This window comes from Bdellovibrio sp. BIS2 (genome assembly GCF_055398295.1).
In genome coordinates this window covers 2,696,280-2,752,893 of sequence record NZ_AP035879.1, presented here as the reverse complement: position 1 = coordinate 2,752,893, position 56,614 = coordinate 2,696,280, and the positions used below count along the sequence as shown (strand labels likewise).

The window sequence follows — 56,614 nt, the reverse complement described above, 5'->3', positions numbered from 1 at the left end:
CCGTTCCTGGTTTCCCCGGGCTCCACTCAGATCCAGAACACGATTGAGCGTGACGGCCAGATGGCAACGTTCAATGAAGTGGGCGCGACTGTTCTTGCGAACGCTTGCGGTCCTTGTATCGGTCAGTGGAAACGTGACGACATCAAGTCTGGCGAGAAAAACACGATCGTAACTTCCTTCAACCGTAACTTCCGCGCACGTAACGATGCGAACCCGGAAACTCTGGCGTTCATCGCTTCTCCGGAAATCGTTATGGCGTTGGGTCTTGCAGGTCGTTTGGACTTCAACCCGGCAACTGACGAGCTGGAAGGTCCAAAAGGCAAAATCAAACTTCAGGCGCCAGTGGCTCCAGAGTTGCCGGCTAAAGGCTTCATCGCGGACACTGAAGGCTATCAGAAACCAGCAGGTGCAACCGCTCAAGTGGCAGTGAATCCTTCTTCTGATCGTTTGCAGCTTCTTTCTCCGTTCACCAAATGGGATGGCAAAGACTTCGTTGATCAATTGGTTCTTGCGAAAGCAAAAGGCAAGTGCACGACGGATCATATCTCTCCGGGCGGTAAATGGTTGAACTACCGTGGTCACTTGGACAACATCTCCAACAACATGTTGTTGGGTGCGGATAACGCGTTCACAGGTGAAATTGGTAAAGGTAAAAACCAACTGACTGGTGAAACAGCAGAATTCGCTCAGGTGGCACGTGCTTACCAAAAAGCGGGTAAAGGCTGGGTTATCATCGGTGACGAAAACTACGGTGAAGGTTCTTCCCGTGAACACGCGGCAATGTGCCCAAGACACTTGGGTGCTTCTGCAGTTATCACGAAATCCTTCGCTCGTATCCACGAGACGAATTTGAAAAAACAAGGTGTGCTGGCTTTGACTTTCGTAAATCCAAAAGATTACGACAAAGTTCAGGAAGCAGACCGTGTTTCCCTGGTTGATCTGAAAGATCTGGCTCCAGGCAAAAACGTGAAAATGAATATCAAACACGCTGATGGCTCTGCTGAGACTATCGAGCTGAAACACACTTACAACGCTGAACAGTTGAAATGGTTCCGCGCCGGAAGTGCGTTGAATCTGATCCGCGGTCTGTAAGACCGGGATAGGGTTCAAAAACAAAACCCCTGGTGTTTTACATCAGGGGTTTTTTATTTTTGGAATCAATCAATATCAAAGCTGAGCTGATTGGTTGGACGCTTGAAGCTTTCCGACGACAGATGAAACTCTTCTTTGTTCAAGCCCCATTTGCGGCAGTAAATCTCAAACATCTGCTCCAGTTGATCGGCGCGAGCGCCCTCACCCCGCATGCGTGAGCCAAAGTTCGGATCATTCAGGCGACCGCCGCGAATGTCTTTGACGGCATTAAGCACTTTGTCTTTTTTCAAGGGTTCATGCACTTGCAGCCATTCGGAAAAAATCGGCAGGACGGTGGATGGCAGTCGCAGGGGAGTATAACCTGCAAACTTGGCTCCGGCGTCTTTCGCTCGTTTTAGAATCATCGGCATTTCATGATCTGTCAGGCCGGGAATGCAAGGGGCGACGTTTACGCCCACAGGAATGCCCGCCGCCGCCAGAGTTTCAATGGCTTTCAGGCGTGCTTCCGGGCGCGAGGTGCGCGGCTCCAGCTTCGCCGCCAGATCCGCATTCAGGGAAGTCACGGAAATATAAATCAGAATCCCGTCATACTTTGCCATTTCCGTGAAGATATCCAGATCCCGTGTGATCAGCGCATTTTTAGTAATCAAAGAGGCCGGGTTTTTGAACTCTGCCAGCACCTGCAGGCATCCGCGGGTCAGTTGCATTTTTCTTTCCAGCGGCTGATAGCAGTCGGTGATTCCGCTCATCATGATTACATCACCCTTCCACGAGGGCTTCATCAAGGCCTCGCGTAAAAGCTTTGGACCTTCTTCTTTCACGTAGATTTTTGATTCAAAATCAAGGCCTGGGGAGTGTCCCAGATATTCGTGCGAGGGGCGGGCATAGCAGTAAGAACAGCCATGTTCGCATCCGCGATACGAGTTGATGGAATAAGTGAAGCCAATGTCCGGGCTTTTATTCTGCGAGATGATCGTGCGGGAGCTGTCTTTCAGGATTTCTGTGCGCAGCAGGGGTTTTTCTTCGTCCTGATAATTGTCGAAGTCCTCTTCGGTGGCTTCATAGGTCAGGGAATCATAGCGATTGGAAAAATTGCTACTGGCCCCGCGCCCTTTGATGTCTTTGCGAAATTCCCGGCTCATGGGCGCCAGTATGGCACAGGAAAATAGAAATAGCCCTCATCTTAAGGTTCAGGCAGGCGCGGAGCGGAAAAATCCTGCGTCAGTGTCAGGCGGTATTTGCGGGCAATTTGTTCCAGGGTGCCGTCTTTGTGCAGCTCAACCAGATAGCGTTGAATTTTCTCAAAGCGCTGAGGGTCAAAACTCTTTTTGGAAAAGGCGATGGAGTACGCAACGGGTTCGCCCAGTTCCGGAACCTCCCGCAAAGGGCTGCGGGTCTTTTCAATCCAGCGCATGGCCACGTCGCGGTTTCCGTAAGCCAGGGCATAGTTTTTCTTCTGCGCTTTCAACAGCGAATTAAAGATGGTCTTTTCAGGCTCAATTTTAAAGTTCTTGTCGGCAAACTCGTGAATACGCTGCAGACTTATTTCGGTCATGGACGGGGCAAGCACTCCGATACGCATGTCTTTCAGATCCGCATAACTTTTTACTTTTTGGGTGGCTTCCGGAAGGCCAAAGAAAGAATAGCGGCCGCGGAAAAGGGTGTGCATATAGAATGCAGTTTCACGGGGGCCGGATCGTGACAGGGGACAGCCGATATCCGCCTGACCTTCTTTCAGCATGGTTAAAAATTTTCTTAGCGGCGCGAACTTGAATTTGCAGTGGGACTTTTCCAGAGAACAAAGTTTTTGCACGATCTCATAACAGGCACCACCAATACCCGCAGATCCGTTATTGAAATAATACGGCTCGTATTCTTGGCCCACCACCACCAGGGCGTGGGCTTGGGGGGAACTCAATACAATAAGGCATAAGGCGGTCAGGGCGGCGGTCCATCGTCTCATGCTATCAGTGTATCGCAACCCTGATTGAATTTTGACAACCGCGAGGTCCAGTGCTAGTAAAGTGATTCTTGTGAATTTAGAAGCCCAGATTCAGGATCTTTGGACCCACGGTCAACCAAACAAAGAAGCCGATAGAGTTAAACACAATCGCCAGGAACAGACGATTGCGGCTGGTCTTGCTTAAGGGAACTTCGTGGCGAAGCACACGATAACCCAGCACCATGGAATAGAAGTTACAGATCAGGGGCACCATCGTACAGCCAATGATGGCATTCCACAGGGCTTTCTTTGCCAGGGCTTGGGTGTCATAGCCGCTCTCTGTAATAATCTGGACTCGCGGCTTCTCCTGACTTTCCATCAGCAAAGAAGCTTCCATGTATTCATGTTCCGGGATTTCCAATGTGAGTTTACCCAACAACTGACCAAAATGCGGAGCCACACCACGGGTTTGTTCATCCCGCACGCGGGGATGGAAGCCTTGTGAAGTCAGGTAAGACTTCACAACCTGGGCTTCAGAAAAATCAGCACAATCCATCAGAAATACATAGTCGGAGTTTTGTTGGCTCATGCGGCTATTTTACGCCGCCGTCCCAGACCTGTACACAGGCATTTTTCGAAACTTTACGATCCGCGATCCAGGGAAAGACCTGCTTCATTCCAAAGAAGCTGTCCATACCCGAGGTGTAATGGAATTGCTTCAGTTGGGAGGTTCGCGCATTGAACTTTTTTGGAAACAGCACGGCCTCAGTGGCAATGCGAAGGGTGTTTTCCCAGATGTCCTGTTCTTCCTTGCTGGGCTTTGCCCCACTCCAGAACGGTTTGTTTTTGTCTGAAGGCGGGCACAGGGCGTGGGCCAGGGGGCCGTTCTTTTTTCCGTTGTGGGTCTTCATCCAAAGGTTGAACTGTGACGGGGTCGTGACCACTTTCGCCAGATCACTTTTTCCGCCGTGGTGAGAACCTTTGATAAATTCCTTGTGCCGGCTTTCCGTGTTGGCGCGATTCACGGCAATCTTTGCCACCGCCATCGGATAGTGCAGACCGTGCTTGTAACAGCGGGCCATCTCGGCATACATCGTGCGCGCCAGAGCATCGACGGTGATCAGGTCCTGTTGGGTCATCATTTTGCCGTCTTCACGGGTGATTTTGGGAACAGCCTGTTTTTTCAGATAAGGCAGAACATAGGAATCAAACGGATTTTCGCCCTTATAGGCCGCTGGCGGATTTTTCGGATTGATCACGCAAGCACCCACCGAGGCTTTTAATGCCTTGGCCGTTTCTTTGACACCTTTGTTGGCGATAGCGGACTGAATTCCGGAAAGGCTTTTTTGAACCTCTTTGGCACCGCCACCAGTTGTGGATTTTTGCATCGGGGGACAGTATTCGGATTTGTCGTCAGCAGCGCCATAGACGGCTTTGGTTTTACTGCGGCTGACGTACGCGGCATCGACCCAGCCGGTGCCTTGTTGAGTGTAAGTGATCCCGTCCCGTTCCCGCACGTAAGAGTACTTGATTTGCACGTACTCTTCCATCTGCATGGTGCCGGTGTAGGGGTCTTCCACTTTCATTTTGCGGGGTTTGGAGATCACTTCCACGGAAGCATCGCGATCCGGCCACCCCACGGGGCGACAACTGGGGTCGGCTGAACAGTTTTTCCAGTTCATTCCGGGTTTGTTAAATACGGAAAGAATCTGGTCTTCTTCCAGATCAAGATAGGCTTTGCCATCAGCCCAGGCATTCACCGATGTCGTCATTAAAAGCAAAAGGGCAATAAAACGCATAAATCTATATCGTTCTATCGCCCGTGATCTTTAGAAAAAAGCGCCTGCATTCTCAAATTAATACGGGCTGTAGGTCAGGAATATGACGGATTTTAGCCTTTGATTTTTGTCGCCACTTCGATTGCGCAGTGGTGAGCCGTCTCGAAGCAGGGATTCATCCAGTTGTCCTGATTGGCGAAGTGGATGATGCCGTTGATCGACTCAGATGCTTTTTGTGGCAAACCATCTTGAATCAGGCCCGCACGAGAAAGCGGCAAAGCGTGACCCCAGCGGGTCAAGCGGATGCCGTGCACGTCGTTCATGCCAAGATTCATGGTTTGCAGAATCGGTTCTACATCTTGCAGATATTTGGCTTTGTATTTGTCATGGGAAGCCGGGTTGAACAGGAACTGACGGGCGCCATCGTAAGGGATGCCGTGATAAAGCGTCAGGACGCTGTGATCGACTTTTTCTTCCTGTGCCCAGGTGCCAAAACAGATATCAGTGAAGCTGCGGTCCCCACGTTTCATCGGAGTCGGGGACGGTGGGACTTGGCCTTTCAGGCAGTAAAGTTCATAGCTGGGGCTTTGGAAGTTCTTTTTCGTCAGGATGTTACCCACCAGGTACGCGCGATAAGGAAGCATGGTGATCGCGTCCGCCTGATCTTTCGGCATCTGCGGCAACAGGCGTTTTGCAACGAACTTCTGGCAGGCCATCACAACCTGTTTTGCGCGGATCTTTTTAAGTGCACCCATCGCGTCTTCATAAAGAATCACGGCGGAATCCCCTTCGATGGTCACACGCAAAACAATGCTGCCTGCGCGCAGGGATTTATCGCCGGCCTCTTTGCGGATTCTTTGCGCCATCTTGTGAGCCACATAGGCGTTGCCGCCCGGATAAGCCATCAGGGTGCCGGTTTCCGCACAGATAAAGCCCAGATACTGGTAAGCAGACAGTTCATCCGTGGAACCGCAGAACGAGCTCCAGCCATACAACTGGAAGTACTCAAGCAAGTGCTTGTGCACATCGCCGAATTCTTTGGCCAGCCATTGTTCAAAGTTCAAGTGGTCGACAGATTTAGCCAGTTCGCCGTTATAGTCAAAGTCTGCTTCCGCGCCGATTTCAGCCAGGCGTTTGAAGACTTTGTTGAAGTTGTCTGCGGCGGCTTTGTCGGTGGCACCTTTCCAGAACGGGGAGGTGAATTTATTGTTGTAAAGAACTGTGGTGTGATCAGAGCTTTCACGGCGGGCTTTGTCCCAGATACCCAGCTCTGTCAGCAGACTTCCCAAGGGAGCTGTCTGATCTGGTTCAACCAGGTACGCGGTGCCCGTGGAATAGACCGAGTTTTTGTACTGCTCACCCTTGGAGTTTCCGCCAAGTTTGAAATCCATTTCAAGCAACGCGATTTTTTTGTCGCGCAGATAGTAAGCCGTGGAAAGACCGGCAATACCGCCACCCACGATCACGACATCCAGGTCCTCCGAGAAGGATTTGGGTTCGCCGCCTTTTTTCTCAATATAGCCGTCGATGTTCCAGAAGGCATCGTGCGGGCGATTGATGTCATCACCATTGAAGTCGATGCTGTTGTTTTCAGAGTCCTTCAGACGCGCGATCGGCCAGTCATCCGTCAACTGGTCATTGACCCACTCCGAACCTTTGGCCAAAGAGGATGCAGGAAGAGAAGAAAGGGCTGCCACGGACAAACTGGTTTTTAGAAAATCACGTCTTTGCATGGCGTCTTGATAAGTCCGGGTCCGTAAACAGACAAGAGGAGTTCTAGGAACTCCTCTTGTTGAAAGGGTATTGAAAGCGTCTTAGTCCACCGTCGGAGTGTCACACTGAGGGACCGTGTAAGATTTTCTAAACAACAGCTCATATCTTTCCACATTGCGGTTGGAGATGCGCTTGTAAACGGGAATGTTCACAGTCAGTGGGTACGAGCCTGTGACCGTCTCCATTTTGCAGCGGCGCTGGTTGTTGTTCCAGAAGCAGTTTTCCACTTCGTGAGTGTAGTTGATAGGCGTGGACAGATAATCGCGGTCGATCACGATGATCTCTTCACGGTCGCCACGAGTGCGGCTGACAGTGGTGTCCACGGGCTTCTGCGTGCGCAGACGGTCCCCGTCCTGGCAGGCGAAGGTGTAGTCGATCGCGCGGCCCATGTAGATCGTTGGGGCCTTTACGATCGCATAGCGGTCACGCATGATCTCTTCCCAGGAAGAGTTGGCGTTCACAGCGGCAAAAGCAGGCATAGCGGACATCAAAGTGATCAAAAGAGTCATAATACGTTTCATAATCAGGGGTCTCCATTTTGTGTTCGATTTTTTTTGTCCTCTTTGCGCAAAGAGATGGAGGCAGCTTCTGGCAGAGCACATACTTTTCTCAAGTTACCTTCCGGTAAATGGGGGGTGTTTTGTGTTTTGACTGTTCCGAGAAATTCCTACCCTGACGCGGCGCCTTGCGCGGATTCTTCATGCAACTGCGGAAACCATAAGGTAAGCAACCAACCCATGAATATCGAAATGCCCATTCTGCCGGAAAATTTGAATCGTCCTGAAATCGTGGAAAAATCCTGGGTTGTGACCCTTTCTGGAAGCCGCTTTAGTATTCTAAAACCGGATCCGGATGCGATCATGATCGAAGACATCGCCTGCGCACTGGCTCGTCAGGCTAGATTTAATGGGCATACCCGTTTCTTTTACAGCGTGGGTCAGCACTCGTGCCTGGGGGCGGAAGTTTCTCCAACCAAAGAGATCGCTTTGCACATGCTTTTCCATGATGCGACCGAAGCTTATGTCGGGGATCTGGTGTCTCCGGTAAAGGCTTTGCTGCCGGATTTTGAGATTATTGAATCACGCATTCACTGGGCGATTTCCAAACGTTTCAACCTGGAATACCCACTGCCAAAAGTGGTGAAGCAGATCGACCGCCGCCTGCTGGCGACGGAAGTCCGTGACCTGATTACCAAGGACCTGAAGTCCTGGAATATTTCTGAAGATGAGCCGTTTGATTTCCCGATCATCCCTTGGCCGTCGGAAGTGACGGAAGCCCGCTTCCTGGATCTGGCAAAAAACCTGCTTAAAAAATAAAAAAAGCCGACTGATGAAGTCGGCTTTTTTGTTTTTGCCCAGTTAAGAACTAGGATTTTGGAACTTTGGATTCGTCGACAGTGATTTCGATTTCCACGCGGCGGTTTTTAGCGCGCGCTTCTTTCGTTTTCGCCGGGTCCACTGGGTTCAATGCACCCATACCAACAGAAGTCACTGTTTGTGCAGGAACGCCCGCAGCAATCAATTGCGCGCTGACGGCTTTTGCACGTTGTTCAGACAATGGGTTGTTCACCATCTGAGTACCCGTGTCGTCAGTGTAACCTTTTACAGTCAGCACGTTCTCTGGATATTTCTTCATGATCGCAGCCAGTTGATTGATGTTGTTTTGAGCCGCTGGTTTCAAGTCCGCTTTACCCGTGTCAAACAGGATGTCGCTTTTCAGTTTGGTGATCAGGCCCTGTTCAGTTCTTTTGGTTTCAGCGATTTTCGCCAGTTCTTTTTGTTGTTTGTCCAGACGGTGACCAACAGTACCACCGATACCCGCACCCAAAGCTGCACCAATCAAAGCGCCTTCATTGCGTTTACCAGTTTGGTGACCGATCACCGCACCAGCCACAGCACCAATCGCCGCACCGATACCAGCACCTTTAGCTGTGTTTGGGTTTTCTTGTGTAGTTGCGCAGCCAGAAAGCATCATTGCTACTGCTGTGCCGATCAAAAGCATCTTTTTCATTTGGGGAACTCCTTGAAAGTTGAGCCTCCAATTATGACTGAACTTTGTTACTTCGCAATCCTTGAAGCAGCTTGTCCTAAAACATTCCCTCCCTTATGCTAGTGTTTTGACCCAAGGAAAGGGGAGAAGAATGAAGAAGTACGTTTTGGCAGGCCTTATGGCTGTTTCGATGGTATCCGGCGCCCAAGCTTTGGCCGACAGTCGCTACATTATCGTCAGCGGTTTTGCAGAACGAGGACTGGACCCGAATATGGTCAACCTCAATATCGAAGTCTGGAGCAAGGCTTCGACGGCGAAGCAAGCTCAAGGCCTGGCGGCGAACCAGTTTAAGCAAGTCCGAAAAACTCTGGAAGATTTCAAGATCAAAAAAGAGGACATTCAGACTGACAACTATTCTTTGAATCCTGAATACGAATACGACCAGAAGCTTCGTCAGAATAAAATGGTTGGCTTCCGTGTGTCCCAGTCTTTGACGGTGACACTGCGTAAAGTGGAAGACGCCGGGAATTTCCTGGACGCTCTGGTGGCAGAGAAAAAGACCATGGATGCCGGGGTGAACGTGTCGTCACTTTCCTGGGATTCAGACAAACGCGATCAGACGGAAACGGCCACTTTGGGTGAAGCCGTTCGTGCGACCCGCACCAAGGCGGATGAAATTGCCAAGGCAGCCGGTGTGAAGATCAAGGGTGTTTCCAAGATCAGCCACGGTGTTTCTGGCGGCTTGCCGCCACAACCGGTGTTCAGAAACTTTGGCGGTGCCAAAATGATGGCGGAAGCAGCAAGCACGGACGTGGCTGCAGGTCAGATCAAAGTTCGTGTTGAAGTCACGGCAGAATACGAGATCAATTAATAAGAAAAGAATTGAATGCACTCGTTGCTATAGCGGGTGCCTTCAATTTTGACGTCCTTCATGTACGCCTTTTTGGCGGCATCCTTGTTCAGGTCAGCCCACGCTACGGGCGGATTCGTCGCCTGAGTGCTTTGCGGATAATAAAAATGAGTCACAGATTTCGGCAGCGGATTTTTCTGCGGGTGGGAGAGTGCCTGATCGGCGGCTTTTTTTGAAAGCTCCCACAGTCTTTGCCACTGCGGGTGCTCACTTGGGCACAGGAAAAGTCTTGAGTAGGACGACTTTTTCGAAACCGCCGGATTGAACTGGGCTTTCTTGAAGATCACCCCATGCAGACCCTTGCCAAATTGTTTGGCGTAGCGGGGCTGGGCTGCGGAAAGAGCCACCCGGTTTTGCACGCCCCAGGCAAGGCTTGCAAACAGCGAGTCTTCGTACTTGGAACACTTGTCCAGATTGGTCGAAATGCCTTCGGCAAAAACCAATCGTGCCAGCACTTCAAAGTCGGTCAGCTTTTCGCGCTGAATGATTTCTTCATTGCTTTCATCGTTCTTGCGGGTCAGACAGGCCGGAGTGGAATCGATTTTGGACAGCGTGATTTTATCGGGGGTCGAAGACGGCCCCTGACACTTGGCCGGACAAGGGGCTTCGCCAAAAGCCAGCCCCGAAGTCAGTAGCAGAGCAGATAAAATCACGGCCTTCATTATTGAACCGGGAACAGGTAAGTGGTGGTCATGGCGTTTTTCTCGGTGATGGAGTGGATCTCATAGATCTCTACCACGGCGCCGGTTTGTTTTAGATTGTGTTTCACCATGAAGTCATTCACGCGCGGGTACACTTTCAAAGGTCCGATACCCGGGGATCCTGTGAATACCGCCATCACATACTTGCGCTCGGGGATTTCGCCCACTTGCAGGCCTTCTACCAGTTGTGGCGGTTCGCCGGTGATGATGCAGCCCACTTTAGAACGCAGGCGAGCCTCTTCCACAACTTGTGGATCATCAAGGTATTCTCCAAAGGTGCGGCCGCAGGTCATGTTCTGGGAGGTCATGTACTTTTCAATACGTTCCAGTTGTTTGTTCACCTTGTGGTAAGGGCCGACGTGTTCAACATAGACAATCTTGAACGGTCCCTGAACAGATTCAGAAATATCAACGCCCTTGAAGGCGCCCAGATAGTTCGCCAGGAAAAGGCCGAAAGAGATCATCGTCACAGCAACAAATACCAAAATATACTTCATCGTCTTAAACCCACTTGATAGAGCAGCCCATAGAGGCTGTTTGTTCTTCAGATACTTTATCGTTTTTCAAAAGCGTTTGAACGGCGTCAAACAGTTCACGCTTGGTCACTTTCGCAGCGTCTTTCCAGGAATCGTCCAGACGTCCGCGGTAAGCCAGTTTCAGGTCCTTGTCGTACACAAAATAATCCGGGGTGCACACGGCGCCAAAGGCATGGGCCACCGCCTGGGACTTGTCATGCAGGTAAACGAACGGATAGCCTTTTTCTTGCGCGCGCTTTTGCAGATTCTCGAAAGAATCTTCGCGGTTGTGGCTTTCTTCGTCATTGGCACAAATAGCAATCACATTCACGCTTTGCTTTTTCAGATCATGACCCAACTGGATCAGACGGTCTTCAATCGCCTGCACATACGGGCAGTGATTGCAGATGAACATCACCACCAACGGCTGACCATTGCTGAAGTCTTTCAGCGAATAGGTTTTGCCATCCACCGCGGGCAGTGTGAAGTCGGGGCATTTGTTTCCAAGATCCGGAAAAGGGGTGAAAGTCAGTGCCATCGATTAGTTCCTTACAATGTGGACCAGTTGATTTTTTTATCACCAACCAACAGACTGCCGTCTGCTTCCATGCCTGTGTACTTTTCTTTCAGCAAAGGATGCTGATTCAAAGCCGTCAGCAAAGATAGTTGATCTGTAGGGCTCAAGGATTCTTCCGCGTGTGAAACAGCATCGGTCAGTTCGAACATCAAGCGATCCAGGAAGGCCATATAGTCCTGACCCAAAAGCGGAGCGCCCGCAGGCAGGGATTCAATCAGGCTGGTGGCCGTGTCGACATCTTCCGGGGAGTCCGTGACATTCAGACCCAAGCCAACGATCAAACGAACTTCATCACCCTGAGCCACATTTTCAAGCAGGATACCGGCCACTTTTTTGTCGCCGATGTAAATGTCATTGGGAGCTTTCAGGTTCCAGGCCAAAAACGGCCAGGTCGTTGAGCACGCACGATACACAGCAAGTCCCACAAGGCAGGATGTGGTCGGCTGGGGTTTTACACCCAACAGGTAAGACCACGAGCTCAAAAGAGAACTTCCGGGACGCGCATCGATCCACGTGTTCTTGCCCCGGCCACGACCTGCGGTCTGGTGGTCCGTCACATACAGGCACAAGGATTCCTCCATCAGGTTTTCGGCAAAAGCCTCTTCCTTGGCGATGGCGTTGGTGCTGGTCATTTCTTTTTGATAAGCCACGTACAAGTGATTGCCTTCGGCCCACTGGGAGGTGACTTGTCCAATGCGAATGTCGGAAACGGGATTGTCCTTCGCCATTAGTCCTCCCACTGGAAAACAAGGCTCACGTCCGCGCACGGAGCTGAATGCGTCAGCGCACCAACAGAGATATAGTTCACACCCAGGGCCGCTACAGAAGCCACGCGATCCAGGTTCATGTTACCGCTGGCTTCGGTTTCAACTTCAGCGGGGATTACTTCCAGAGCTTTTTTCAAAGTGTCATTATCCATGTTGTCCAGAAGGATTCGGTGAGCTTTCATGGCCACCGCTTCTTTGACATCTTCGACGGTGCCAGCTTCCACTTCGATAGGAAGGTTGCTGTGTTCACGCACGCGATTGATGGCGTTGGTGATGCCGCCCATGACAGAAATATGGTTGTCCTTGATCAGGATCGCATCGCTCAGGTTCATGCGGTGATTGACGCCGCCCCCGTGAACCACGGCGCGTTTTTCCAGATCACGGAAAGCCGGGGTGGTTTTGCGGGTGTCGAGAATTTTGGTTTTGGTGCCCGCGATTTTTTTAACAAAGCGGCGGGTGTGGGTGGCAATCCCGGACAGATGGCCCAGGAAGTTCAAAGCCACGCGTTCCGCTTTCAGGATTTGCACCAGATCACCTTCGATCGTGCAGATGATTTGATTTTTAAGAATTTCATCGCCCTCTTCAAAGTGCCACTTGATACGGCAGGTGGGTTCCAGGGCCTGCATGGATTGTTCAAAAGCCATGGCGCCGGAAAGAACAATGTCTTCCTTTGCTTTCAGACGGGCGCGTCCGATACGGGGTTTTAGGGCCAGGGATTCGGTGGTGACATCGCCATGAGGCATGTCTTCTTTGATGGCAGCGCGGATCAGCTCCAGCAACGTCATAATTAAGACCTCTTACTTGCAAAGAGGTCGACGCTGTTGGGACGGCCTCTTAAATGGACTTTTCAGTTTCGCGGAGGATCTTTTTGATTTCTTCGCGCACGATGCGCTCAGCAATCTCCGGAAGGACCTTCCAGCAGATGGATTCGATCACTTCGCGAGCTTCCTCACGGATAATCTTTTCCATCATATTGGGGTCTAAGTCCATCTTGGATTGAGTATTGGGCTTAGCATTAGAAGCGGGTTGCGGAGCCGCACCCGTAGCGGTGCTTTTTGTTGCACCCTTTTTGAGGGTTTCCATCATTTGATCTTTGACGGATTTTTCCACGTTGGAGATGAAGGAGTCCGCAGCAGCCGATGGTGCTTTGGTTTTGGTCACTTCCGGAGTGGATTTCACAAAGCTGATTTCTTCGAAGTCGCCATCCATTTCGATGTGTGCGCCGGAAAGATCGTCATCCTGAGGAATCACAAACTTGGAGGCAAAATCACTGCTGTCAGTTTCCGGGATCTGGATTTTGAACTTCGTCAGATCCTGATGAGCCCAGCCGCCTTCGTCATGTTCGTCTTCCGCTTTGGGATTGGTCAACGGAACAGCCGAGAATTCCTCGCCGGACACTTCCAGAAGGTTGGCTTCGTCAGCGTCAATTTCCGGGATGTTCAGGAAGTCACTTTTTTCCTCTGGGATGGCGTAAACCTCCTGCTCAGCGGCAGGGGCGTTTTCGGCTGGAGTTTCTTCAAACTCCGGCATTTCCGGGAAAGTCAGGAAGCTGGAAACGGGATTGGATTTCGTTTTTTGCACCAGCTCAGAAACGATAGAGCGCAGGTGGTCCGCATCAAATGGTTTTTCCAAACGGCGGTCGGCACGGCATTCGGTGGCTTTGGCTTCGTCGATTTCCATGAAACCGCTCCACATCAGAACAACCGGGATGTGCGAGGTTTCGGCGTCGTTTTTCAGGTCCGCACAAACTTCGTAGCCTGAACGTTTGGTCAACAACACATCGGCGAATACGATGTCGGGCTTGAAGGTCTTTGTCACTTGCAATACGTCAAGGCCCACGGGGACCGATTTAACTTCAACCCCGAAGTCAGACAATGCCAGTTGCATTACTTTTTTGATTGTGGAACTCTCATCTGCAAGCAAGACGCGTAAAGCCATAATCAAAGTTAAATTGGATTTCCGCCGCCAGTCAATGAGTTTAAGGGATTTGCCGTGAATAGGATCGATCGTTATACAGCTTGGCTCTTCGTAGGTTACTTCGTGGGTGGCCTTCTGGTGTTTTTGACTCTGTTTACCGCGGTTGACGCGATGTCCACAATGGTCAACTACAAGGACGTCGCTCCCTCGGCATTGGTGAATTATTACCTCTATTCCTTCCCTGGAATCATCTCACAACTGTTGCCGGTGGCCTGTTTGCTGGGGGTGATCCTGACCTTGACCAGCCTGAATAAGGCCAATGAACTCGTTGCGTTATTTGCCAGTGGGATGAGCCTGATTCGTATCGCGGTGCCGATGCTTTTGTTGGTGGCGGTGATCTCGGCTTTGGGGTACATGGCCGCGGATCGGGTGTTGCCCCGCGCGACCAAGCAAAAGAATTACATTCTGTACTATGACCTGAAAAAAGAGCCGCACCGTTTTTCCACGATCCGCACGGACCGTATCTGGTATCGTTCCAAAAACTCCATCTTCAATATCAAAACCCTGAATGCCAAAGGGGACGGGGCGCAAGGTCTGACGATGTACTTCTTCAGCGACGAATGGGATCTGGTGCAGATGATCACAGCCGCTCAGGTGAAAATCCAAGGGGCCCAGTGGCTGCTGGAGCAGGGGACAGTGACGATCTTTAACAAGGACTCAAGCTTCCCGCTGACCAGTCCGTTTAAGACCAAAAGCATCGTGATGGCCGAGGATTCCAAGGACCTGCAAAGCGCCGGTCAGACCGCCGACATGATGTCGCAAAAAGAGCTGGAACATTTCATCGACAAGAACAAGGCCGCCGGCCTGGATACCGTGGCCTATGAGGTGGACTATCATTCCAAAATCAGCTTCGCCTTTGCCGGCCTTGTCATGTGCCTATTGGGTATTCCTTTCAGTGTGGGGCGGGCCCGGTCCGGGGGCACCATGCTGAATGTCGGGATCTGTCTGGCCCTGGTGTTCGCCTATTACGTGTTTTATTCCTCGGGAATCACTTTAGGGCAGCACGGGACCCTGCCTCCGGTGGCGGCTGCCTGGGCTCCCAACATAGTTATGTTGATCGTGGCCTTCGTTCTTCTCAAAAAGCTGAAACGCTGATATAATGGGGGCCTCCCGGAGGCCCTTATGATCATGAAAATCCTCACATTCCCAGACCCGAAGTTGCGTGAAGTTTCGCAGCCGGTGAAGACTTTTGGACCTGAAATCGCCAAATTGGCTGAAGACATGGTTGAAACCATGTACCACGCCAACGGGATCGGTCTGGCAGCCCCGCAAGTGGGTGAGCTGGTTCGCATGGTGGTGATCGACACTCGTCCCAAAGACGAAAAGGGCCGCCGCTACAAATACGAAGAAATGACCGAACTGGAAGCGGCGGTAAAACAACCGCTGATTCTGATCAATCCAGAAATCGTCAAAGGCGAAGGCAAGACCACTTTCGATGAAGGCTGTCTGTCCATCCCTGGCTATTACGAAACAGTGGAACGCTACAACTACATCGAAATGAAAGCTTTCGATGTGAATGGCAAAGAGTACATCGTGAAAACCGACGGTCTGCTTGCGATCTGCATGCAGCACGAAATGGATCACCTTGAAGGCACTTTGTTCATCGATCACCTGAGCTTCGTCAAAGGCAACAAAATCAAAAATCAAATCAAGAAGTACGGCTACCCTGTTAAAAAAGAAAAAGAAGGGGATGCTACAACAGCTGACGAAGAAAAGTGTGAAGTGTGAGCAAGGTCCGCGTCTGTTTTCTAGGAACCCCTGAATTTGCCGTGACCTCTTTGAAAGCTCTGTTGTCTGATGAGCACTTTGAGGTCGTGGGTGTTGTCACCCAGCCTGACCGCCCTGCCGGTCGTAAACTCCAACTGACTCCAAGTCCCGTAAAAGCTCTGGCTCAAGCCCACAACCTAAAGGTTTTGGCGCCTGAGTCGTTGAAAGCCAATCCACTGATGCTTCAGGAAATCAAAACCTGGGGAGCTGAGGTGGCGGTGGTGGTGGCCTTTGGCCAGATCCTGACTCAGGAATTTTTGGATTCATTCCGTTTTGGTTGTGTGAATGTGCACGGATCTGTTTTGCCACGCTGGCGTGGGGCGGCTCCGATCCAAAGAGCCATCGAAGCCGGAGACGTCGAAAGTGGCGTGACCCTGCAGAAGATGGTCAAAAAATTGGATGCCGGTGACATCATTGGCATTCGTCGTGTGAAAATCACTCCGGACATGAACGCTTTGCAGTTGCATGATGTGCTGGCCCAGTTGGGGGCAGAACTTCTGCAAGTGGAACTGATGGATTATGTTCGTGGCAATCTGGCGCCGACACCTCAGGATGAATCCAAGGTGACGATGGCGAAAAAAATCGAAAAGATGGAATCCCAGATCGACTGGAACACGTCCGCCAAAGCCATCGACGGAAAGATCCGCGGCTTTGTTTACGGGCCGGGGACGTACACTTTGTTGCAGGGTAAGAAATTGAAACTGCACAGAGCCACAGTCACGCGTGATGGTGGCTCTATCGGCAGTGCCAAGCCTGGTACGATCACCGCCATTCACGACGACCACATTTCGGTGGCAACCGGTGACGGTGTTTTGCAATTGTTTGAAGTTCAGCCGGAAAGCCGCAACCGCATGGCGATTGCTGATTTCCTGAAAGGTCATGCTTTGAAAGTGGGGGATCAGCTTGGCGTCTAAGATGGTGGCTCCTTCCATTTTGTCGGCGGACTTTGCCAATCTTGAAAAAGAGATCAAGGCCGTGGCTCAGGCCGGTGCGGACTGGATTCACGTCGACGTGATGGACGGACGCTTTGTGCCGAATATCACCATTGGTATTCCGGTGGTGAAGGCGCTTAAAAAAGTGTCGCCACTTCCTTTGGATGTGCATCTGATGATTGAAGAGCCTGAACGCTATGTGGAAGAATTCGTGAAAGCGGGCAGTGACTATCTGACCATTCATGTGGAGTCCACCAAAGACGCCGCAGGGACTTTGAAACGCATTCGTGAATTGGGTGCGAAACCCGGCATCACCCTTCGCCCGCGTACTGCGGTGGAAGAAGTTTTGCCTCTGCTGCCATTGTGCGATCTGGTGCTGGTGATGACCGTAGAGCCGGGCTTTGGCGGTCAGTCTTTCATGAATGATCAGGTGGCGAAGATCACTCGTTTGCGTCAGGAAATTTCCTCTAGGAATTTGTCCTGCCTGATTGAGGTTGATGGCGGTATCAACGCAGAGACTGCGAAGATCTGCCACGAAGCGGATGTGTTCGTTGCCGGCAGTTATGTTTTTGGCAAGGAATACGGATCAGCGATTGCCAGTCTTAAAGGGTCGTAAAACGGACGACCCTCTTCCAGATAAATGGCCCCCAGTCCCTGTTCTTGCGCCAGTATCACACTGTGCACGCGGCGGCTGACAATCGGGGTGAGCATTTCCAGGGCCTTTTCAACGGCGACAAATTTGAAATCTTTTATTTCATACATGGGCAGGCGGATGTTTTGCGCCTGATATTCAGTCAGGTCTTTGGCGGAAAAAAGCAGTTGCATGTATTCGCCTTTGACATCGCGGTTGCTGACATAGTCGATGGCCAGCAGTGAACCGGCTTGGATGTTTAATCCGAGCTCTTCCTTTAGTTCCCGTTGCAAAGCTTCGCTCGGGGACTCTTCAGCCTCGACGGTGCCTCCGGGCAGAATCCAGGCCGGGTTGTAGGTGGGTTGTACGATCAAAAGATCGCCTTTATAAAACAGCAGTGCGCCCACTCCGATGCGTTTTTTTGGCAATGAGGCGTAGTATTCACGGTCATCTTTGTAACTTCGTAACATAAGCGCTCCAAAGTCGGGTGTGTCTGGACTGGGCTTTCGGTAGGGTGGGGTTTCGGTCATTGACCCTGCGAAAGAGTCTCTTCAAAATTCTAAAGGATGCCTAAATTTTTTGGGTTACAAAAGGAGAAGACTTTATGAAAAAGCTCTTGGTCATGTTGGCTGTTGTTATGGGTTTCGGGAGCGTATCTCACGCAGACATTCTGCTAGAGCCGTATCTTGGTTACGAAATGGGTAAAACCACAGATCCAGATGGGAAAATCGACGGAACGCAATTAGGTGTGCGTTTGGCGTACAGATCCCCAGTGATGTTCTGGGCGGGTCTTGATGGCACCCTGGGTTTGAGCGGTACTTTCAAGCCAGACACTGGCAGCGATGAAACTGCGAAAAGAACAACTGTATACGGTGTTGTGGGCCTTGATTTCCCGATCCTTGTTCGCGCATGGTTGGGTTATGGTTTCATGAATGACATCGATCTTGAAGACAGCGGCAAAATGAAAGGTAAAGCAACTAAATTGGGCGTAGGCTTCACTGGGTTGCCATTCCTTTCTTTGAACGTGGAATACCTGAAAGAGGAATTCGACGAAATTGAAGGTATCGATATCGACGCGAAAAACGAATCCGTCGTTGTATCCGTATCCCTGCCTCTGGAATTCTAAAAACCAATCAAATTCCAATCCCAAAGCCACTCCCACGGAGTGGCTTTTTTCGTTTAAAAGGTGCCTGGTGACTTTTTACACCTACGCCGCGTCAAAAAGGGCTGAAAATGCTGCGCTGTAGACGTAAAAAGTCACCAGGCACCTTTTCGATTCTTTGCCAGTTTTAGAGTGTTTGCGTTAGGATGCGGGCTTCTTAAGAGAGGCTCTGAATATGCAAATTACTGGTGAGAATATCACGCTCGAAAACCTATATGAAATCGCTCACAACCCTTCCATCAAAGCGGAGCTTTCTGCTTCTGGAAGAGCCAATATGCAAAAGTCCCGCGACTATATCGAGGGTCGTATTGCCAGTGGTGAAGTGATGTACGGTGTGAACACCGGCTTTGGTGCTTTTTCTTCCGTGCGCATCTCGGATGCTGAAATCGAACAACTGCAAAGAAATCTGATTCGTTCCCACTCCATGGGTATCGGCGCTCCGTTCACGAAAACGGAAACTCGCGCGATGATGGTTCTGCGTGCGAATGCTTTGGCCAAAGGCCACAGCGGTATTCGTCCACTGGTTGTAGAAAAAATTCTTGAGTTCCTGAATAACGACATCATCCCGGTGGTTCCTTCTCAAGGTTCCGTGGGCGCGTCGGGGGATTTGGCTCCGCTGTCTCACCTGGCTTTGACCATCATCGGTGAAGGTGAGGCGTGGGGTGCAGACGGCAAACCCGTCCACGTGACTGAACTGTTGAAACAAAAAGGCATCACTCCGCTGGAGCTGAAAGCCAAAGAAGGTCTTTCCATGATCAATGGCTGTCAGGTGATGACCTCCATTGGCCTTTTGTCTTTGTGGGAAAATCGCCGCCTGTTGTGGTTGGCGGATCTTGCCGGTGCGATGTCTTTGGAAGGTTTGCGTGGTTCCAGAAAGCCATTTGATCCATTGATTCAAGCCAGCCGTCCTCATGCGGGTGAAGGTAAAACCGGTCGCAATCTGATCAAGCTTATGGGCGAAACCAGCCCGATCGCGGAAAGCCATGCGGTGAATGACCCGCGCGTTCAGGATGCGTACTCTCTTCGTTGTATGCCGGCTGTTCACGGTGCTGCGAAAGATGCTTTGAGATACGCGGTGAAGGTTCTGGAAACAGAAGCGAACTCTTCCACCGACAATCCGCTGGTGTTTGCGGATGCGAACAAAGTTCTTTCCTGCGGGAACTTCCACGGTATGCCAGTGGCCCACGCGATGGACTTTGCGGGGATTGCTTTGTCATCCCAGGCCAGCATCAGCGAATGCCGTATTTCCAAAATGATTTCCACCCAGATGAGTGAGCTTCCTCCATTCCTGACTCCAAACGGGGGCTTGAATTCCGGTCACATGATCGTGCAGGTGGCAGCCGCATCCCTGGTCAGCGAAAACAAAGTGTTGGCACATCCGGCGAGCGTGGACTCCATTCCGACGTCTGCGGAAAAAGAAGACCACGTTTCCATGGGCACTATCGCGGCTCGCAAATTCGCACAGATTCTGCGTAACGCGGAAAATGTGGTGGCGATGGAATTGTTGTCTGCAACTCAGGCTCTGGATCTGTTGGCTCCGCTGAAACCGTCTGCTGCGGTGAAGGCTGCGCACGAACACATTCGCAAGACTGTGCCGTTTGCGAAAGAAGACCGCATTTTCTCTAAAGATGTTGAGGCGATCAAAGCCATGATGGTGTCTGGAGAACTGATGGCCGTTGTGGAAAACGCGGTCGGCAAACTGGAATGGTAATTTTAATAACTTAATATCTGTCGCACTGCTTAAGCAAAAGTAAGCAGGTACCTTTTGGGAGGGATTATGTCTCGAGTAGTTAAGGCCCCTACGGGCAATAAGATGGTGTGTAAGGGGTGGTTGCAGGAAGCGGCTTACCGTATGATTCAGAACAATCTGGACCCGGTGATTGCTGAGCATCCGGAAAATTTGGTTGTCTATGGTGGTATCGGTAAAGCGGCTCGTAACTGGGAATCTTTCGACAAGATTCTGGAAGCGTTGAAAGAGCTTGAAAATGACGAGACTCTTTTGGTTCAGTCCGGCAAACCTATCGGTATTCTGAAAACACACGAAGACGCTCCTCGCGTGCTTCTGGCGAACTCCAACCTTGTGCCTAAATGGGCGACGTGGGAGCACTTCAACGAACTCGATAAAAAAGGTCTGATGATGTACGGTCAGATGACGGCGGGTTCCTGGATCTATATCGGAACTCAAGGGATCATCCAGGGGACTTATGAGTCCTTCGTGGAAGCCGGTCGTCAGCACTTTGGCGGTAACCTTACCGGCCGCGTGATTTTGACAGCGGGCTTGGGTGGCATGGGTGGCGCGCAACCACTGGCTGGCGTTTTTGCCGGTGCCTGCGTTCTTGCGGTTGAAATTGATCCAACTCGTATCCAAAAACGTCTTGAAACCAAGTACGTGGATGAAGTGGCGACAGACCTTGACGACGCTTTGGCGCGTATCAAGAAGTACACGGCTGCCGGCGAAGCCAAATCCATCGCTTTGCAAGGCAACATGGCGACGGTGATCCATCAATTGATTGAGAAAAACTTCACTCCGGATCTTCTGACCGATCAGACATCCGCGCACGATCCATTGGTGGGTTATATCCCAGAAGGTTACACCGTAGAGACGGCGAAGACCTTCCGTGAAAATGACCAAAAAGCTTATTTGAAAGCGGCTTATGATTCCATGGCGAAACACGTTCGCGGCATGCTGGCGATGAAAGATCGCGGTGCTGTGACATTTGACTATGGTAACAACCTGCGCGCGCGTGCTCAGGAAGCGGGCGTTGAAAATGCCTTCGACTATCCAGGCTTCGTTCCGGCGTTCATCCGTCCTTTGTTCTGCAAAGGTTCTGGCCCGTTCCGCTGGGTGGCTTTGTCTGGTGATCCAAATGATATCAAGGTCACTGACGATGCCATGAGAAAACTATTCCCGCACAAGAAAGACCTGCTGCGCTGGTTGGACATGGCGGAAGAGCGCATTGCCTTCCAGGGCTTGCCAGCACGTATCTGCTGGTTGGAATACGGAGAGCGTGCGAAAGCGGGCTTGATGTTCAATCAACTGGTGGCGGAAGGTAAAGTGAAAGCTCCGATCGTTATCGGTCGAGATCACTTGGACTGCGGATCTGTGGCGTCTCCAAATCGCGAAACCGAAGCGATGAAAGACGGATCTGACGCTGTCAGCGACTGGGCGTTGTTGAATGCACTTGTGAACACCGCTTGTGGTGCCACTTGGGTCAGCTTGCACCACGGTGGTGGTGTGGGCATGGGTTACAGCCAGCACGCGGGTCAGGTGATCGTTGCTGACGGTACGGAAAAGGCCGCACGTCGTCTGGAAAGAGTGTTAACTGCCGATCCAGCAATGGGTGTATTTAGACATTTGGACGCAGGTTATGAATTGGCTCACGACGTAGCAAAAGAACGCGGTGTCCGCAGTCTTTGGTTGTAAGCGGCCACAGCCGGCAGAGCTGTAGCGCTGCCAAGCGCGCAAGCTGAAGCAGCTCTCGCACTGTATGCGATCACATAAATGAATTATTCAAAGGCGTTGGATTTCCTCCAGCGCCTTTTTTATTTCGGTCACAAAAGCATTATGTGACTTCGCAAAAAATAATTTTGTGAGTCCTCTCTGATTTTCTTCTCACATTCATATCGTCTTTAAATGAGACCCGAAAGTCTTGCCATCTTCTGCTAATCATCAGACCATTATTACATGATGTTCTTTAATTATTAGGAGGACTCCTATGAAATCGACAGCGAAAGCAGTGGCGATCAATCGCGCTGTAAATATGAAAGCAGTGAAGCTGCTAATAAGCCTTTTTGTTTTGTTGCTTCTGTTTGTGTTCAACTTTGAAGCCAAAGCTCAAGCCCCGGATGTTGTGCGAGTTGGAAATCTGAAGTTCGCTCACTATGGTGCGATCAGCTACATGAGTGAGTACTGCACCAAGTACAACCTGAAAGTGACCGAGCGTGTGTTCGCAAAAGGCATTGATATCATGCCGGCGATTATCGCTGGTGAAATCGACGTGGCCGCCAGCGCGGCGGATGCGGCGATTGCCGGTCGTTCGGGCGGAGTGCCTATTTATGCCGTGGCGGGCTTTGCTGAGGGCGGCGCGCGTATCGTGATCCGTCCGGATCTGGGCATCAAGTCGGTGAAAGACTTTAAAGGTAAAAAAGTCGGTGTCGCCCGCGGTGGGGCGCAGGAGTTGTTGTTGTTGGCAGAACTTGCCAAGCACAATCTGACCTGGTCCGATCAGCCGGGTAAAGACGTGCGCATTGTGTACATGGCCTTCGCCGATCTGAATCAGGCCTTGCAGGCAAAGAACATCGACGCCATGGCGCAGAGTGAGCCTCAGGCCTCTCAGGCGATCAACAAAGGTTTCGGCGTCGAGCTGCTGAAGCCGTATGACACTCCAATGGGTGAACCAATCCGTACATTGGTGATGACAGAAAAAATGTACAACACCAAAAAACCAGTCGCGGAAAGATTCATGAAGTGCTTCGTGGAAGCGACCAAGGCATTCATCGAAAAGCCGGAGCTGGCTGAAAAATACGTGATCGAAAAAATGTTCAAAAACCAGATCACTTCCCAGGACTTCAAGGATGCTATCGGAAACTCTCCGTACACTTATGATCTGACCGTTGAGCACATTCAGATCACCACCGACTTTATGGTGAAATACGGTGTGGGTCGTATGCAGAAGCCGCCAAAAGCTTCTGACTGGGTGAAGCTGGATCTGTTGACGGATGCCAAAAAGGCATTGGGTGTGAAGTAGGTGAGTATGAAGAAGGATCAAGGATTGCTATCTAAACTCAAAGGTGTCTGGGTACCGGCGATTGTGATTATATTGTGGGAAGTCGTGGTGCGCGCAGGCTGGGTGAATCCTCAGGTCCTTCCGGCGCCCTCGGCAGTCCTCGTCAAGTGGTACCAGTATCTGATGCCACTGGAGGCTTACGATCCCGCGCAAGGTTCGAAGTTTGCCTGGTATTTCTCGGGCGAACTGATTCGCGATCTTTGGGAAAGCTTCTATCGTGTGTTCCTGGGCTTTGTGATCGGTGGGGGCCTGGCTTTGCCGCTGGGGCTTTTGATGGGGGCAAGCCAGCGCATTTATGATTATATGAATCCGCTGATTCAAGTTCTGCGTCCGATTCCGCCGATTGCCTACATTCCTTTGGCGATCTTGTGGTTCGGACTGGGGAATCCTCCGGCTGTGTTCCTGATTGCCTTGGGTGCCTTCTTCCCGGTTCTTATGAACACCATTGTGGGCGTGCGTGCGGTGGACAGCATCTATATCCGTGCCGGAAAAAATCTGGGTGCGGGATCTTTCCTGATGTTTAGAAAAATCATCGTACCTGCGGCGATGCCGTACATTTTAAGCGGTGTGCGCATCGGCATCGGTACGGGGTTCATTTGTATGATCGTGGCTGAAATGATCGCGGTGAACAACGGTCTGGGGTATCGCATTCTGGAGGCCCGCGAATACTTCTGGTCTGACAAGATTATTGCCGGAATGTTCTCTATCGGTCTGTTGGGGCTTGCGATCGACACTGTCGTCAGCCGTTTGAATAACTATCTGCTGCGCTGGCATCGAGGTCTTGAATAATGTCGAATCCAACACAAATCGAAATCAAACATGTTTCCAAAGTTTTCAAAGGCTCCGAACAGGATGTGATTGCCTTGAAGGATATTGACTTCAATATCCCGGAAGGGCAGTTCGTTTGTCTGCTGGGGCCTTCAGGTTGTGGCAAGAGCACTCTTTTAAACGCCATTGCCGGGTTCTCGCTGCCCTCGGACGGTGACGTCTTCGTCGGTGGTCATAAAATCGTGGAACCGGGACCTGACCGCGGCATGGTGTTTCAAGAGTACGCTCTGTTCCCATGGATGACGGTCGAAGACAACATCACCTTTGGCCTTAAAATCAAAAACGCCCCGCCAGATCAGATTGAACAAAAGCTGCAGCAGCTTTTGAAAACGCTGAAGCTGACAGACTTTAGAAAACGCTTCCCGAAAGACCTTTCCGGGGGGATGAGACAGCGTGTGGCGATTGCCCGCGTATTGGCCCTGGATCCGCCGATTATGCTGATGGATGAACCGTTTGGTGCATTGGATGCCCTTACCCGTCGAAGTCTGCAGGATGAATTGTTGAAAATCTGGAGCGAGCTGAAGAAAACCGTGGTGTTTGTCACTCACAGTATCGAAGAAGCTATTTATCTGGCGGATCGTATTATTGTGATGAGCTATCGTCCGGGCACAGTGAAAAAAGACGTGACCGTGCAGATCCCGCGTCCGCGCAATCCCGCAGATGTTGATTTTAACAATCTAAAACGTGAGTTGTCGCAGATGGTGATGGCAGAGCAAAATCGCTTCGAGATGGCCCAGATGATGGGTTCGACCGGAGACTGAGTTATTCGTCCGTAGGGGAGCCGGGGGTTACACTTCTATTTGTGGTCACCCGGCTTCGGCTCATTTGGTGCAGTTTGTGTCCGAAGTGGTGCAACAGCATACCCAAGAATGAAAAACCAATTCCCAAAACCAGTGTTGTCGTTGTTGAAACAAATGCCAGATTCAGGAACTCTTTGATCGACGGTGCTTCTGTGTAGGACAGCTTCAGGCTGTTACGAATCAAAAGTGGCAGGATGTATCCCAGGGTCATCAGCAGGGAGTTTTCCAGAATGTGGATGAATCTGCGCGCCAGCAATCCGTTCATGACGAACAACAAGCACAGAAAATTGACTGAATCTCCAATGATTTCCCAGCTCAGCGCTTGGTACACCAAAACCAGCGAGCCCGAAAAGAAGAGGGTGTAATAGACCCACAAACTTCGGCTGTGCAAAAAAGAACCGCTTTTTGTCATGCAATAGACCCTCTGGGTTTAATCTTAACAGAGGGTCTGTGGAATGAAATATTGTGACGGATTATTAATCCCTGACAGGACCTAAGAGCAGGTCCTAAGTCTTACTGGCAAAGGCAGTCTTTATAACGGCAGGACAGAATTTTGCCATGGTTGTTGTATTGGAACTCGAACACGACGTTGTCATGCTTTTCCAGGTTCACCGTGGTCTTGTCTTTGAGTTCCAGAACGGACTTCACTTCGTGGCGGCTGACTTTACCCAGGGCCAGCAGTGACTCCAGGGTTTCATCGCCCTTCAGGGCCAGGCGCTCCGGGTATCCTTCCGCATCCAGTTTAAAGAAGCGGATTTCCACTTTGTCTTTGGCATTGGTGTTGTCGGCGGTGATCAGGTGCACGCGGCGCAAAGATCCATCCGGCAAAGTCAGGTGGTAGTTTTCCAGAGAGATTTCTTCTTTGGCAACACCGACACTTTTTTGCAGGTATTCCATCAGGGCTTCCGGGGTGGCGATAGCTTGAGCCGCCACTTCCGGAGCACAGGCCTGCAAAGAAGCCAGGAAGGTGTCTTTGCCGGAATCGTTCTGAACTTGCGCATTGCCTTTTTCACCCAGGAAGCTGTCGTCGCCCGCAGTGGTTGCTGGGGTGGCTTCTGTTGCTGCGGCTTTTTCGCCTTCCGCTATTTGCAAAGCTTCCTGCTGCTTTTGATGGAAAAGAATATGCAGGAAGTAATAGTCCGTTGCCACGCCCAGTGCAAAGAGCACCAGGCCCCAAGTGATCCATGTGCTAAGTTTAGTCGATCTCATAATTCCTTTTTATTCCTGAGTTAAATCTGGAGCCCAATGGTCCCATGATTGGCAGGTTCTTGCACGCTGCGAAGGCCCACGAGCCTCACCCCAGCGGTACTCACCACCGTCATGTGGATTGTTGGAAATCAGACCTTGGAACAAACGGCGTTTGAACTCTGCCAGATCCATTTTGCGGCCTGGAAGGTAATCCACCACGCACACGGAAGCAGAAGTCACAGTCTGAGCTGCCATGCGGGAAGTTTCCTGAGCCGCAGACAAAGAAATCGCCGGGAAGATTTTGTCCAATTGAGCTTTTGTGGAAGCGCTCAACTGGTTGCCACCGTTGATTTGCAGGATTTCTTTGTATGCGCGACGCAAAGACATGAAGTCGTCAAAGATACGACGGTCACGGTTTGGCGTGGAGTATGTGTCATAAGTAGCATAGTCCATGCACTTGTTGTTGCGCTTCAAATAGTCCAGACCTTCATTGATGGAAGTCACACGGTCCGCAAAACCAGAACAAGTGGTTTTGATCAGACGAGCCACCAACTGGTCATCGGTTTCTTGGCGCAGAGCCAGGCGGCTTTGCACGTGGCGAACCCATTTGTTCAATGGAATTTTGAACTGCTCATCGCTGTAGCCTGGGGACTGCCAAACGGGTTTGTTCAATGCAGAAGCCGGTCTCCAGTAACGGAAGCCCGCGCCGCTGTTCACAGAGTAATCGCCCTCAAACACCCAGTCGGGATTTGGCCAGGACTGGCGCTCTTGCAGGCCGTAACCAGAGTTTGCACCCACAACAGAGTTGTAAACCAAATACGGAACACCGATCGGCAGGATTTCTTTGATCGTCCAAGAGTGATGGTTCTTTTTTGAAGTCGCCATCAAACCGCCAGAGCGGATCGTGTTACGGTTGATTGCTACCGGATAAGTATCGTTCGGAAGAGAACGCGTGGACATCACACCATAGATATACCAAAGGAAATTGCGCACGCGCTGATTTTCACTTTGGCCATCCCAACGGCTCATTTTATTGGAGATTGTTTTGCCAGCCGCTGTCGGATCCTGAGCCACGAAGGGCAGGCGGTTTTCATAGGCAAAGATAATACGCATGGAATAAACCGTGTCAGCACAGTCCACACGCAGGCCATAGTAAGGATTGCTTTGGCCGTTGCGCAAAGACTTGCGAGAGAAGAAGTCCGTGCGCCATTCTGCGCGAACCCATTCCGCATAGCGGTCTTCATAGGCCTGGGACCATTCGTTGACCTCAGTCCAAACAGCCGCTTTGGCTGCCGTTCCCATCAACAACATTACAAAAATTAAGAGACTACGAAGCATTTTACCCCCTCGAGTGTTACACCGGGGCAGGGGTATATTGCTGGCAGGTAAGGATCAATGGAATTATTATAGTGCGTCGTGTGTCATCTCGAATTTTATACCGCGCCTCGCTAGTATGCCGCGTTATCTATGCGAAGACTCATCCAGCTCACCTTTTTTGTGGTCACTTTGTCCCTTTTGGCTTGTCAGTCAAAAGAGGAGCCCCTCACTCGGGAAAGCCGTCTTTCCAAGGGCCATCAATTGATCGATCAGGGGCGCTGGGACGAGGCCATTGAGTACCTGACCAAGCTAGAGCAGCAGGATCCGCATCTGCACGTGAGGCTGGCGCTGGCGTCCGCCTATGCCGGCCGGGCGGGGGTGCGCATCGAAAAGATCTATTCCTTTGTGGTCGTCCGTAACTTGCAACCCACGGCAGTGTCTTTGGCAGCGGTTCGCGTGGACCAAAAGACTCAGGAGCTGATGCAGTCCCTGGGCCGCTATGCTGCCCAGTGGGAGAAAATCCCGGAAGTTAAAGCCTCGGGTCGCGAGGACTTAACCCAAGCCCTGCAGGTTCTGGCGGATCAACCCGAAGCCGGGGCACGCCTTTATGCGGCGACCTTGCGGGTGGTCCTTTTAAAGTCCGTCGTCAATGAAGGTCTTTTGAACTGGCAGGTGGTGCGCAGTCAGAAAATCTGTTCGGATATCGTGCAGCCTTACTATGAGTGGGCGTTGCAGTTGCTGGAACATCTGATTGTGATCAGTCAGGATCTGACTTCCGCGTTCCCCGAGAAAAAAGCTGAATTCAGCCGCTACACGGAAGACCTGCAAAAGTTTAAAAAAGAAGCCGAGACGGTCCCGTGGCCGCAGGAAAAAATATGCTTCTAAGAATTCTTTCGGCCCTCTTTTTGACATGGACTGCCGTCTTCGCTCAGGCGGCGACGTATTCTCCGGCCATTCGTGATGGGGGCAGTCGTTTCTTGGCGCGGTCACTGGGCAGTGCCTGCTATTCAATGGACAGTCTGCGCCGCGGTCTTCCGTGCAATCCCGCGTATGTCGCAAAAGAAAAATCCCCGCGCTTTGATACCGACCTGCTTCTGGGCAGCAACATGGAATACCTGCGTGAAGCAGAGGCTTTATTAAACGGAACCAGCGACGAAGCTTCAGTGGCAAAAATGTTTTCCCGTCGTGAAGCGGTGGATGGCGAAATTTCCATCGAAGCCTCGTTTCAGCGTCCGACCTGGGGAATTTCCGTTGAGCCTTATCGTCTGGTGTACGTCTATCAGTTTGAAAACTCGTCCTTACCGATGGTGGATATGATCGCTTCGGAAGAACAAAGCATCAAAGCCCAGTTGGCCAGTTTCACGGCCGGAAACTTCTATGCAGGTTTGCAGCTTCGCTACACGCATGTGAAGTACGTCGGGAACTATTTCTCGGTGGTTGAAGCCCTCGCCGGAGACCGGGATGAACTTTTTGAAATTCATAATCAGGACATTTTGTATGTCGAACCGGGTCTTTTGTATGCCTGGGAAGAGGCTCCATGGGAGCCGCAGATTTCCGCCATGCTTTCCCAATGGGGTGTCAGTGATAAAAAGTCCGAGCAGTATCCCATTCGGCCTCAGGGTTTATTGGGGGCTTCAGTAAAGCCTGCTGTCCCGCTGGGTCTGTTGGAAGTCGGCGTGCAGTTTCAAGTGCACAACGAAACTGAAAACTTCCAGGATGCTGTTCGCGGGGCGGTGACCTATCAACTGGGTGTTCTGCAAGGGGTGCTCAGCGCTTCGCAGTACGATCAGGCCGCCGCGTTTTTGGCGACGTACAAAAGCTTTTCCACGGGTCTTTCTTATTGGAGTGAGCGCGAAAACAAGTCCGTCTTTGTGCAGTTCGGGGTGAGCCTGTGAGGTTTTTGATCTTTCTGGTCTTTTTGCTTTTTTTAAGTGGAGAGTCCTTCGCCGGAGATCGCCGCGATGTGGATTATTCCGGTCCCTCCAATTGGAATGAATTCCGCACCTTTGTTCAGAAGCAACAGCAAGAAGACGAGCAGGCGGGTGTGGCTTACATGATTTCCGGCGCGATTGCGGCGATTGGGGGCACGGTTGGTTATCAGCAGTCCGAGGAAGTTTTTAGTCGCACGATCTTTGCCATCACCTCGAACGTGGGATTGGCGGCGATAGGTCTTGGCGCAACTTATTACTATACTGGCAATGAAATGGACTCGTTCTTTTACGCCATTGACGGATCATCGTTGTCCCTGGCCGAAAAGAATGAGGTTCTGCAGCGGTTTTTGCTGAAAGAGCGCGAAGAAAAAGAAAAGCGCAAATGGATTCGGGTGGCCACGCATGCCTTGCTGGCTGCCGCCAATATCTATAGCGCCACTCAGGAAGAAAACAGCGACGTGCGGTCGGTGTTTTATTTCCTGGGCGGAGCCAACACCTTGTTGGCTGTGACCTACAGTTTCTAACTTAAAATTAGCGGCGGTTTTTGCAGCAGTAAGGGACAATCGGCAGCGAACCATCTTGAGTGGTTGCAAAGGTGAATGTTCCTGCGGCCCATGTGTTGCTTGCTGCCGAGCAGAGAATGACGTGCGCGCTGGAGTTGTCGGTCAGTTGCCCGATCCACAAGCTTGTGTCTGTTGTGATGAAATCGGATTGGCACAAGCCGACAGCCTGCTGCAGGTCGCAAAGTTTGGCCCCGGCGTTCAGACACTGAGTCATGGAAGCGGCGAAGTTAGTTCCGGTGCTGGACAGCTTTTGAGCGCAGAACGGATCCCCTTTGGTGATCAAAGTCCAGCCGGCATCACAAGGACTTGTTGTCTTCCAGGCAGCCAAAGCAGAGTCGTAGATTAAAGAGCCACCGTCAAAGTATCCCGCAGATACGTTCACGGGTTTTCCCTGGATTTTAGCCACAGTGGGGTTTGGGTAAGTTCCAGAAAGATCTCCTGCGGCTGTTCCTGCCGGAGACCGCGAGTCAGTAAAGCGCGGATCATTTCCGGCAGCCAGAGTGTTGGCTGCAGTTCCGACATTGGCTGTAATTACCGGGGCGGTGCTGCCGCTGGCGACAGTAATATAGGCATTGGCACTAGTGACCCCACTGATGATATTCACGGTGGTTCCGCCAGCAGAGGTCAAGCGACCTTGAGCATCTACCGTGAAGGAAGGAATCTGTGTGGCACTTCCATAGGTTCCGGCGGTCACACTGGTGTTAGCCAAAGAAATGGTGCCGGTGGATGTGATCGTGCCTCCGGTTAGGCCCGTGCCTGCAGCCACTGAGGTGACCGTGCCAGCTCCTGTCGGGATCGTTGTTGGCACCCAGTCCGTGCCGTTGTAACGAAGGACCTGACCGCTGGTTGGGGTGGTGGCCGCGACGTTCACTCCGCGCAGGCGGGTGACTTGGGTCGCTGTTGTCGTCCCGGTGACGTCGCCGGCCAAAGGCAAATTGATGGCCTGACAGTCCCAGGTGTCGCTCACAGAAGTGTAGTGCATGGTCTCGCTGGTCCCGCAAGTGGGCAGGGCCGCCTTATTCAATTTGTTGCTCAGTTCTGCATTCAGATTGCTGACGTCCGTGATGGCAATCGCCCCGGCTTTCCACTGAGATCCATCGTGCTTCAGAACCTGGCCACTGGCGCCGGTGGGTAAAGTGAAGTTCGTGCCGGTTTGATCCTGAACGCAGGTCAGGTTTGTTCCATTGGATGTCAGCGTGTATCCCGCAGCACATGTTGGCAGAGCGTTTTTAGCAAAGCCCTGAACCGTTGGATCGGCTTCGACTTTCAGGAACTGATTATAGTCTGCGACCACCGACAACAAGGCCGACATCTGGGCAGGCGTCATCGCCGGAGCTGTTCCGCCATCGACCCGCAGCAGGCTTGTGGCATTATAGTTACCCAGCTTGTTTGCTGACTGGGCATTTTGGGATTCCGTCGCAAAAGGAACTGCCTTTAATTTTTGCGCGGCAAAGCTTTGCCACGCGCTGCCATCATAGAAAGAAATACGCAAAGATCTTTCATCTGTGGCAACAGGATTAAAGAGGGCTCCACCTTTACAGGTCAGAGATGCGCTGTTAGAGACGACCTTTTCCAAAGGCATGTCACCGCTGGAATAAACCCGGGTCCCTGATCCCAGCACCAGATTGAAGCGGCCTTTGGAGCCACTCATGTCAACGTTGTTGATTGTTTCCTGGTACACCACGCAGGTGGCGTCAGGGGACAGAACCTCAAGATTGAAACTGACAGCATTTGCATCCACGGGAGTGCCGTCGGGACGAAGAATCTTTCCCGACACATGATAACCATCGGCCTTTGCGACAAAGGCAAACAAAAGCGGGATTATCAACAAAGGATAACGGACGTGCTTTGGTTTCATTCATGAATATATTCGGAGTTATTCAGACAAATCCTTAGGATTTTGACCGTATTTTAGTCGATATCTTCATTAAGAATCAGAAGGTAGCCTTGAGATGAGACAAGCTGGGTGCTTCTGTCTTCTTTCGACACAGTGGCTTCCAGTTTAAAGCCGCCAGCGGAAGTTGAAACGGCATGGCTGGCCAGGTCGGTCTTTATAAATGATTCCCCCGCAGGACTGCCCGTGCTCGGGGAGGGGGTCTGTCCTTTTAAAAAGCTGACCTGCGGGGTGACGTCGGAACATCCCGCCAAAAACAGCAACGCACTAAAAAGACTTAAAGACAGTTTAAGCATTCTTATTACTTATCGGAGGAAAGGAACTGGACTTTAGTGCATTCAGTTTTCGGGCATTTAAACAGATAAGACATTGATAAATATGGAAAGAGGAGATGATCGTGCAACGTTCAAGGACATCCTTTTGGTTTTACACATTCTGTTGCCTGGCTTCCTTCACCGCCTTTGGCTGGTATGAAGTCACTCGTCCAACCGCTGGTGCCGGCGAATATGCCTCCAGTGCTGAAGAGCAGGTGATTAAAAAGCTGCAGACCGTGAACAAATCCCTGACGGGAATTGGAACAACAGCGGCTAAAGACGACATGACCTGCACCTGCAATTTCGGCGACGTCGAAAACATGATCACGTTCGAAAAGCCGGAAAACTGCGGCCCGGACCGCAACTATCTGCAAAAGCAGTTTGAAGCTTTCAAGAAAGCCGATCCGAAAGGGTTGTTCGCCGGTGGTCGTGATTACTCCAAGACCGCGGAAATTCTGCCACGTAAGTGTGCTCTTTATATCATGAAACGTTTCTGGAAAGACCGCGCCCTGACGCCGGAAGAAAAGCGCGAGGCGGACATCGAGTTCAACCGCACGGCTCCACCGACCAATCAGCGTGAAGTCAAGGACGTGAAAGACTACAAAAAAGACCCGTGGTTGTTTGCCAAGTGTGACAAAGACACAGGCACTCCAGAGCGTTATGGTCACAAGGCCTGCGTGACTGAAAACTATGTGAACCTTGTTTATAATTCGTTGATCGACGTGGCGGACTGTCTGGAAGTTCCGGCGAAATTCATCGCGCCAAAACTTTCCAATGAAAGCGGTCTGCATGTGAATGCGTTTGGACTGGTGAATGACGGTGGTATCGGGCAGTTCACGGATCAGGCGTTGGCGGATGTGGCTCAGAACTTTGAAAACTTCAAGGGCCGTATCAACAACAGCACCAAAGAATCCTGCCAAAGACTGCGCAGCATTCCGGGGGCGGTGCCTGCGAAAGCCGAAGAAATCCTGTCTGAAGATTCCCAGCGCTGTCATGCAATCTCAACGCCGCCGAATCCTCTAAGAAGTATGGTTTATTATGGTATCTTCTATCATGCGACCAAAAGAAATTCGAATGGCGCGTGGAATCGCTCCACGGATGCCAAAAATCCGGATTTCAAAGGTGTTGAGCAGTTGATGAAAGAGGCCGGCATTGACAGCTTCGACAAAGAATCCATCAAAGAGATGATCTTTGTTATGGCTTACAATTCGGGTCCGGGTCGTCCGCCAGTGTTTTATCGTGAATGGCTGAAATACCGTATCACGACACTGAAAAAGTACCCGATCACGAAAGCTGACTTTGATATGAATTACTGGCCGACAGGGGCGCAGTTGAAAGCCAAGGCCGGCGAAGCCCGCGCCAAAGCGATTGGCAAAAAGACACCTTTGACGTTGGCTGAATACCTGTTTGCATATAAAGATTCTCTTTATATCCCGGCAGTAAAAGCGCAGGCGCGCGTATTGGATAAAGCACTAGGAGCAGGCACATGCACAGAAAACAAATTCTTGGAACTGTAATTGCGGTACTGATGACCGGTCTTTCTGTGACTGCGGCGCAAGCGGCCAAAGTGGACGTTTTTGCTGAGTTCAATAAAAAGATCACCAAGCTTGAAGGGGAGTTGAAGAAGGAAAAAGACGTGACCAAGCGTTACGACGTGTTCCTGAAAAACTATCGTGAGATGGGTGAGCTGAGATCCAAGAATCCCCGTCAGGCGGAAGAAAAAGAAATCAACATGAGTCTTTTCATGGACTCGTTGGCATTCCTGCCAGAGAAAAAAGACTTCCAGGCGTCCAAATGCAAGGACTATAAAAAGGAAGTGAATGACATGATGAAATCCTATGCAAAGGATCAAAAAGAGCCCTTTGTTGATAAGGCTTTCAATGTCGTGGACCTGATCTGTAAGTAAGCAGATTAAAAAATCACTTAATATGGTGCCTTCAGCCCTGCTAGAGATTGAAAAACATCTCGAATCATAAGATAAAAGGGGCTGGAGGTGAGCATGAAAACGATCTGGGTCTTGTCAGCAGTATTGGTCTGCAGTCTGGACGTTCATGCCATTATCCCACCGGAAGGGCTGGGGGCCGGAGAAGTTGCCATTCGCAGCAATCGCAGTGTGCGACAGCAGGTGGAATCCTACACCGAGATGCTGGAAAAAGAAGTCAGCAAAGCCAAGAACAACAAAGAACGCTATCGCGCCATGAATCGTATCGTGAGTCAGATACGCTCTCTGCGTGACAATAGCGTTCCCCAGGGGGCGCAGGACGAGGCACACATGGATCTGATGGTGTCCGTTCTGGAATCCCTTCCGTCCGAAAAAAACTTCAAGAAAAAAGACTGCGCCAAATACGAAAACGATTTGATCAATCAGTATGAGCCCACTGCCGAAGACACTCCGACAGAACCCGCAGTTCAGCCGGGTTGGAAGGTGTTAGAATCTTTGTGTCAGTAAGCGCTATGTCTAAAACGCTGGGCATTTTGATTCTTTTCTCGGCTTCGGTGGCGTGGTCTGAAACCAAATGGGACTCTGCGGGTGCCGACGAAGTGAAAGTCACTCTGGGGCCTCAGGTTTCCTCTTATCAAATCGACATTCAATCGCCAAATGACGGACCTGAAGCGCAGTTTATGCCGAACGTGGGCAGCAAAACTTATCTGGGAGTCAGTTACAGAAATTTGGGAGCTTCCATTGGTCTTAGCAATCCGGTGGATCCCTCCACCGTCGAACAAAAAGGCGAAAGCTCTGCTACGGATTTTCACCTGCGCTTTTACGGGAAGCGCACCTATGAATTCAGCTATCAATCTTATAAGGGCTATTATCTCGACAACACCGAAGCTATTAACGCCGGTTCGGCCCCGGTCGGGATCAAGTATCAGCGCAGTGATATCAGCACCCGCAATATCAGTTTCGTGATGCACTGGAATCTGCGTGAAGACGATTACAGCCTGGGTGTGGCCTTCGGTCAGGACGGACATCAGAAAGAAAGTGGCTGGTCGTATTTTGCCAGTGCGATGATTTCTGACAACAAGATGACGGGTGATTCACCGTTTATTCCTGCGGGGACTTCGGGGTTTGACAGGCTGGCAGACCTGCAGGAACTGGATCGTCAAATGGCGGGCTTGGGTGGAGCTGTCGGGGGCATCTGGGTTCGCGGACCATGGTATGTGACGGGCTTTGCGGCATTGGGCGTGGCCTGGCAGAAGGTCTATGGAAAGTTTGCGACCTCTGCCAATCTGGATGAAAGTTTCGTGGGCTATTTTTCAGATGCGAAAGTCGGCGCAGGCTACAACGGCGAACGCCACGTTCTGGATTTGCAGTTGCACTCGGACAACACGACGACGGATTTCCTGGGAGGCACGGTGGATGCCATACAAATGGAGATGCGTCTGACGTACTCTTACCGCTTCCAAAATGTGGACCTGCCCGGGCTGAATTCGCTTTCGTCGTTCCTTGATTAATTCAACGTAATCCTGTTGAGTCGCGCTCTGGAAAATCCGATAGATTTTCTAAATGCGCGTTATTGTAAAATCTTGTCTCATCTTGGTACTGTGGAGTTTTCTGTCGGGTTGCTCGATGGAAGCGTCTATAGTTTCGCTAGAGGAGTCGCCAGTTCCTCTGCGTTCCGTTTCTGGCAAGATGGCTATTTCTCCCTCTCGACAAATCAGCGCTCAGGATGAATCCGGTCAATACCGGGTGGAAGGCGTGGTGGGTGAAATCATCACGACGGACAAGTCCTATTCCGATGATGGAGTCTATCAGGCAGAAATCAACATACGCTTTCAAGCCATGTGAGGAACGTTATGGTGAAACAGCTTCTGGCGATTCTGGTGTTCAGTGTCCCTGTCACAACGGCTTGGGCCAGTGGGCCCAAGGGCATTCAAATATCCGGGCGTATTCTGGATGTGGCTTCGGAGTTGCCACTGAGTGAAGGCAGTGTGGATTTCACCGTCAAAGTTCTAAGCCCTGACAACTGTCTTTTGTATCAAGAGCAACATTTGAATAAAGATCTTTCTGCCTCTGACGGCAGCTTTGCTCTGACCATCGGTTCAGGAAGTTCTGCAGTGAATGTGTATGCGACGGCCGGGCAGGAACAAACGCGTGAAAACATTTTGAAGGTTTTTTCTAATGATTCAGCTATCGCCAACGGACTGGTGTCACAGCATCAGGGATCTGAGACCACGGTTTGTTCGGGGGCTTACACTCCTGCAGCCGGAGACATCCGCAAAGTGAAGATCGTCTTTGATACAGGCTCTGGCGGACCTCGGGCTATTTTGCCGTATCATCAAATCGGAACGGTTCCCTATGCGATGGTGGCGCAAGAAGCGGCCAAGGCTCGTGATGCCGACAAACTGGGTGGAATCGCAGCCGCAAGTTACGCAAAAATCGCAGATCTGGCGACTGAAGTTCCGAACAACGAAAGTGATCCGACAGTTCAGGCTTTTGCCAAATCGGCATTGCCGACGTGTGCGGCAGGCGAAGTTTTGAAATCCAATGGAACCAGCTTTTCCTGCGTGACTGATACTGGGGGAGCCGTTCCTGTGGCAACGGTAGCCAGCACCGGTGTTGTGCAAGTGGGCTCTGGTTTGTCAGTAAATGGCGCCGGCGTTTTAAGTGTTGGAAGTCTGCCGATTTCACAAACGACAGGATTGCAAACAGCTTTGAACGATCGTCTGCAAAAAAGCGAACTTCAGTGTGCGACCAATCAGGTTTTAAGATGGGTTTCGATCAGTGACACGTTCACTTGCTCTAATATCAGTATTACCGCCAGTCAGGTGTCTGACTTTAACACGGCTGTGGATGCACGTGTCAGTGCCGCAGATACAGCCAGCCCGAAATTGCCTTTGAATGGTGGCACGATGACGGGTGATTTGAATATGGGTGGTGAAGACATTCTGGCCATCGGTCACATCACCATGAGTGCTACAAAAACTTTACTGCTGGGGAACTTTACGCAAGTGCAGGAAGATGCACTGGTGCTGAATGCCGGGCACAAAGGTCTTTCCTGGTATAATTCAGATTTGAAAGCACTTCGTTATTATGATGGAGCAGCCAAACTAACCGTGGCGGCAAGCACTTCGGCTTGCGCTGACGGACAGATTTTGAAATGGAATAACACAGCCAAAACCTGGGACTGTTCTGCCGATTCGACGGGGACAGCGCCGGGAGACTCATCCTATGCGGCGAAGGGTCTTGTGCAGTTTGATACCAGTGCGGATACGTCGGGGATGACTGTGGCTTCCGGAGTTGCCCGAGTCAATTACGGTACAGGTGCTTATCAAATTATCAGACTTGGATCTGATTCGAAACTTCCAGCTGTAGATGGTTCTGCATTGACGAGCCTGAATGCCACCAATCTTGCGACGGGAACTGTGTCAGCTTCTGTTCTGCCAACGGCAACAGTCGCTAAAGGTGGTACGGGTTTGACGGCAGGAACTTCAGGTGGAATTCCGTACTTCAATTCAGGCACGACGATGGCTTCGTCAGCTGCACTGACTCAGCATGGTGTTGTCCTTGGCGGTGGCGCGGGGGCCTCTCCAGTAACAACTGCTGCAGGCACGGCCAATCAGGTTTTACGTGTCCCAGCAGGTGGAGGTGCGCCGGTCTTTGGTGCAATTGACTTGGCGTCGGCGGACGTTGTGGGAACTTCTGTTTTACCAATTGCAAACGGCGGTACGGGGGCTGCGACAGCAGCTAATGCTCGCACAGCTTTGGGGTTGGGAACAGCTGCGGTGGCCACAACGGGCAGTGCTGCAGGTAATGTCCCGGTTTTGGGTGTTGGCGGCATAGTGGCCAATAAAATGTGCGTATCTGATGGGACCGGCAGCGGAATTGTGTGCAACACAAATATTCCAACCGCAGGTTTGGTTGGCAGTTTGACAATGTTGGGAGCGAATAACTGCATGTGGGACCAGGCCACGACCAGCTTCACCAGTGTTACGGCCGTCAATGCGAACTGTCCGGCGGCAACGGTGACTGGATCGGCTTCGGCTCCTACTGAAGGAAAAATCCCGGCGATTCGTTTCGCCAATCTTCCGGCGGGTGACTACGAAGTGTCGTTCTTTATGTATTCTTTGTATCCGGTGGACGCCAATGTCTATTGCCGGTATCGCCTTTGGGATGGAACCAATCATTCGGGAACGGCGGGGGTGCGAGAGAGTGAAATGAGTCACCTGAAAGGGTTCTTCAGCTATGCTACTGCGCAGACGAATCTGACTTTTTATGTTCAAACGGCCACGAATACAGCCACAAAAAACTGTCGTTTGGACATGTCCATTCCGGTTGAGGATAAGCTTCAGATTTGGGTGAAGAGACTTTAGATTTTAAGTTGGCTTTAAAAGAAAAAACCCACAGTCGGTGACTGTGGGTTTTGTTTTTGCTGCTTCAGCTTCTGCGGCTGCCGCCGCGCCAGCTCTGCCGGACGAGGCCGAGCTCTGTCGGGCAGGGCCCGACTACATCTGACGTTGGCGTTTTTCAACCGCAAGGGCGGCTTCACGCACAACTTCAGACAAGGTAGGGTGGGCGTGGAAAGATCTTGCCAGATCTTCGCTGCTGCCACCGAACTCCATGCAGACGATCACTTCGTGGATCAGTTCAGACACGCTTGGGCCGACCATGTGGGCGCCCAGGATTTTGTCTGTTTTCTTATCTGCGATGATTTTCACGAAACCTTCCGTGTAGCCTTTCGCGCGCGCACGGCCGTTGGCCATGAACGGGAATTTACCCACGTTGATTTCCATGCCTTTTTCTTTCGCGAATTCTTCAGTGATACCGACAGACGCAATTTCCGGGTGAGTATAGATCACACCTGGAACTGTGTCGTAGTTCACGTGACCCGCACCACCAGCCAGCATTTCTGCCAAAGCCACACCTTCTTCTTCCGCTTTGTGCGCAAGCATTGGGCCGGCAATAACGTCACCGATGGCATAAATGCCCGGCACGTTGGTTTGATAGTGTTTATCCACGATGATGCGACCTTGAGGATCTTTTTGGATTCCCATTTCTTCACAGCCCACCCCCGCAGAGAATGGTTTGCGCCCTGTGGAAACAAGCACAACATCCGCTTTCATGGAAGATGCTTTACCATCAGTCAAAGATTCATAAGTCACTTCAACGCCATCGTTGCCAACTTTAGAACCCGTCACTTTCGTGGAAAGAAGGAAGCTCATGCCTTCTTTTTCCAGGGATTTTTTAAGCACGTTCATGCAGTCCTGATCCATCGTGCCGCCCAGACGGTTGGCATATTCGATCACCGTGACTTTGGCACCCAGACGCTGCCATACAGAACCCAGTTCCAGACCGATCACGCCACCACCCACAACGATCATGGACTTTGGAACCTGATCCAAAGCCAATGCGCCCGTGTTGGAAACGATACGTTTTTCATCGTACTTCAAGAACGGCAGTTCCACAGGAACAGAGCCGGTTGCGATTACGATATTCTTGGTCGTCAGGATTTGGGTGTTGCCGTCAGCACCTTTTACTTCCACTTTGCCAGCGGCGACGATTTTACCCATGCCGTTGAATGGAGTGATTTTGTTCTTTTTGAACAAGAAGGCGATGCCTTCGGTATTTGTTTTTACAACCTTGTCCTTGCGAGCCTGCATGGTCGGAAGATCCAAATCCACTTTGGAAACTTTCACACCGTGAGAAGCCAAGTCGTGCTGAGCGGCCTGATAGTGCTCAGAGCTTTCCAGAAGAGCTTTGGAAGGGATGCAACCCACATTCAGGCAGGTGCCGCCGTAAGTTTTATCTTTTTCAATCACGGCCGTTTTAAGACCCAGTTGAGCTGCACGAATGGCCCCTACGTAACCGCCGGGACCGGAACCAATAATAATTAGGTCAAATTGAGTGTCTGCCATGATTATACCTCTAGAAGCAATCTTTCAGGATCTTCGACAAGTTCTTTGATTTTAACAAGGAAGCTCACAGCCTCTTTGCCATCGATGATACGGTGATCGTAAGTCAAAGCCAGATACATCATTGGGCGAATTTCCACTTTGCCGTTGATCGCCATTGGACGATCCTGGATTTTGTGAAGGCCCAAGATAGCTGACTGCGGGAAGTTCAAAATCGGCGTGGAAAGCAAAGAACCGAACACACCACCATTGGTGATAGAGAACGTACCGCCACCCAGATCATTCGGAGTGATTTTACCATCACGGCCTTTTGCCGCCAGATCACGGATCGCCAGTTCAATACCAGCCAAAGACAAGGTGTCCGCATCTTTCACGTTCGGAACCATCAAACCCTTTTCGGTGGAAACCGCGATACCGATGTTGTAGTAGTTGTGGTATTCGATGTCTGTGCCGTTGATCCATGCATTGACTGCAGGGAAGTCTTTCAGTGCCTCAACAACAGCTTTCACGAAGAAGCCGTTGAAGCCCAGGTTCACGCCGTACTTTTCTTTGAACTTGTCTTTGTATTTAGAACGAAGCTCCATCACCTTGCCCATGTCCACTTCGTTGAAAGTGGTTAGTAGAGCTGCCGTGTTTTGCGCTTCTTTCAGTTTTTCGGAAATACGCTTGCGGATGGTCGTCATCGGAACAAGCTTTTTGTCGCCTTGCTTGGACGCGGCAGCGGGCAGTGCTGGAGCGCCGGCCGGCGCGGAAGCTGGAGCAGCTTTCGGAGCCGCCGCTTTCGCTGCAGGCTGAGCATCAAGAACGTCACCTTTCGTCAGGCGGCCGTCTTTTCCAGTGCCTTGGATCGCAGAAGGGTCCAGACCTTTTTCGTTTACGATTCTGTTAACAGCAGGGGACAAGTGCGCAGAAGCGTCTTTCCCGGCGGCAGCCGGCTGAGCTGCAGCACCGGCAGGTGCGGAAGCTGGAGCAGCTGCCTTTGGAGCTTCAGCCGCAGGAGCTGCTGCGCCCGCTGCTGGTTTTGCGTCTGTATCAAGAGTCGCCACTGTCGCGCCGATTTGAACAACTGCACCGGCTTCGCAGCCTGGGTTGATCGTCAAAACACCGTCGTTTTCCGCGACAACTTCCACGCTGGCTTTGTCGGTCTCAAGAAGCATAAGAACTTCATTGCGTTTTACAAAGTCGCCGGATTTTTTAGTCCAACTGCCGATGGTTGCTTCTGTGATGGATTCCCCAACCGCGGGAACTTTAATCTCTTGTTTCATGGCAACGTCCTTTTATGAAAATTATCTATTAAAAACTGCTTTAATAATCTCAGCTTGTTCAGTTCTGTGTCTGTAAACGGAACCCGTCGCCGGAGAAGATCTCTCTGGACGGCCCACGTACTCAAAGCCCAGCTTCAGGCCGGCTTTGGATACAACCTCAACAAACTTGAAGTACACATTCTGGAAGGCACCCATGTTCTTGGGTTCTTCCTGTGCCCAAACCAAAGTCTTCGCTTTAGGGTAGGACTTCAGAACTTCCGTCACCTGGGTTGCAGGGAATGGATAGATCTGCTCCAGACGAACCAAAGCCACGTTTTCTTTTTTGGATTTTTCTCTTTCTTCCAGAAGCTCGTAGTAAAGCTTACCGGAAACAAACACCACGGTGTCCACTTTGGATTTGTCGATGGTGTCAGCAATCACTTCCTGGAAGCGGCCTTTTGCCAGATCCTCGATAGAGGACACCGCGCGCGGGTGGCGCAACAGGGATTTCGGAGACATCACAACCAATGGTTTGCGGAAGTCACGGCACACCTGACGGCGAAGAGCATGATAGATCTGCGCTGGAGTTGTCAGGTTCACAACCTGCATGTTGTTCTGAGCACAAAGCTGCAAGAAGCGCTCAAGACGGGCAGAGGAGTGCTCCGGGCCCTGACCTTCATAGCCGTGTGGCAGAAGCAGAACCAGGCCGCTCATTTGCTGCCATTTGGATTCGCCCGCAGCCAGGTATTGATCGATCACGATTTGTGCGCCGTTGACGAAGTCGCCGAACTGCGCTTCCCACATGACCAGGGATTTTGGGTCGTGAACGGTGTAACCGTACTCGTAACCCATAACACCGTACTCAGACAGGATACTTTCAGCCACCAGCAGTTTTGCTTTTGGATTCAGATCCGCCAGTGGGAAGTAAGCTTTACCGGTTTTGAAATCATACATACCCGCATGACGGTGAGTGAACGTGCCGCGCACGCAGTCTTCACCGGTCAGGCGAACGGAAGTGCCTTCGGACAGCAAAGAGCCGTAAGCCAAAAGCTCGCCCATGCCCCAGTCGATATTTTCTTTGCCGGCACCCATGGCTTTACGCGCTTCCAGAAGCTTTATCAGTTTCGGATGCGGAGTGAAGTCAGCAGGGTAGCTGCCGATTTTTTCACCGATCTGTTTTAGTTTTGCCAGGTCGAAGCTTGTGTCCGCTGCTTTTTCGAAATCAGCGTCCTTGGCTTTGCGAAGTCCCTTCCAGTTGCCTTCGAACTTGAAGTTCTTAAGCTTAGGCGGGTTCTTCTTGGTGTCTTCATAGATTTTCTGCAGACGATCCATGGCCTGGTTGTACAGGTCCTCGGAAGTCTTCGCATCCACAGATCCTTCGGCCGCCAGTTTCTTGGCGAACAATTCACGCACCGTCGGATGAGTTTTGATCAGCTCATACATCTGTGGCTGAGTGAAGGCCGGCTCGTCCCCTTCATTGTGGCCGTACTTGCGGTAGCACAGCAGGTTGATGACCACGTCTTTGCCGAATTCCTGGCGATAGCGAAGGGCGATGTCCATCGCGCGCACAGCGCTTTCAACATCGTCACCGTTCACATGCAAAACTGGGGTGAAGGTCATCTTCGCGGCATCCGATGCATAACGAGTGGAACGGGTGTCTTTGCCGCTGGTTGTGAAACCAACCTGATTGTCGATGATGATGTGGATGGTGCCACCGGTGGAGTGAGAGTGAACACCGGCCATCTGCAGAGTTTCCTGCACGATGCCCTGACCGGCAAACGCCGCGTCCCCGTGGATCAGAACCGGAACCACGTTCTTTTTGCCAGAAGCGCCGATTTGGTCCTGAGCTGCACGAGCCATGCCCAAAGCCACCGCATTCACGGTCTCCAGGTGGGAAGGGTTGTAAGCCAACGTGACTTTGCAATTGCCAGTCGGCGTTTTCTTTTCAGTGACATAACCCAGGTGATACTTCACGTCGTTGTCGAAATCTTCAATCGGCTCTGCCAGTTCCAGCGGGCCATTGAAGTCACCGAAAACGTATTCTTCAGGTTTGCCGAAGAAGTTCACCAGAATGTTCACGCGTCCGCGGTGAGCCATGCCCACGTAAACTTCCTGAACCTGCTGGGAAGTGCCTTTGTTCACCAAAGCGTCCATCATAGGCAGGATGGAATCAGCACCCTCGACAGAGAAACGCTTGGTTCCCACGTAACGGGTGTGCACGAACTTTTCCAGAGTCTCCGCCTTGGTCAAAGAAGACAGAGCATCTTTCTTGTCAGCCAGGGTCGGTTTCGCCGGATTGTTTTCAAACTGCTGAGTCAGCCATTGCACTTCTTTCGGGGAAGCGTCGGCAGCCTGCAAAGAAAGAGTTCCGCAGTAAGTGGCTTTCAGGTGATTGATGATATCGCTCAAAGTGGCATTGGCTTTACCGATCACCGAACCGATTTGGAATTTTGCAGTCAGATCTTTTTCGGTCAGACCGAAGCGTTTCAGAGAAAGAAGTTCGCCCGCTTGTGGAGCGTACAGCGGATTGAGGTTTGCTTCGGTGTGTCCGTCAGCGCGATAAGCCTGGATCAGTTGGAAGACGGCCAGTTCTTTGTCGGACATTCCGAACTTGCCACCTTGAGCAAACTCAACACCTTCAAAAAAACTTTTCCATTCAACTGCCAGTGAATCTGGATTTGCTTTGAAATCAGCATAGAGTTGTTCGATATATTCTAGATTCGCACTGTTGATGCCACTGTTGCTCACGATTAACCTCAAACGTCGCATTTGGTAGTTGATTAGCGCTCGCTAATTTTTCAAAATCTTCGGGGTTTGACACGTCTTAATGCGCAGCAAAACGCCAAGCTTTTGATGTTATTTAAAACGCTGTCATGATAGCTCTTTTTCTATCCAAAATGAAGGAGTTTAAGCGTGTATAAGTTGGTGCTAATTCGACACGGCGAAAGTGTGTGGAACCAGGAAAATCGCTTCACTGGCTGGCAGGACGTAGATCTTTCTGAGAAAGGTCGAGCGGAAGCTCTAAAGGGTGGGAAAGCTCTTCGTGAAAAAGGCTTCAGTTTCGACGTGGCTTACACAAGCGTGCTGAAAAGAGCGATTAAAACTCTGAATTTCGTGTTGGATGAAGTGGATCAGGTGTGGCTTCCAGTCCACAAAGACTGGCGTTTGAATGAAAGACACTACGGAGCCCTTCAGGGTTTGAACAAAGCTGAGACTGCGGCTCGTCATGGCGAGGAGCAGGTAAAGATCTGGCGCCGTAGCTACGACACTCCGCCACCACCAATGGAGGTGAGCGACCCTCGTCATCCTTCCCATGACCCTCGCTACAAAAATGTCGACGCCAAACTTTTGCCTAGCAACGAATCCTTGAAAGACACCGTGGCCAGATTCCTTCCTCTGTGGGACGGCACGATCGCACCTGCTGTAAAATCAGGCAAAAAAGTGCTCATCGTGGCTCACGGGAACAGTTTGCGCGCCTTGATGCAGCATTTGGAAGGGATGACCCCTGATGAGATCATGGGCGTCAATATGCCGACCGGGATCCCGATGATGTATGAATTGGACGCAAACTTGAAGGTCCTGAAAAAGGAGTTCATTGGCGATCCGGACGAGGTCAAGGCGGCGATTGAGGCTGTGGCCAACCAGGGTAAGGCGAAGTAAGCCTTTTATTGCAAATTTCTTCCCAAAGCCCACCGCCTTCAGGTCGTGGGCTTTTTTTATGTAAACAAGCTAAAATTGATACAATAATTGTTCTGATCTGAGACACCTTTTGCTCTGAAACGGGTCGCTCCACACTCTGAAATCTTAAGTTTGATACGATAAATGTCGATACAAGATACAGGGAGAAACCACCGTGAAATCTTGCAGATCAAAGGGACGTACAGTCTCCAATAATCGAGGAAGTGCCTTCGTCCAAGCCCTTGTGGCTGTTGGCGTTGTCGGCGTGATGATTTACTTCCTTTCTCCTACCGTTATCAAACACCGCAGTCAGGTGACCAAGACCGCCTCCATCATCACCGCACGCTTGGCGTTGCACTCGATGGTGGATTACACGCTTTTCGGAATTCGCCAGCGTTGGTGTTTCTCTGAATCCTGGATGCAGGAAAGTTGCGGGGCCAGCACGCCTCCGAAAGCCATTGAGATTTTAAGTCACCCGCGCTCTGTGGAGCGTTTGTTGATGAAGCAGGAGTCTGTGGACTTCCTGCGTGCGATCGGTATTGCGAATCCTGAAAAAGTGCCTTTGGAAGATGGTATCAGTCAGGAAATTAACCTGGCGAGCTTTTCAACCATGCACCCGGTGTACAAGATCGTGGCTGACTTGAAGGGTTACACAGTTGAATTCATTCAAATTCAAATCACGCGTGATGTGCGCGCGGCGATTCCCGAGTATGGCCGTGAGGTCTATCTTAAAGTTGTCGTGAGACTTTTGAACAGTCAGAAGAAGGTTATTGAAGTTGGATCCAGCAAGCTTGAGACAACTTCCTTTGTCGGTGTGTACCCGCGTGAAGTGGGAAGTTTTGCCCTGCTTGTGGCCGGCGATTTACGTCTGGACAAAGAATCCGCATCCGATCTTGGGGTTGGGGGAGCCTACTTTAAGCAGCACGGCTCTCGCGAGCAGACGATCAAATATCCGGGCTTGATCTTTGAATCGCCCGTGTTTGTGAACGGCGCTATTCATTTGCCAAAGGCTCCGGATCTGTCGGTGGATATTGCTGAAGGTGACACGGTCTACACCCCAGTCACTTTCAAAGACAAAGTCATTTTGGGTTACGGTCCGATCAAGCGTGAAAATGTTGAATTCCGTCCTCGTTCGGCAGGGAATGAGGTCGATCAGTTCTGGTCCAATATCCGTCAGTTTGGTGGATTCCAAAAAGGCGTGGAAGTGGACGGGGAGCGTGACCTTGGATTGGACTATCTGTCCGGTTATGCCACAGGCTCTGGGAATCCAAGTGCCAATCTGATGGCTCTTTGTAAGCGACACGAAGATCGTAAATACAATCTGAACACCACTGCAAACAGTCAGTTGACGGGGGCATTGCTCAGTAAAAGTGGTGGCAAGTATAATTATCGTCTGGCTTTGACGGATGGTAACTTGTTCAATCCGCAGACCAAGGAAGTCGATCAACCTTCCGTTGTAAATTTCTTTGCCCGTGACCTGCTGAAGGACTGGGGTCTTACAAGTCGGGCGACACCGGTCAGTAAATTTAAAATGCGCTTTGGAAGCCTGGAGGTCGAGGGTGAAGTTCCTTTGGACGGAACTGTGACCTTGGAACCTAAAATTGACCTTCGTCCTCTGGAAAGAAGTATCGAACGTCAATTGAGTTCGGCTGAAGGTGATTTGGATGATGCCCGACGTGATTTGAATCAGGCAGCCCGTGCGGTGGAAAGAGCCCGCCGGGATGTGGACAATGCAGAGGAAGACCTGGAGAAGGCCCGCAACCGTGTGCCGGCAGATCCAGGCAGGGTTGCCAATGCCCGGTATGCCTTGCAGAGCGCTCAGAATGATTTGCGAAATGCACAAGCCAATAAAGAACGCCTAGATCAGCAGGTGGAGAACGCCGAAAAACGCGTGTCCACTTTGCGTGGCAATTTGAGTGAAGTTCGGGCGAACATGGGTATTCAGCCAAAAATCAACATCACCATGAAGAATCCGGTGAAAGCGGGTGACAATCCGGAAAACACCAATGCTTCGTTCAAGGATTTGGAAATCAAATTTGAAAACGGGCATGCGCTGGTGAACTCCAACGGGGATCGCATTCCGGTATCCTTCGAATTTGAAGCCTTTGATGTCGCCTATTATAAAGGCTACTCCATGCGACCGTGGTCCAATAACAACCGCGGGGCTCTGGTGTTCAATCCTGATGGAGGGGGCTTTGATGTGTCCCAAACATTGTTGGATTCCCGCGGTCAATCCAAAGGGGGCTTGCCGGATGGGGAGGATCCATTCGTGAATCTGGATCTGGCGTGTAAAACCTTGGGTACCAACACGTCGGCTTTCGCCGGGACGGACTGGTCCAAATCTTTTGCGCCGAACTCCAAGCATTCGTGGTCTTTCACTAATAAGTATGAGGACCGCAAGGATATTGTCTTCAATGCTGGTAACGCCTATGTGCCGGCGGGGGGCACAGGAACAGCGGTGTTCCATGTGGTTTCCATGGCCAAGACCTGTATCATTGAATCGACTGCAAACCTGGTTTCCGGGTTCTTGAATTGTGAAAAGCTCGAGATCCGCAGTCGTTCCTCCAAGCTGAGAATCATCGGTAGTATTATTGTGTCTCAAGGGATAGAGATTGATGAGCAGGCTTACAAGCACGGTATTGTCTGGAGCACAATCTATCATCCAATGGCGACATTTGAGCTTCGCCAGGCGGGTATTTTGAAAGGTCTGAATGCGCAGGATTGCACCACCATCAACCGTTATCCGGTATGGCATCCGCACCCGAGCATGCGGGATGTGGCGAATCTTTACAGATGTAATTCGATTTCGTTGCGCGCCAAGGCGGATCCATTCCGCTGGACGGCAGTGGACCCGGATTGCGGTCTGATCAACAACAGCAACTCGACGATGTGTAAAAACCGTCTGATGAGATTCTATGTTCTCGAAGTCTCCAGGGAGTCCGGCATATGATGAAAATTGCATCAAACCAAAAGGGTATGTCCATTCTGGAAGTCCTGCTGGGTCTGGCGATGATCACGCTGGTGGGGTCTTTCTTTATCTCAGGTATTCTGAGTATGAAAAAGGTCGCCATGGACAGTGGTACCAAAAACTCGCTGTATAAGCAGATCAATGACGTTATCGAAAACATCCGTCCGAATGTTCGTATGTATCAGATCAACTATTTCACGTCGGATAAAGAGCGTGAAAATGCGCTAAATCCCGGAGACCTGCCAATGGCGTGGGGGAATGGGATGATGTCGACGGCAAAAGACTGCCCGGGCTGTCCGGGGCGTTACGGCTTTGTGATTCAGGCTTATCCGGGCATGAAGGGTCTTTATCTGGTCACGGTGCGCCTGACCCACCGGGACTGGGCACAGGGTGAAAAAGCGGCGGCTGCCGGGGATGCGAAATCTTACGGCTATGTGGACTATCAATTCGTGGTGAACTCACAATGATGATCAAGAATAATCGCGGTTTGACTTTAGCAGAGATGATCGTTGGTGTGGCCCTCATGGGGATCATGGGGATGGTCGCGGCCTCTTTCTTTGTATTCACCGCCAAAACCAAAAAAGAAATCACCAACGAGATCGAAGACAAAGTTGATAATATCCTGGCCGAGCGTATGATTCTGCGTGATTTGAAATACTCAGAGCCTTCATTCAACAATGTCATTATCACTGACGACAACGGCAGACGCTTCTTCGACTATGTAGCGGATGTGACAGAGTCTGCCGTCGACAATGCGCCAAGAAAATTGACGTTGGAGGCTGGTCGTCGCAATGAATTTATTTTTATCGCGACCAATGAGAGAATGGGCGGCTCTATGATGTATGCTCCGTCCAATGCATATCAGGTTGGAAACGCGCCCGGAGATCCGTTTGTGGCGGCTTCGTTGACATTTGTTTCCTTGAATAAAGACAGTATTGTGCAGTTCTCGGATCCTCAGGGATTGGGTCGCTTCTGGCAGGTCGGGAATGTTCTTATGCTGGACACTCCTACCATGGTTCGTCAGATGACGGCGTCAGGCCCTGACTACAGCAAACCGGCAAGATCACCGATTTTCCTGGGCAGTGTGCAGGCGGCTGGGGCCACGCGTTTGCTTCCTTTGAATATCCCTGGCTTCATCAACACCACCAATCCGATGTATCCATCTGAGACAATCGGTGATGAAGATAAGTTCTTAAGGGATATACCGCCAATGGGAGGCGCAGCCCCTTTGGTGCGCTTGAAAGTTGTCAGTATTATCAAGTATTATCTACAGAAGGATTCTAAGGGGAATCAGGTCAATGTGTATCGGTCCATGTATACCGGTAGGCAGTTTGGCCCTGGACAGCTCTTCGCATCGGATGTTGCGAAAGTGGAGTTTTCCAGAAAGAGTGCTCACGATGCTTTGATCTATTTCAAAATCGTGCGCAATAATAAGAAATAAAAGGGGAAACCAAAAGGGGGCTTGTATGTTTTGGTTAAGATGGGCTTGTGCAACAGCCATGGTGGTGTCATCCACTGCGAATGCACAGACTGAACAACAGCCTGCAGCCGTGAATTCGGGAGCTGGGGGCTCAGCAGGTTTTCAAGGGGTTGTTCTTTCCGGCCAGGCCGCCAGGGCTTCGGTTGACGGAATCACAGTGAATATTTCCAATACGTGTTTTGGTACTAACTTAAGACACGTTTCCAATCCGCTTTCTCCGGTTTCCAGTGTGTTAGTAAAGCTGACCTTGCGGGAAAAGGGCGCACTTAAAACTTACACCGTCAAATATCCGGCCAATGTCGTGACCCAAGCAGGTAACGATGCGCAAGTGACACAGGTATCAGATGTCACCGCCGGGGTTAAGGCGCAGTATGCTGGTAACAGTGTGCGTGTGATTCTTCCGGTGAACTTCACCACGACTGTGGATGAAGAGGGGAATATTTCCAATGACTTTGAAGCTAAACTCGAAGCCGTCAGTTTTGATCAGGTGTTTGCGCCGGGCCAAAAGCAGGGCGGGGAGTACATGGGTTATAACGGACCGCTTTCAGCGTCTGTTTACACCAGCAACTCCAAAGACGGCAAACAGTACAGTGTGTCGGCCTTCTTCCCGGGTGAAAACGGCTATTGCGGCGGTTACTTCTCTCCACTGATGGTGTTCTTCGACGACAAGATGCCAAACTTCACCGGGGTGACAGACTTCCCTCTGAATCCGACCGGGAAAACCATGTGGCCTGAAGCCGGTGCGCCGGGCGCCTTCATTGCGGTGGACCGCAATGGTGATGGTCAGATCACAACCGAAGATGAATTGTTCGGTAATCAGGGCGACAAATTTAAAAACGGATTTGAGGCTTTGCGCGAATTTGATTCGAACAAGGACAGCGTCATTGACAAGAACGACAAGGACTTTGCAAAACTTTCGCTGTGGTTTGATAAAAACGGCGATGGTAAAGTGCAAAAAGGCGAGCTTGTTCCGCTGAAGTCCCGTATCGAATCCGTGTCCCTGAAATACGATGACTCGGCAGTGAGCGGCATCGCGGACCGTGCCCAGATCCGTGAAAAGAGCACTTTCGTCTTTGTCGAAAAAGGCAAAAAGAAAGAAGGTCGTGTGATCGACCTTTGGTTCTCGCCAAAAATGAAATAAGTCTTATTGATGATCGAAACAGAAAAGCCGGAGTGTCTGACAGCACTCCGGTTTTTTACTTTTGACACTGGTCCTTGCACATTCTTGACGCTTTCACACTGTCTTCTTAGGTTAAAGGCATCTCAATAAGGAGGATGCCATGCCAATGCGAAGTTTAAGTCCCTGGGGCGGCCGCCGTCGTCTGCCTTCTTCGGATTTGTTCAGTCAGTTTGAGGATTTTATCAATGAGTTCGACCGCGGCGAATCCAACGCCCTGACCCGAGCCGGATTTGACTTCTCTCCCTCGGTGGATGTGGAAGAAAAGGACAACGCCTATCTGGTCAGTGCCGACCTTCCGGGCATGAAGAAAGAAGACATTAAAGTCGAGCTCAATGACAACATTCTGACAATCTCCGGCGAGCGCACCCGCGAAACAAAATCAGAGGGGCACTATTCGGAAAGATCTTATGGTCGCTTCCAAAGATCCTTCACTTTGCCAGTCAAAGTCCAGACAGAAAAGATTGAGGCTCACTTTGAAGATGGCGTTTTGCACCTGACGCTGCCCAAATCAGAGGGCGCACGCAGTCATAGTATCAAGATTATGTAGGAACTCTGTTTTAGCTTGATCCCAGAAACCCATGTGCTTGAATAAGTGCATGGGTATTCTGCTTAAAAATATTTCGACACTTCTGACTCTTCAAGGGGCCGCCGCCAAACAAGGCCGCCGTATCAAGGAAGAGGATCTCAGCCTTTTGCAGCAAGCTGCCATTGTCATTGAAAAAGACAAGATCGCCTGGGTAGGACCGCAAAAGAAGCTTCCCAGGGAATTCGCCAGAAAGAAAACTCTGCGTGATTACGACATGAAAGGGCGCACGGTGCTGCCGGGCTTTATCGAGTGTCACACGCATTTAATTTTTGCCGGGGATCGCGCGGCAGAGTTTGAAATGCGCAATCAGGGCGTCAGCTATCAGGAAATCGCCGCCAAAGGGGGCGGGATTCTTTCGACCATGAAAAAGACCCGCGCCTCCAGCCTGAATGATCTGGTGAAAACCGGGCAGAAGCGGCTGGATCATTTCGTATCCCAGGGCGTGACGACGGTTGAAATTAAATCGGGCTATGCGTTGAACCTGAAAGATGAGCTGAAAATGCTTCAGGCCGCGCAAAAGCTTTCGGGCATTCGCACGGTGAACACCTTTTTGGGGGCGCATGCTTTGCCGCCGGAATTTAAATCTTATGAAGAGTATCTGACATTCCTGGCGCAGGAAGTTCTGCCCGTGGTGGCGAAAAAGAAGCTGGCCCGCCGGGTGGATGTGTTCATCGAAAAAGGATTCTTCCCACCGGAAGCCTCTGAAAAGTATCTGCGTCGCGCTCAAGAGCTGGGTTTTGAAATCCTGATTCACGCCGATCAGATGTCTTTAAGTGGGGGCAGCGACATCGCCGTGCGCTTGGGGGCGTTGTCCGGTGATCACCTTCTGCAAATTGAAGACAAAGAAATCAAAAAGCTCGCACAAAGTGAAGTGACTGGTGTGCTTTTGCCCACGGCGGATCTCTATACGAAAACCAAATATCCACCGGCTCGCGCGATGATCGATGCGGGGGTGCGTGTGGCATTGGCCACTGATTTCAATCCTGGCACATCACCAACACAGAATTTGAATCTCGTGGGGTTGCTTGCGCGCCTTGAAATGAAGATGAGTTTGCCGGAAGTCATTGCCGCTTACACGGTGGGTGGGGCTTACGCTTTGAATTTACAAAATGAAGTGGGTTCACTGGAAGTGGGCAAGTCTGCTGATATTTTATGCATCGATCAAGACTGGCAGACGCTGTTCTACAGTGTGGGGGAAGACTCTGAGAAGGTGGTTTTCTCGAGAGGAAAGAAGGTTTTTGGCAGTCTTAAATAATCTGATGCGTCAGAAAATTTAAGATTCTTAAAATTTCCTTTGAATTAGGAAGGGTTTTCTTCCTAGTCTTGGGGTGTGTCTGTGGAGGGGGGAGCTACAACATGAGGTCGTCATACACCACGTTAATGCAGTCGAAATATTTTAATCCTGCTTTTAATAGTGCCATCTTTGATGGTCCTGTTCGTATCTACTTTGCCCAGTTTCATGAAGCATTGGCTTTGAAGATCTATTTCCTGATTCAACAGAAGTTGACCGTGGAAATGGCTAAAGCCAAAGAGGTTTCCAAAGCTGCTGGCGCCAACATCCTGGTGATGGTTTACCCAACAGAAGACAGCTTCTTGTTGTCCTTTGAGGATGCAGCGAAACACATCAGCCCTCTGGAAGTAGAAAAGTGGCATGACGATGTGGTGATTGGCCTTCGCGGGCCGATCGCAGATGAGAACTTGGACCTGTTGGTCGAGTCTCTGCGTCTCACAATGGAAAACTGGCGTCCAGCCGCCATGCTGAAAGCTTCCGCTCCTGCGGAAGTGTGATACAATCTGATTCATGAATAAACGAGGTCAAATCGTGGTGGAGTACGTGCTCCTCCTCGTCCTAGCCGTCAGTCTTGCTGCTTTGCTGGTAAGCCGACTTGTCAGTCGGGAAGAAGGCAATGAAGGCATCCTCGTGGCAAAATGGCAGAATATCTTACAAGTCATCGCTGATGACTTGCCTGACAAGAAGTAAACCCGAAAAATTTCAAATTAAAGGAAAGCGTTGCCGCGTTTTTGGATTTCTTCCTCGACCGCGGTTTGCATGCGCTCTTGGATGTCTTGGGCGATTTCGTGGACCAAGTCGGCATCGTTCACGGCTGATGGCTTATAAGGCAATGTGATTGGTTCCAGAAAACGGATGCGCCATTTGGCTGGCAGGGGAATCACGTTCAAGGGCAATGGAATCACCGAACCCTTGAGGAACTTGGTGAATTTAAGTTTTTTCAAGTTAATATGAGTCTCTTCGGCGCCTAAGATCACCACGGGAACAATCGGGCACTGGGCTTCCAGGGCCATGCGCACAAAGCCGCGTTTGAATTCCTGCAGTTGATAGCGTTCGGAGGTGGGCTTGAAGTTGCCTTGCTCACCTTCCGGGAACAGGACAATCGCATTCCCTTTTTTCAGGGCGTTGATCCCGTTTTCATAAGTGGCCTCGGTGAAGCCCATTTTGTTCGCCGGAATTGCGGTCGTTTCGGTCAGAAACCAGAAGTGATGTGTCAGCACGCGGGGAATGCGTTTGGCTTCCTGCTGCACCACGTGGCCCAGCAAAAAAGCATCAAAACCAGTGTAGCCCGAGTGATTCGGTGCCAGAATCACGGCCCCGCGGCGAGGGATGTTTTCCACGCCTTCAATTTCCAGGCGGAAGTACTTGCGCAGGATCTCCAAAAGAAAACGCGGCAGCACACGGAAAATCAAAGTGTCACGATCCAGAGATCGTAAGCCAAAGATTTTTTCGTTGGGTTTCTTCAGGAAATTCTTCATTATTAGTACATCGATTGGAGAGTGTTTATGTCTTCTTTTATCATGGCCATTGACCAAGGGACAACCAGCTCAAGAACATGCATTATCAATCAAGCCGGAGGTCTTGTCGCCGAGGCTCGTGAGACATTCAAGCAGATCTTCCCGAAACCAGGCTGGGTTGAACACGACCCCGAAGATATCTGGTATTCCACGCAAAGATCCATGCGTCTGGCGCTGGAAAAAGCAAACATCAAAGGATCTCAGATTCGCACGATTGGTATCACCAATCAGCGTGAAACTGTGATGCTTTGGGACGCGAAATCAGGCAAAGCCCTGCATAACGCCATTGTCTGGCAGTGTCGCCGCACGCAGGATATCTGTGAAAAGCTCAAGAAAAACAAAAAAGAAAAAATTATCACCGCTAAAACAGGTTTGGTGCTGGATCCTTACTTCTCGGCCACCAAGATTCAGTGGTTGCTGAAACATGTTCCCAATGCGGCAAAGAAGGCCAAGGACGGGCAGGCATTGGCTGGAACGGTCGACAGCTTCTTGTTGTGGAAGCTGACCGCAGGGCAATCGCATAAGACAGATGTCAGCAATGCCTCTCGCACGATGCTGATGAACATCCACACCGGGTGGTGGGATGAAGATCTGCTTAAAATTTTTGGCGTGCCTGAAGGTATCTTGCCAGAAATCTGTCCTTCCAATTCTGATTTCGGTGTGACCCGAGGTCTGGGCTTTATGCCGGATGGAATTCCAATAACTGGCATCGTTGGCGACCAGCAGGCGGCCTTGTTTGGCCAGACGTGTTTTGAAACCGGAGATTCCAAGTGCACCTTTGGCACCGGAAGCTTCCTGCTGCTGAACACTGGAAAAAAAGCCGTGAAATCGAAAAACAAGCTGCTGACCACGATTGCCTGGAAACTAAAAAACCAGGAAATGACTTATGCGCTGGAAGGCGGTGCGTTTGTCTGCGGAGCCGCAGTTCAGTGGCTGCGTGACGGATTGGGATTGTTCCAGCAGTCCTCTGATATTGAGGCGTTGGCAAAAACTGTCGACAGCACCGAAGGGGTGGAGTTTGTTCCAGCCCTGACCGGGTTGGGGGCTCCGCACTGGCAACCGGAAGCACGCGGTCTGATCTGCGGTCTTACCCGCGGCAGCACCAAAGCTCACGTCGCGCGTGCCACATTGGAAGCCATGGCTTTGCAAAATGTGGATATCCTGAACACCATGCAAAGGGATCTGGGCAAGAAACTGCGTGGCGTTCGCGTCGACGGCGGGGCGGCTGCTAATGATCTGTTGATGCAAATGCAAGCTGACTATTGCGGAGCGAATGTGGTTCGCCCGCAGAATCTTGAAACCACGGCTTTGGGGGCCGCCTTCATGGCCGGTCTGGGGGCGGGTGTGTGGAAAGACCTCAAAGAAATCAAACGGGTGTGGAAAGTGAACAAGGAATTCAAAGTGAAGATGACGCCGAAAGCGCGCAAAGAACGATTGCAGCGCTGGGCCCGGGCTTTGGAGCGAGTGTAAGCACATGGCCGTCAGCATGCCGGGGCAGACCATTTTCAAAAAAGTTGCAGTGTCGGAAAAGAAAATGCTTTTCCGTGAAATCGCTGACGACAAATTACAGTTGTCGATGAAGGGCTCCATCAATGAAGACGTCTTTCATCTGATCGCCGTGCAAACTGACAAGGATGAAACACTGCTTTGCCATCACACGGCAGACTCAAAAGATGTCACGCAACCACAAAAAGTGGTGGTGAATTTTCCCTTTAAAAGTGAACGTTATTTTTTCCAGACAGAGCTCAGCTTCAGTGTTGGCTGGGCCGTACTGAAGACGGACGTCGATCTGTTTCAGTTGCAAAGAAGGGCGAATGCCCGCATCGATATCCCGGCTAAGTACGAAGCCGTTTTCAGTATTCTTCATCATGGCGGAAAGGTTCATTTCGTCGAGACCCGGGTTCGGGATGTCAGTGCTGGGGGGCTTAAAATCGAATTTAAAGGGACAACCCCTGAGCTTAAAATCGGGGATCAGATCAAAGGCGCTTTGCGCCTCGGGGTTCGCCGCGCCATGGAGTTTGATGTGGAGGTGCGTTTTGCCCAGAAACGCGAAGTCGACGGGCAGGTTGTTCAGACGGCTGGCTTGCAGTTCTTAAACGTCACAAACATCCTGGAAACGCGCCTATTGAGTCTGGTGATGGATCTGCAGCGCGAACTGTTCTTAAAGTACCCTAAGAAATAATTTCCTACAGCGCCATTTGGTGTCACTTTGTCCAGGCACGGATCTTGGAATATCTCCTTTGTCTTCAAAAAAGGAGTCTTTATGAAACTACCAATGTTGAGCGCCCTTTTGACCGCAGCCGTTTTGCTGCAAAGTCCCGTAGCCGGAGCACAAATCCGCCCGGGCCATCCCCCAAGTGGCAATGATGAGCGTCGTGATGACCGTCGTGGCGACAATGATCGCCGTGATGATCGCAGAGACGACCGTCGCGATGATCGCCGCGGACCAGATCAGTACCATGACCGCGACCGCGATGACCGCCGTTATGAAAACGACCGCAGAGACGACCACCGTCATGGCGGCATTCGCCCGGATCGTCCGCCAGTAAGACCGGGACCTCGTCCTGATCCGTATCCACAACCGTATCCTCCGCACCGTCCGGATCCACATCCTCCGTATCCAAACCCACCACGTCCACCGAACAACTACGGTGAATCCACAGTGCGTTTCTACGGTGTTTCCC

At 51.0% G+C, this 56,614-nt stretch carries 57 protein-coding genes (2 of these 57 only partly in view); 35 read left to right on the top strand and 22 right to left on the bottom strand.

Annotated features, from left to right (window positions below; genetic code table 11):
* Window positions 1-1,092, top strand: partial view of an aconitate hydratase gene (locus ACZ520_RS13160; protein WP_374033661.1) — the final stretch only. The gene continues 1,167 nt to the left of window position 1, outside the view; 1,092 of the gene's 2,259 nt are visible here — the last part of the coding sequence; the start codon falls outside the window, past its left edge; its stop codon occupies window positions 1,090-1,092.
* 65 nt (window positions 1,093-1,157) lie between these two features.
* Here ACZ520_RS13160 and ACZ520_RS13155 read toward each other — a convergent pair whose 3' ends face one another.
* The 6 genes from ACZ520_RS13155 to ACZ520_RS13130 form a co-directional block, all read right to left on the bottom strand.
* Complete coding sequence (locus ACZ520_RS13155) at window positions 1,158-2,234, bottom strand: PA0069 family radical SAM protein (protein ID WP_464125988.1); 1,077 nt, start codon at window positions 2,232-2,234, stop codon at window positions 1,158-1,160.
* A gap of 41 nt (window positions 2,235-2,275) precedes the next feature.
* Window positions 2,276-3,055 carry a substrate-binding periplasmic protein gene (locus ACZ520_RS13150; protein ID WP_088564633.1) on the bottom strand — a complete coding sequence of 260 codons (780 nt, stop codon included), beginning with the start codon at window positions 3,053-3,055 and terminating at the stop codon, window positions 2,276-2,278.
* Window positions 3,056-3,131: 76 nt separating this feature from the next.
* Complete coding sequence (locus tag ACZ520_RS13145; RefSeq protein ID WP_088564634.1) at window positions 3,132-3,623, bottom strand: hypothetical protein; 492 nt, start codon at window positions 3,621-3,623, stop codon at window positions 3,132-3,134.
* A gap of 4 nt (window positions 3,624-3,627) precedes the next feature.
* On the bottom strand, window positions 3,628-4,833 hold the full coding sequence (locus tag ACZ520_RS13140; RefSeq protein ID WP_464125985.1) for a hypothetical protein: 1,206 nt from the start codon (window positions 4,831-4,833) through the stop codon (window positions 3,628-3,630).
* A 92-nt stretch (window positions 4,834-4,925) separates the two neighbouring features.
* A complete protein-coding gene (locus ACZ520_RS13135; protein WP_464125983.1) occupies window positions 4,926-6,545 on the bottom strand; it encodes an FAD-dependent oxidoreductase in 1,620 nt (539 codons plus the stop codon).
* A gap of 81 nt (window positions 6,546-6,626) precedes the next feature.
* Complete coding sequence (locus ACZ520_RS13130; protein WP_232469205.1) at window positions 6,627-7,106, bottom strand: hypothetical protein; 480 nt, start codon at window positions 7,104-7,106, stop codon at window positions 6,627-6,629.
* Window positions 7,107-7,322: 216 nt separating this feature from the next.
* On the opposite strand from ACZ520_RS13130, the gene ACZ520_RS13125 reads away from it, so the two are divergent.
* Complete coding sequence (locus ACZ520_RS13125) at window positions 7,323-7,901, top strand: HD domain-containing protein (RefSeq protein WP_088564638.1); 579 nt, start codon at window positions 7,323-7,325, stop codon at window positions 7,899-7,901.
* Between the two features lie 49 nt (window positions 7,902-7,950).
* On the opposite strand, the gene ACZ520_RS13120 is transcribed toward ACZ520_RS13125, so the two are convergent.
* Window positions 7,951-8,595, bottom strand: a complete 645-nt coding sequence (locus tag ACZ520_RS13120) for a YiaD family glycine zipper/OmpA-like lipoprotein (protein WP_088564639.1) — start codon at window positions 8,593-8,595, stop codon at window positions 7,951-7,953.
* Window positions 8,596-8,725: 130 nt separating this feature from the next.
* Between ACZ520_RS13120 and ACZ520_RS13115 the strand changes: the two genes are divergently transcribed.
* Window positions 8,726-9,445 carry an SIMPL domain-containing protein gene (locus ACZ520_RS13115; RefSeq protein WP_374030810.1) on the top strand — a complete coding sequence of 240 codons (720 nt, stop codon included), beginning with the start codon at window positions 8,726-8,728 and terminating at the stop codon, window positions 9,443-9,445.
* On the opposite strand, the gene ACZ520_RS13110 is transcribed toward ACZ520_RS13115, so the two are convergent.
* Genes ACZ520_RS13110 through ACZ520_RS13085 form a run of 6 tightly spaced genes read right to left on the bottom strand, consistent with a single transcriptional unit; the run spans window position 9,442 to window position 13,982 of the window.
* Entirely contained in the window at window positions 9,442-10,146 is a 705-nt protein-coding gene (locus tag ACZ520_RS13110; RefSeq protein ID WP_464125979.1) for a hypothetical protein, read from the bottom strand. The genes ACZ520_RS13115 and ACZ520_RS13110 overlap by 4 nt on opposite strands.
* Window positions 10,146-10,682 carry a GyrI-like domain-containing protein gene (locus ACZ520_RS13105; RefSeq protein ID WP_088564641.1) on the bottom strand — a complete coding sequence of 179 codons (537 nt, stop codon included), beginning with the start codon at window positions 10,680-10,682 and terminating at the stop codon, window positions 10,146-10,148. Before ACZ520_RS13105 ends, ACZ520_RS13110 begins: the two co-directional genes overlap by 1 nt.
* A gap of 4 nt (window positions 10,683-10,686) precedes the next feature.
* Window positions 10,687-11,238: a thioredoxin family protein gene (locus ACZ520_RS13100; RefSeq protein WP_088564642.1), complete on the bottom strand. Its 552-nt coding sequence runs from the start codon at window positions 11,236-11,238 to the stop codon at window positions 10,687-10,689.
* An 11-nt stretch (window positions 11,239-11,249) separates the two neighbouring features.
* Window positions 11,250-12,005 (bottom strand): biotin--[acetyl-CoA-carboxylase] ligase, encoded by a 756-nt coding sequence (locus ACZ520_RS13095; RefSeq protein ID WP_417868852.1) that lies wholly within the window; start codon window positions 12,003-12,005, stop codon window positions 11,250-11,252.
* Window positions 12,005-12,829 (bottom strand): carboxylating nicotinate-nucleotide diphosphorylase, encoded by an 825-nt coding sequence (nadC, locus tag ACZ520_RS13090; protein ID WP_374030807.1) that lies wholly within the window; start codon window positions 12,827-12,829, stop codon window positions 12,005-12,007. The genes ACZ520_RS13095 and nadC overlap by 1 nt, the downstream gene beginning before the upstream one ends.
* 49 nt (window positions 12,830-12,878) lie before the next feature.
* Window positions 12,879-13,982 carry a response regulator gene (locus ACZ520_RS13085; protein WP_416480228.1) on the bottom strand — a complete coding sequence of 368 codons (1,104 nt, stop codon included), beginning with the start codon at window positions 13,980-13,982 and terminating at the stop codon, window positions 12,879-12,881.
* 54 nt (window positions 13,983-14,036) lie between these two features.
* Between ACZ520_RS13085 and lptG the strand changes: the two genes are divergently transcribed.
* Genes lptG through rpe form a run of 4 tightly spaced genes read left to right on the top strand, consistent with a single transcriptional unit; the run spans window position 14,037 to window position 17,336 of the window.
* Complete coding sequence (gene lptG, locus ACZ520_RS13080) at window positions 14,037-15,116, top strand: LPS export ABC transporter permease LptG (protein WP_088564646.1); 1,080 nt, start codon at window positions 14,037-14,039, stop codon at window positions 15,114-15,116.
* Between the two features lie 27 nt (window positions 15,117-15,143).
* Entirely contained in the window at window positions 15,144-15,749 is a 606-nt protein-coding gene (gene def, locus ACZ520_RS13075; RefSeq protein ID WP_011165147.1) for a peptide deformylase, read from the top strand.
* Entirely contained in the window at window positions 15,746-16,702 is a 957-nt protein-coding gene (fmt, locus tag ACZ520_RS13070; RefSeq protein ID WP_088564647.1) for a methionyl-tRNA formyltransferase, read from the top strand. The genes def and fmt overlap by 4 nt, the downstream gene beginning before the upstream one ends.
* Window position 16,703: 1 nt before the next feature.
* Entirely contained in the window at window positions 16,704-17,336 is a 633-nt protein-coding gene (gene rpe / locus ACZ520_RS13065) for a ribulose-phosphate 3-epimerase (RefSeq protein ID WP_416480771.1), read from the top strand.
* Here the strand turns inward: rpe and ACZ520_RS13060 are convergent.
* A complete protein-coding gene (locus tag ACZ520_RS13060; RefSeq protein WP_157678732.1) occupies window positions 17,282-17,821 on the bottom strand; it encodes an NUDIX domain-containing protein in 540 nt (179 codons plus the stop codon). The two genes, rpe and ACZ520_RS13060, sit on opposite strands and share 55 nt — an antisense overlap.
* A gap of 134 nt (window positions 17,822-17,955) precedes the next feature.
* Here ACZ520_RS13060 and ACZ520_RS13055 point away from each other — a divergent pair, with 134 nt between their 5' ends.
* From ACZ520_RS13055 to ACZ520_RS13030, 6 genes are all read left to right on the top strand, one after another.
* A complete protein-coding gene (locus ACZ520_RS13055) occupies window positions 17,956-18,477 on the top strand; it encodes an outer membrane beta-barrel protein (RefSeq protein WP_464125974.1) in 522 nt (173 codons plus the stop codon).
* A 211-nt stretch (window positions 18,478-18,688) separates the two neighbouring features.
* Window positions 18,689-20,224 (top strand): histidine ammonia-lyase, encoded by a 1,536-nt coding sequence (hutH, locus tag ACZ520_RS13050; protein ID WP_088564650.1) that lies wholly within the window; start codon window positions 18,689-18,691, stop codon window positions 20,222-20,224.
* A gap of 66 nt (window positions 20,225-20,290) precedes the next feature.
* Window positions 20,291-21,937, top strand: a complete 1,647-nt coding sequence (hutU, locus tag ACZ520_RS13045; RefSeq protein WP_088564651.1) for a urocanate hydratase — start codon at window positions 20,291-20,293, stop codon at window positions 21,935-21,937.
* Between the two features lie 292 nt (window positions 21,938-22,229).
* Entirely contained in the window at window positions 22,230-23,261 is a 1,032-nt protein-coding gene (locus ACZ520_RS13040) for an ABC transporter substrate-binding protein (protein WP_416480233.1), read from the top strand.
* 6 nt (window positions 23,262-23,267) lie between these two features.
* Window positions 23,268-24,089: an ABC transporter permease gene (locus ACZ520_RS13035; protein WP_088564653.1), complete on the top strand. Its 822-nt coding sequence runs from the start codon at window positions 23,268-23,270 to the stop codon at window positions 24,087-24,089.
* Window positions 24,089-24,889: an ABC transporter ATP-binding protein gene (locus ACZ520_RS13030; RefSeq protein ID WP_088564654.1), complete on the top strand. Its 801-nt coding sequence runs from the start codon at window positions 24,089-24,091 to the stop codon at window positions 24,887-24,889. The genes ACZ520_RS13035 and ACZ520_RS13030 overlap by 1 nt, the downstream gene beginning before the upstream one ends.
* Window position 24,890: 1 nt before the next feature.
* Here ACZ520_RS13030 and ACZ520_RS13025 read toward each other — a convergent pair whose 3' ends face one another.
* From ACZ520_RS13025 to ACZ520_RS13015, 3 genes are all read right to left on the bottom strand, one after another.
* Window positions 24,891-25,193, bottom strand: coding sequence for a hypothetical protein (locus tag ACZ520_RS13025; RefSeq protein ID WP_464125970.1), 303 nt, complete (start codon window positions 25,191-25,193; stop codon window positions 24,891-24,893).
* Between the two features lie 248 nt (window positions 25,194-25,441).
* Window positions 25,442-26,137 carry a hypothetical protein gene (locus tag ACZ520_RS13020; RefSeq protein ID WP_088564655.1) on the bottom strand — a complete coding sequence of 232 codons (696 nt, stop codon included), beginning with the start codon at window positions 26,135-26,137 and terminating at the stop codon, window positions 25,442-25,444.
* A gap of 9 nt (window positions 26,138-26,146) precedes the next feature.
* Window positions 26,147-27,427 (bottom strand): hypothetical protein, encoded by a 1,281-nt coding sequence (locus tag ACZ520_RS13015; RefSeq protein WP_464125967.1) that lies wholly within the window; start codon window positions 27,425-27,427, stop codon window positions 26,147-26,149.
* Window positions 27,428-27,583: 156 nt separating this feature from the next.
* On the opposite strand from ACZ520_RS13015, the gene ACZ520_RS13010 reads away from it, so the two are divergent.
* The 4 genes from ACZ520_RS13010 to ACZ520_RS12995 all read left to right on the top strand — a co-directional run bounded on the left by ACZ520_RS13010 (window position 27,584) and on the right by ACZ520_RS12995 (window position 30,273).
* Window positions 27,584-28,318, top strand: a complete 735-nt coding sequence (locus ACZ520_RS13010; RefSeq protein WP_417868843.1) for an outer membrane protein assembly factor BamD — start codon at window positions 27,584-27,586, stop codon at window positions 28,316-28,318.
* Window positions 28,309-29,328: a hypothetical protein gene (locus ACZ520_RS13005; protein WP_374030795.1), complete on the top strand. Its 1,020-nt coding sequence runs from the start codon at window positions 28,309-28,311 to the stop codon at window positions 29,326-29,328. The genes ACZ520_RS13010 and ACZ520_RS13005 overlap by 10 nt, the downstream gene beginning before the upstream one ends.
* Window positions 29,325-29,888 carry a hypothetical protein gene (locus ACZ520_RS13000; RefSeq protein WP_088564659.1) on the top strand — a complete coding sequence of 188 codons (564 nt, stop codon included), beginning with the start codon at window positions 29,325-29,327 and terminating at the stop codon, window positions 29,886-29,888. Before ACZ520_RS13005 ends, ACZ520_RS13000 begins: the two co-directional genes overlap by 4 nt.
* Before the next feature lie 121 nt (window positions 29,889-30,009).
* Window positions 30,010-30,273 (top strand): hypothetical protein, encoded by a 264-nt coding sequence (locus ACZ520_RS12995; protein ID WP_416480772.1) that lies wholly within the window; start codon window positions 30,010-30,012, stop codon window positions 30,271-30,273.
* A 1,565-nt stretch (window positions 30,274-31,838) separates the two neighbouring features.
* Here the strand turns inward: ACZ520_RS12995 and ACZ520_RS12990 are convergent.
* Entirely contained in the window at window positions 31,839-32,117 is a 279-nt protein-coding gene (locus tag ACZ520_RS12990) for a hypothetical protein (RefSeq protein WP_088564661.1), read from the bottom strand.
* Window positions 32,118-32,212: 95 nt separating this feature from the next.
* Here ACZ520_RS12990 and ACZ520_RS12985 point away from each other — a divergent pair, with 95 nt between their 5' ends.
* The 6 genes from ACZ520_RS12985 (at window position 32,213) to ACZ520_RS12960 (ending at window position 38,447) form a co-directional block, all read left to right on the top strand.
* Window positions 32,213-33,652, top strand: coding sequence for a hypothetical protein (locus ACZ520_RS12985; protein WP_088564662.1), 1,440 nt, complete (start codon window positions 32,213-32,215; stop codon window positions 33,650-33,652).
* A complete protein-coding gene (locus tag ACZ520_RS12980) occupies window positions 33,622-34,041 on the top strand; it encodes a hypothetical protein (protein ID WP_088564663.1) in 420 nt (139 codons plus the stop codon). The genes ACZ520_RS12985 and ACZ520_RS12980 overlap by 31 nt, the downstream gene beginning before the upstream one ends.
* Window positions 34,042-34,134: 93 nt before the next feature.
* On the top strand, window positions 34,135-34,584 hold the full coding sequence (locus ACZ520_RS12975) for a hypothetical protein (protein WP_374030792.1): 450 nt from the start codon (window positions 34,135-34,137) through the stop codon (window positions 34,582-34,584).
* Window positions 34,585-34,589: 5 nt separating this feature from the next.
* Window positions 34,590-35,588 carry a DUF4421 family protein gene (locus ACZ520_RS12970; protein WP_464125964.1) on the top strand — a complete coding sequence of 333 codons (999 nt, stop codon included), beginning with the start codon at window positions 34,590-34,592 and terminating at the stop codon, window positions 35,586-35,588.
* Between the two features lie 178 nt (window positions 35,589-35,766).
* Entirely contained in the window at window positions 35,767-35,922 is a 156-nt protein-coding gene (locus ACZ520_RS12965; RefSeq protein WP_464125962.1) for a hypothetical protein, read from the top strand.
* Window positions 35,923-35,930: 8 nt separating this feature from the next.
* Window positions 35,931-38,447: a cell wall anchor protein gene (locus tag ACZ520_RS12960; protein ID WP_464125960.1), complete on the top strand. Its 2,517-nt coding sequence runs from the start codon at window positions 35,931-35,933 to the stop codon at window positions 38,445-38,447.
* Between the two features lie 132 nt (window positions 38,448-38,579).
* Here ACZ520_RS12960 and lpdA read toward each other — a convergent pair whose 3' ends face one another.
* The 3 genes from lpdA to ACZ520_RS12945 are packed head-to-tail and all read right to left on the bottom strand — an operon-like array spanning window position 38,580 to window position 43,978.
* Window positions 38,580-39,989 (bottom strand): dihydrolipoyl dehydrogenase, encoded by a 1,410-nt coding sequence (lpdA, locus tag ACZ520_RS12955; protein ID WP_417868830.1) that lies wholly within the window; start codon window positions 39,987-39,989, stop codon window positions 38,580-38,582.
* A 2-nt stretch (window positions 39,990-39,991) separates the two neighbouring features.
* Window positions 39,992-41,251: a 2-oxoglutarate dehydrogenase complex dihydrolipoyllysine-residue succinyltransferase gene (gene odhB / locus ACZ520_RS12950; protein WP_374030788.1), complete on the bottom strand. Its 1,260-nt coding sequence runs from the start codon at window positions 41,249-41,251 to the stop codon at window positions 39,992-39,994.
* Between the two features lie 21 nt (window positions 41,252-41,272).
* The gene (locus ACZ520_RS12945; protein WP_464125958.1) at window positions 41,273-43,978 is read right to left on the bottom strand and encodes a 2-oxoglutarate dehydrogenase E1 component; all 2,706 of its coding nucleotides are present in this window, start codon (window positions 43,976-43,978) and stop codon (window positions 41,273-41,275) included.
* A gap of 165 nt (window positions 43,979-44,143) precedes the next feature.
* Between ACZ520_RS12945 and gpmA the strand changes: the two genes are divergently transcribed.
* The 9 genes from gpmA (at window position 44,144) to ACZ520_RS12900 (ending at window position 53,103) form a co-directional block, all read left to right on the top strand.
* Window positions 44,144-44,890 (top strand): 2,3-diphosphoglycerate-dependent phosphoglycerate mutase, encoded by a 747-nt coding sequence (gene gpmA / locus ACZ520_RS12940; RefSeq protein ID WP_041577864.1) that lies wholly within the window; start codon window positions 44,144-44,146, stop codon window positions 44,888-44,890.
* A 262-nt stretch (window positions 44,891-45,152) separates the two neighbouring features.
* Window positions 45,153-47,858, top strand: coding sequence for a hypothetical protein (locus ACZ520_RS12935; RefSeq protein WP_464125956.1), 2,706 nt, complete (start codon window positions 45,153-45,155; stop codon window positions 47,856-47,858).
* Entirely contained in the window at window positions 47,855-48,343 is a 489-nt protein-coding gene (locus ACZ520_RS12930) for a type II secretion system protein (protein WP_417868825.1), read from the top strand. Before ACZ520_RS12935 ends, ACZ520_RS12930 begins: the two co-directional genes overlap by 4 nt.
* The gene (locus ACZ520_RS12925; protein ID WP_464125953.1) at window positions 48,340-49,317 is read left to right on the top strand and encodes a pilus assembly FimT family protein; all 978 of its coding nucleotides are present in this window, start codon (window positions 48,340-48,342) and stop codon (window positions 49,315-49,317) included. Before ACZ520_RS12930 ends, ACZ520_RS12925 begins: the two co-directional genes overlap by 4 nt.
* Before the next feature lie 25 nt (window positions 49,318-49,342).
* Entirely contained in the window at window positions 49,343-50,497 is a 1,155-nt protein-coding gene (locus ACZ520_RS12920; RefSeq protein ID WP_417868821.1) for an EF-hand domain-containing protein, read from the top strand.
* A gap of 139 nt (window positions 50,498-50,636) precedes the next feature.
* Window positions 50,637-51,083: an Hsp20/alpha crystallin family protein gene (locus ACZ520_RS12915; protein WP_198298049.1), complete on the top strand. Its 447-nt coding sequence runs from the start codon at window positions 50,637-50,639 to the stop codon at window positions 51,081-51,083.
* A gap of 49 nt (window positions 51,084-51,132) precedes the next feature.
* Window positions 51,133-52,377, top strand: coding sequence for an imidazolonepropionase (gene hutI / locus ACZ520_RS12910; protein WP_464125951.1), 1,245 nt, complete (start codon window positions 51,133-51,135; stop codon window positions 52,375-52,377).
* 125 nt (window positions 52,378-52,502) lie between these two features.
* Complete coding sequence (locus ACZ520_RS12905) at window positions 52,503-52,910, top strand: hypothetical protein (protein WP_374030774.1); 408 nt, start codon at window positions 52,503-52,505, stop codon at window positions 52,908-52,910.
* Window positions 52,911-52,923: 13 nt separating this feature from the next.
* Window positions 52,924-53,103 (top strand): hypothetical protein, encoded by a 180-nt coding sequence (locus ACZ520_RS12900; protein WP_038449975.1) that lies wholly within the window; start codon window positions 52,924-52,926, stop codon window positions 53,101-53,103.
* A gap of 17 nt (window positions 53,104-53,120) precedes the next feature.
* Here the strand turns inward: ACZ520_RS12900 and ACZ520_RS12895 are convergent, their stop codons facing one another.
* Complete coding sequence (locus ACZ520_RS12895; RefSeq protein WP_088564677.1) at window positions 53,121-53,891, bottom strand: lysophospholipid acyltransferase family protein; 771 nt, start codon at window positions 53,889-53,891, stop codon at window positions 53,121-53,123.
* Between the two features lie 27 nt (window positions 53,892-53,918).
* Here ACZ520_RS12895 and glpK point away from each other — a divergent pair, with 27 nt between their 5' ends.
* The 3 genes from glpK to ACZ520_RS12880 form a co-directional block, all read left to right on the top strand.
* Window positions 53,919-55,400: a glycerol kinase GlpK gene (gene glpK / locus ACZ520_RS12890; protein WP_198298050.1), complete on the top strand. Its 1,482-nt coding sequence runs from the start codon at window positions 53,919-53,921 to the stop codon at window positions 55,398-55,400.
* Window positions 55,401-55,404: 4 nt separating this feature from the next.
* The gene (locus ACZ520_RS12885) at window positions 55,405-56,112 is read left to right on the top strand and encodes a flagellar brake protein (RefSeq protein WP_464125947.1); all 708 of its coding nucleotides are present in this window, start codon (window positions 55,405-55,407) and stop codon (window positions 56,110-56,112) included.
* A gap of 81 nt (window positions 56,113-56,193) precedes the next feature.
* Window positions 56,194-56,614 carry the 5' portion of a beta-sandwich domain-containing protein gene (locus ACZ520_RS12880; protein WP_417868814.1) on the top strand. It continues 317 nt past the right edge of the window, so only the first 421 of its 738 coding nucleotides appear in the window; its start codon is at window positions 56,194-56,196; the stop codon falls past the right edge of the window.

Bases quoted from the DNA above. Each gene is read 5' to 3' on its own strand.
- ACZ520_RS13155 (WP_464125988.1), bottom strand. From the start codon at position 2,234: ATGAGCCGGGAATTTCGCAAAGACATCAAAGGGCGCGGGGCCAGTAGC.
- ACZ520_RS13150 (WP_088564633.1), bottom strand. From the start codon at position 3,055: ATGAGACGATGGACCGCCGCCCTGACCGCCTTATGCCTTATTGTATTG.
- ACZ520_RS13145 (WP_088564634.1), bottom strand. From the start codon at position 3,623: ATGAGCCAACAAAACTCCGACTATGTATTTCTGATGGATTGTGCTGAT.
- ACZ520_RS13140 (WP_464125985.1), bottom strand. From the start codon at position 4,833: ATGCGTTTTATTGCCCTTTTGCTTTTAATGACGACATCGGTGAATGCC.
- ACZ520_RS13135 (WP_464125983.1), bottom strand. From the start codon at position 6,545: ATGCAAAGACGTGATTTTCTAAAAACCAGTTTGTCCGTGGCAGCCCTT.
- ACZ520_RS13130 (WP_232469205.1), bottom strand. From the start codon at position 7,106: ATGAAACGTATTATGACTCTTTTGATCACTTTGATGTCCGCTATGCCT.
- ACZ520_RS13125 (WP_088564638.1), top strand. From the start codon at position 7,323: ATGAATATCGAAATGCCCATTCTGCCGGAAAATTTGAATCGTCCTGAA.
- ACZ520_RS13120 (WP_088564639.1), bottom strand. From the start codon at position 8,595: ATGAAAAAGATGCTTTTGATCGGCACAGCAGTAGCAATGATGCTTTCT.
- ACZ520_RS13115 (WP_374030810.1), top strand. From the start codon at position 8,726: ATGAAGAAGTACGTTTTGGCAGGCCTTATGGCTGTTTCGATGGTATCC.
- ACZ520_RS13110 (WP_464125979.1), bottom strand. From the start codon at position 10,146: ATGAAGGCCGTGATTTTATCTGCTCTGCTACTGACTTCGGGGCTGGCT.
- ACZ520_RS13105 (WP_088564641.1), bottom strand. From the start codon at position 10,682: ATGAAGTATATTTTGGTATTTGTTGCTGTGACGATGATCTCTTTCGGC.
- ACZ520_RS13100 (WP_088564642.1), bottom strand. From the start codon at position 11,238: ATGGCACTGACTTTCACCCCTTTTCCGGATCTTGGAAACAAATGCCCC.
- ACZ520_RS13095 (WP_417868852.1), bottom strand. From the start codon at position 12,005: ATGGCGAAGGACAATCCCGTTTCCGACATTCGCATTGGACAAGTCACC.
- nadC (WP_374030807.1), bottom strand. From the start codon at position 12,829: ATGACGTTGCTGGAGCTGATCCGCGCTGCCATCAAAGAAGACATGCCT.
- ACZ520_RS13085 (WP_416480228.1), bottom strand. From the start codon at position 13,982: ATGGCTTTACGCGTCTTGCTTGCAGATGAGAGTTCCACAATCAAAAAA.
- def (WP_011165147.1), top strand. From the start codon at position 15,144: ATGATCATGAAAATCCTCACATTCCCAGACCCGAAGTTGCGTGAAGTT.
- rpe (WP_416480771.1), top strand. From the start codon at position 16,704: ATGGTGGCTCCTTCCATTTTGTCGGCGGACTTTGCCAATCTTGAAAAA.
- ACZ520_RS13060 (WP_157678732.1), bottom strand. From the start codon at position 17,821: ATGTTACGAAGTTACAAAGATGACCGTGAATACTACGCCTCATTGCCA.
- ACZ520_RS13055 (WP_464125974.1), top strand. From the start codon at position 17,956: ATGAAAAAGCTCTTGGTCATGTTGGCTGTTGTTATGGGTTTCGGGAGC.
- hutH (WP_088564650.1), top strand. From the start codon at position 18,689: ATGCAAATTACTGGTGAGAATATCACGCTCGAAAACCTATATGAAATC.
- hutU (WP_088564651.1), top strand. From the start codon at position 20,291: ATGTCTCGAGTAGTTAAGGCCCCTACGGGCAATAAGATGGTGTGTAAG.
- ACZ520_RS13040 (WP_416480233.1), top strand. From the start codon at position 22,230: ATGAAATCGACAGCGAAAGCAGTGGCGATCAATCGCGCTGTAAATATG.
- ACZ520_RS13035 (WP_088564653.1), top strand. From the start codon at position 23,268: ATGAAGAAGGATCAAGGATTGCTATCTAAACTCAAAGGTGTCTGGGTA.
- ACZ520_RS13030 (WP_088564654.1), top strand. From the start codon at position 24,089: ATGTCGAATCCAACACAAATCGAAATCAAACATGTTTCCAAAGTTTTC.
- ACZ520_RS13025 (WP_464125970.1), bottom strand. From the start codon at position 25,193: ATGAACGGATTGCTGGCGCGCAGATTCATCCACATTCTGGAAAACTCC.
- ACZ520_RS13020 (WP_088564655.1), bottom strand. From the start codon at position 26,137: ATGAGATCGACTAAACTTAGCACATGGATCACTTGGGGCCTGGTGCTC.
- ACZ520_RS13015 (WP_464125967.1), bottom strand. From the start codon at position 27,427: ATGTTGTTGATGGGAACGGCAGCCAAAGCGGCTGTTTGGACTGAGGTC.
- ACZ520_RS13010 (WP_417868843.1), top strand. From the start codon at position 27,584: ATGCGAAGACTCATCCAGCTCACCTTTTTTGTGGTCACTTTGTCCCTT.
- ACZ520_RS13005 (WP_374030795.1), top strand. From the start codon at position 28,309: ATGCTTCTAAGAATTCTTTCGGCCCTCTTTTTGACATGGACTGCCGTC.
- ACZ520_RS12990 (WP_088564661.1), bottom strand. From the start codon at position 32,117: ATGCTTAAACTGTCTTTAAGTCTTTTTAGTGCGTTGCTGTTTTTGGCG.
- ACZ520_RS12985 (WP_088564662.1), top strand. From the start codon at position 32,213: ATGATCGTGCAACGTTCAAGGACATCCTTTTGGTTTTACACATTCTGT.
- ACZ520_RS12980 (WP_088564663.1), top strand. From the start codon at position 33,622: ATGCACAGAAAACAAATTCTTGGAACTGTAATTGCGGTACTGATGACC.
- ACZ520_RS12975 (WP_374030792.1), top strand. From the start codon at position 34,135: ATGAAAACGATCTGGGTCTTGTCAGCAGTATTGGTCTGCAGTCTGGAC.
- ACZ520_RS12970 (WP_464125964.1), top strand. From the start codon at position 34,590: ATGTCTAAAACGCTGGGCATTTTGATTCTTTTCTCGGCTTCGGTGGCG.
- ACZ520_RS12965 (WP_464125962.1), top strand. From the start codon at position 35,767: ATGGCTATTTCTCCCTCTCGACAAATCAGCGCTCAGGATGAATCCGGT.
- ACZ520_RS12960 (WP_464125960.1), top strand. From the start codon at position 35,931: ATGGTGAAACAGCTTCTGGCGATTCTGGTGTTCAGTGTCCCTGTCACA.
- lpdA (WP_417868830.1), bottom strand. From the start codon at position 39,989: ATGGCAGACACTCAATTTGACCTAATTATTATTGGTTCCGGTCCCGGC.
- odhB (WP_374030788.1), bottom strand. From the start codon at position 41,251: ATGAAACAAGAGATTAAAGTTCCCGCGGTTGGGGAATCCATCACAGAA.
- ACZ520_RS12930 (WP_417868825.1), top strand. From the start codon at position 47,855: ATGATGAAAATTGCATCAAACCAAAAGGGTATGTCCATTCTGGAAGTC.
- ACZ520_RS12925 (WP_464125953.1), top strand. From the start codon at position 48,340: ATGATGATCAAGAATAATCGCGGTTTGACTTTAGCAGAGATGATCGTT.
- ACZ520_RS12920 (WP_417868821.1), top strand. From the start codon at position 49,343: ATGTTTTGGTTAAGATGGGCTTGTGCAACAGCCATGGTGGTGTCATCC.
- ACZ520_RS12915 (WP_198298049.1), top strand. From the start codon at position 50,637: ATGCCAATGCGAAGTTTAAGTCCCTGGGGCGGCCGCCGTCGTCTGCCT.
- hutI (WP_464125951.1), top strand. From the start codon at position 51,133: ATGGGTATTCTGCTTAAAAATATTTCGACACTTCTGACTCTTCAAGGG.
- ACZ520_RS12905 (WP_374030774.1), top strand. From the start codon at position 52,503: ATGCAGTCGAAATATTTTAATCCTGCTTTTAATAGTGCCATCTTTGAT.
- ACZ520_RS12900 (WP_038449975.1), top strand. From the start codon at position 52,924: ATGAATAAACGAGGTCAAATCGTGGTGGAGTACGTGCTCCTCCTCGTC.
- ACZ520_RS12895 (WP_088564677.1), bottom strand. From the start codon at position 53,891: ATGAAGAATTTCCTGAAGAAACCCAACGAAAAAATCTTTGGCTTACGA.
- glpK (WP_198298050.1), top strand. From the start codon at position 53,919: ATGTCTTCTTTTATCATGGCCATTGACCAAGGGACAACCAGCTCAAGA.
- ACZ520_RS12885 (WP_464125947.1), top strand. From the start codon at position 55,405: ATGGCCGTCAGCATGCCGGGGCAGACCATTTTCAAAAAAGTTGCAGTG.